The 57,671-nt window shown below is 58.2% G+C and carries 43 protein-coding genes and 12 pseudogenes (1 of these 55 only partly in view); 34 read left to right on the forward strand and 21 right to left on the reverse strand.

The window, feature by feature from the left end:
- Nucleotides 1-230: 230 nt before the first annotated feature.
- The 5 genes and pseudogenes from AC0V8S_RS35650 (at nucleotide 231) to AC0V8S_RS35670 (ending at nucleotide 5,183) form a co-directional block, all read left to right on the forward strand.
- Nucleotides 231-1,037 carry an SDR family NAD(P)-dependent oxidoreductase gene (locus tag AC0V8S_RS35650; RefSeq protein ID WP_475439004.1) on the forward strand — a complete coding sequence of 269 codons (807 nt, stop codon included), beginning with the start codon at nucleotides 231-233 and terminating at the stop codon, nucleotides 1,035-1,037.
- 46 nt (nucleotides 1,038-1,083) lie between these two features.
- Nucleotides 1,084-2,106: a beta/alpha barrel domain-containing protein gene (locus AC0V8S_RS35655; RefSeq protein WP_475439005.1), complete on the forward strand. Its 1,023-nt coding sequence runs from the start codon at nucleotides 1,084-1,086 to the stop codon at nucleotides 2,104-2,106.
- Between the two features lie 345 nt (nucleotides 2,107-2,451).
- Nucleotides 2,452-4,323, forward strand: a complete 1,872-nt coding sequence (locus AC0V8S_RS35660; RefSeq protein WP_475439006.1) for an HAD-IA family hydrolase — start codon at nucleotides 2,452-2,454, stop codon at nucleotides 4,321-4,323.
- A gap of 266 nt (nucleotides 4,324-4,589) precedes the next feature.
- Nucleotides 4,590-4,765, forward strand: a pseudogene (gene tnpB, locus AC0V8S_RS35665) (IS66 family insertion sequence element accessory protein TnpB); the annotation flags it as partial.
- 238 nt (nucleotides 4,766-5,003) lie between these two features.
- Nucleotides 5,004-5,183, forward strand: coding sequence for a GntR family transcriptional regulator (locus tag AC0V8S_RS35670; RefSeq protein WP_475439007.1), 180 nt, complete (start codon nucleotides 5,004-5,006; stop codon nucleotides 5,181-5,183).
- 33 nt (nucleotides 5,184-5,216) lie between these two features.
- Here AC0V8S_RS35670 and AC0V8S_RS35675 read toward each other — a convergent pair.
- Nucleotides 5,217-5,858: pseudogene (locus AC0V8S_RS35675) on the reverse strand (IS6 family transposase).
- 644 nt (nucleotides 5,859-6,502) lie between these two features.
- Between AC0V8S_RS35675 and AC0V8S_RS35680 the strand changes: the two are divergent.
- Nucleotides 6,503-6,823: a response regulator gene (locus tag AC0V8S_RS35680; RefSeq protein ID WP_475439008.1), complete on the forward strand. Its 321-nt coding sequence runs from the start codon at nucleotides 6,503-6,505 to the stop codon at nucleotides 6,821-6,823.
- Between the two features lie 451 nt (nucleotides 6,824-7,274).
- Nucleotides 7,275-7,541: pseudogene (locus AC0V8S_RS35685) on the forward strand (ISKra4 family transposase); the annotation flags it as partial.
- Nucleotides 7,542-7,765: 224 nt separating this feature from the next.
- On the opposite strand, the pseudogene AC0V8S_RS35690 reads toward AC0V8S_RS35685, so the two are convergent.
- The 7 genes and pseudogenes from AC0V8S_RS35690 to AC0V8S_RS35720 form a co-directional block, all read right to left on the reverse strand.
- Nucleotides 7,766-8,663, reverse strand: a pseudogene (locus tag AC0V8S_RS35690) (electron transfer flavoprotein subunit alpha/FixB family protein).
- A gap of 72 nt (nucleotides 8,664-8,735) precedes the next feature.
- Nucleotides 8,736-8,813: pseudogene (locus AC0V8S_RS35695) on the reverse strand (electron transfer flavoprotein subunit beta/FixA family protein); the annotation flags it as partial.
- 112 nt (nucleotides 8,814-8,925) lie between these two features.
- Nucleotides 8,926-11,894: pseudogene (locus tag AC0V8S_RS35700) on the reverse strand (NAD(P)-dependent oxidoreductase).
- 11 nt (nucleotides 11,895-11,905) lie between these two features.
- Nucleotides 11,906-12,226 (reverse strand): hypothetical protein, encoded by a 321-nt coding sequence (locus AC0V8S_RS35705; RefSeq protein WP_475439009.1) that lies wholly within the window; start codon nucleotides 12,224-12,226, stop codon nucleotides 11,906-11,908.
- Nucleotides 12,227-12,287: 61 nt separating this feature from the next.
- On the reverse strand, nucleotides 12,288-12,575 hold the full coding sequence (locus AC0V8S_RS35710) for an NAD-dependent epimerase/dehydratase family protein (RefSeq protein WP_475439010.1): 288 nt from the start codon (nucleotides 12,573-12,575) through the stop codon (nucleotides 12,288-12,290).
- Between the two features lie 431 nt (nucleotides 12,576-13,006).
- The gene (locus AC0V8S_RS35715) at nucleotides 13,007-13,498 is read right to left on the reverse strand and encodes a tautomerase family protein (protein ID WP_475439011.1); all 492 of its coding nucleotides are present in this window, start codon (nucleotides 13,496-13,498) and stop codon (nucleotides 13,007-13,009) included.
- 207 nt (nucleotides 13,499-13,705) lie between these two features.
- Entirely contained in the window at nucleotides 13,706-14,869 is a 1,164-nt protein-coding gene (locus tag AC0V8S_RS35720) for a M24 family metallopeptidase (RefSeq protein ID WP_475439012.1), read from the reverse strand.
- A gap of 905 nt (nucleotides 14,870-15,774) precedes the next feature.
- Between AC0V8S_RS35720 and AC0V8S_RS35725 the strand changes: the two genes are divergently transcribed.
- From AC0V8S_RS35725 to AC0V8S_RS35735, 3 genes are all read left to right on the forward strand, one after another.
- Complete coding sequence (locus AC0V8S_RS35725) at nucleotides 15,775-16,536, forward strand: SDR family NAD(P)-dependent oxidoreductase (protein WP_475439013.1); 762 nt, start codon at nucleotides 15,775-15,777, stop codon at nucleotides 16,534-16,536.
- 9 nt (nucleotides 16,537-16,545) lie between these two features.
- Nucleotides 16,546-17,358 carry an SDR family NAD(P)-dependent oxidoreductase gene (locus AC0V8S_RS35730; RefSeq protein WP_475439014.1) on the forward strand — a complete coding sequence of 271 codons (813 nt, stop codon included), beginning with the start codon at nucleotides 16,546-16,548 and terminating at the stop codon, nucleotides 17,356-17,358.
- Between the two features lie 160 nt (nucleotides 17,359-17,518).
- Nucleotides 17,519-19,561, forward strand: a complete 2,043-nt coding sequence (locus tag AC0V8S_RS35735) for a hydantoinase/oxoprolinase N-terminal domain-containing protein (RefSeq protein WP_475439015.1) — start codon at nucleotides 17,519-17,521, stop codon at nucleotides 19,559-19,561.
- A 162-nt stretch (nucleotides 19,562-19,723) separates the two neighbouring features.
- Here AC0V8S_RS35735 and AC0V8S_RS35740 read toward each other — a convergent pair whose 3' ends face one another.
- The 8 genes from AC0V8S_RS35740 to AC0V8S_RS35775 all read right to left on the reverse strand — a co-directional run bounded on the left by AC0V8S_RS35740 (nucleotide 19,724) and on the right by AC0V8S_RS35775 (nucleotide 28,654).
- Nucleotides 19,724-20,779 (reverse strand): GlxA family transcriptional regulator, encoded by a 1,056-nt coding sequence (locus tag AC0V8S_RS35740; RefSeq protein ID WP_475439016.1) that lies wholly within the window; start codon nucleotides 20,777-20,779, stop codon nucleotides 19,724-19,726.
- Between the two features lie 150 nt (nucleotides 20,780-20,929).
- Nucleotides 20,930-22,450 carry a trimethylamine methyltransferase family protein gene (locus AC0V8S_RS35745; protein WP_475439017.1) on the reverse strand — a complete coding sequence of 507 codons (1,521 nt, stop codon included), beginning with the start codon at nucleotides 22,448-22,450 and terminating at the stop codon, nucleotides 20,930-20,932.
- A 269-nt stretch (nucleotides 22,451-22,719) separates the two neighbouring features.
- Complete coding sequence (locus tag AC0V8S_RS35750) at nucleotides 22,720-23,487, reverse strand: SDR family NAD(P)-dependent oxidoreductase (RefSeq protein ID WP_475439018.1); 768 nt, start codon at nucleotides 23,485-23,487, stop codon at nucleotides 22,720-22,722.
- 145 nt (nucleotides 23,488-23,632) lie between these two features.
- A complete protein-coding gene (locus AC0V8S_RS35755; RefSeq protein ID WP_475439019.1) occupies nucleotides 23,633-24,682 on the reverse strand; it encodes a quaternary amine ABC transporter ATP-binding protein in 1,050 nt (349 codons plus the stop codon).
- 103 nt (nucleotides 24,683-24,785) lie between these two features.
- On the reverse strand, nucleotides 24,786-25,121 hold the full coding sequence (locus tag AC0V8S_RS35760; protein ID WP_475439192.1) for a hypothetical protein: 336 nt from the start codon (nucleotides 25,119-25,121) through the stop codon (nucleotides 24,786-24,788).
- The gene (locus AC0V8S_RS35765; RefSeq protein ID WP_475439020.1) at nucleotides 25,096-26,076 is read right to left on the reverse strand and encodes an ABC transporter permease; all 981 of its coding nucleotides are present in this window, start codon (nucleotides 26,074-26,076) and stop codon (nucleotides 25,096-25,098) included. Before AC0V8S_RS35765 ends, AC0V8S_RS35760 begins: the two co-directional genes overlap by 26 nt.
- A 236-nt stretch (nucleotides 26,077-26,312) precedes the next feature.
- Complete coding sequence (locus tag AC0V8S_RS35770; protein WP_475439021.1) at nucleotides 26,313-27,323, reverse strand: LysR substrate-binding domain-containing protein; 1,011 nt, start codon at nucleotides 27,321-27,323, stop codon at nucleotides 26,313-26,315.
- A 248-nt stretch (nucleotides 27,324-27,571) separates the two neighbouring features.
- Complete coding sequence (locus tag AC0V8S_RS35775) at nucleotides 27,572-28,654, reverse strand: GlxA family transcriptional regulator (RefSeq protein WP_475439022.1); 1,083 nt, start codon at nucleotides 28,652-28,654, stop codon at nucleotides 27,572-27,574.
- 85 nt (nucleotides 28,655-28,739) lie between these two features.
- On the opposite strand from AC0V8S_RS35775, the gene AC0V8S_RS35780 reads away from it, so the two are divergent.
- The 5 genes from AC0V8S_RS35780 (at nucleotide 28,740) to AC0V8S_RS35800 (ending at nucleotide 34,259) form a co-directional block, all read left to right on the forward strand.
- Nucleotides 28,740-29,444, forward strand: coding sequence for a GntR family transcriptional regulator (locus AC0V8S_RS35780; protein ID WP_475439023.1), 705 nt, complete (start codon nucleotides 28,740-28,742; stop codon nucleotides 29,442-29,444).
- 38 nt (nucleotides 29,445-29,482) lie between these two features.
- Entirely contained in the window at nucleotides 29,483-30,970 is a 1,488-nt protein-coding gene (locus tag AC0V8S_RS35785) for an aldehyde dehydrogenase (RefSeq protein WP_475439024.1), read from the forward strand.
- A gap of 1 nt (nucleotide 30,971) precedes the next feature.
- The gene (locus AC0V8S_RS35790) at nucleotides 30,972-31,859 is read left to right on the forward strand and encodes a dihydrodipicolinate synthase family protein (RefSeq protein WP_475439025.1); all 888 of its coding nucleotides are present in this window, start codon (nucleotides 30,972-30,974) and stop codon (nucleotides 31,857-31,859) included.
- Nucleotides 31,859-33,196, forward strand: coding sequence for an NAD(P)/FAD-dependent oxidoreductase (locus tag AC0V8S_RS35795; RefSeq protein ID WP_475439026.1), 1,338 nt, complete (start codon nucleotides 31,859-31,861; stop codon nucleotides 33,194-33,196). The genes AC0V8S_RS35790 and AC0V8S_RS35795 overlap by 1 nt, the downstream gene beginning before the upstream one ends.
- A gap of 262 nt (nucleotides 33,197-33,458) precedes the next feature.
- Nucleotides 33,459-34,259 (forward strand): DMT family transporter, encoded by an 801-nt coding sequence (locus AC0V8S_RS35800; protein WP_475439027.1) that lies wholly within the window; start codon nucleotides 33,459-33,461, stop codon nucleotides 34,257-34,259.
- A gap of 483 nt (nucleotides 34,260-34,742) precedes the next feature.
- Here AC0V8S_RS35800 and AC0V8S_RS35805 read toward each other — a convergent pair.
- From AC0V8S_RS35805 to AC0V8S_RS35815, 3 pseudogenes are all read right to left on the reverse strand, one after another.
- Nucleotides 34,743-35,036: pseudogene (locus AC0V8S_RS35805) on the reverse strand (3-oxoacyl-ACP synthase); the annotation flags it as partial.
- An 18-nt stretch (nucleotides 35,037-35,054) separates the two neighbouring features.
- Nucleotides 35,055-35,406: pseudogene (locus tag AC0V8S_RS35810) on the reverse strand (3-oxoacyl-ACP synthase); the annotation flags it as partial.
- A pseudogene (locus AC0V8S_RS35815) lies at nucleotides 35,403-35,864 on the reverse strand (aminotransferase class III-fold pyridoxal phosphate-dependent enzyme); the annotation flags it as partial. The pseudogenes AC0V8S_RS35810 and AC0V8S_RS35815, both read right to left, overlap by 4 nt.
- 430 nt (nucleotides 35,865-36,294) lie before the next feature.
- Between AC0V8S_RS35815 and proX the strand changes: the two are divergent.
- The 6 genes and pseudogenes from proX (at nucleotide 36,295) to AC0V8S_RS35845 (ending at nucleotide 42,184) form a co-directional block, all read left to right on the forward strand.
- Nucleotides 36,295-37,272: a glycine betaine/L-proline ABC transporter substrate-binding protein ProX gene (gene proX, locus AC0V8S_RS35820; RefSeq protein WP_475439028.1), complete on the forward strand. Its 978-nt coding sequence runs from the start codon at nucleotides 36,295-36,297 to the stop codon at nucleotides 37,270-37,272.
- Nucleotides 37,273-37,580: 308 nt separating this feature from the next.
- A complete protein-coding gene (locus tag AC0V8S_RS35825; RefSeq protein WP_475439029.1) occupies nucleotides 37,581-38,354 on the forward strand; it encodes an SDR family NAD(P)-dependent oxidoreductase in 774 nt (257 codons plus the stop codon).
- A gap of 185 nt (nucleotides 38,355-38,539) precedes the next feature.
- Entirely contained in the window at nucleotides 38,540-39,490 is a 951-nt protein-coding gene (locus AC0V8S_RS35830) for a thiamine pyrophosphate-dependent dehydrogenase E1 component subunit alpha (protein WP_475439158.1), read from the forward strand.
- Nucleotides 39,490-40,470, forward strand: a complete 981-nt coding sequence (locus AC0V8S_RS35835) for an alpha-ketoacid dehydrogenase subunit beta (RefSeq protein ID WP_475439030.1) — start codon at nucleotides 39,490-39,492, stop codon at nucleotides 40,468-40,470. Before AC0V8S_RS35830 ends, AC0V8S_RS35835 begins: the two co-directional genes overlap by 1 nt.
- Nucleotides 40,467-40,703, forward strand: coding sequence for a biotin/lipoyl-containing protein (locus AC0V8S_RS35840; protein WP_475439031.1), 237 nt, complete (start codon nucleotides 40,467-40,469; stop codon nucleotides 40,701-40,703). The genes AC0V8S_RS35835 and AC0V8S_RS35840 overlap by 4 nt, the downstream gene beginning before the upstream one ends.
- 384 nt (nucleotides 40,704-41,087) lie before the next feature.
- Nucleotides 41,088-42,184: pseudogene (locus AC0V8S_RS35845) on the forward strand (2-oxo acid dehydrogenase subunit E2).
- Between the two features lie 47 nt (nucleotides 42,185-42,231).
- Here AC0V8S_RS35845 and AC0V8S_RS35850 read toward each other — a convergent pair.
- Nucleotides 42,232-42,993: an SDR family NAD(P)-dependent oxidoreductase gene (locus AC0V8S_RS35850; protein WP_475439032.1), complete on the reverse strand. Its 762-nt coding sequence runs from the start codon at nucleotides 42,991-42,993 to the stop codon at nucleotides 42,232-42,234.
- Between the two features lie 274 nt (nucleotides 42,994-43,267).
- Between AC0V8S_RS35850 and AC0V8S_RS35855 the strand changes: the two are divergent.
- From AC0V8S_RS35855 to AC0V8S_RS35910, 12 genes and pseudogenes are all read left to right on the forward strand, one after another.
- Nucleotides 43,268-43,701: pseudogene (locus AC0V8S_RS35855) on the forward strand (transposase); the annotation flags it as partial.
- 293 nt (nucleotides 43,702-43,994) lie between these two features.
- On the forward strand, nucleotides 43,995-44,225 hold the full coding sequence (locus tag AC0V8S_RS35860) for a ribbon-helix-helix domain-containing protein (RefSeq protein ID WP_475439033.1): 231 nt from the start codon (nucleotides 43,995-43,997) through the stop codon (nucleotides 44,223-44,225).
- On the forward strand, nucleotides 44,212-45,381 hold the full coding sequence (locus AC0V8S_RS35865) for a DNA cytosine methyltransferase (RefSeq protein WP_475439034.1): 1,170 nt from the start codon (nucleotides 44,212-44,214) through the stop codon (nucleotides 45,379-45,381). Before AC0V8S_RS35860 ends, AC0V8S_RS35865 begins: the two co-directional genes overlap by 14 nt.
- 76 nt (nucleotides 45,382-45,457) lie before the next feature.
- The gene (locus tag AC0V8S_RS35870) at nucleotides 45,458-46,405 is read left to right on the forward strand and encodes an Eco29kI family restriction endonuclease (protein ID WP_475439035.1); all 948 of its coding nucleotides are present in this window, start codon (nucleotides 45,458-45,460) and stop codon (nucleotides 46,403-46,405) included.
- Nucleotides 46,377-46,865: a very short patch repair endonuclease gene (locus AC0V8S_RS35875; protein ID WP_475439036.1), complete on the forward strand. Its 489-nt coding sequence runs from the start codon at nucleotides 46,377-46,379 to the stop codon at nucleotides 46,863-46,865. The genes AC0V8S_RS35870 and AC0V8S_RS35875 overlap by 29 nt, the downstream gene beginning before the upstream one ends.
- Entirely contained in the window at nucleotides 46,862-49,210 is a 2,349-nt protein-coding gene (locus AC0V8S_RS35880; RefSeq protein ID WP_475439037.1) for an ATP-binding protein, read from the forward strand. The genes AC0V8S_RS35875 and AC0V8S_RS35880 overlap by 4 nt, the downstream gene beginning before the upstream one ends.
- Complete coding sequence (locus AC0V8S_RS35885; RefSeq protein WP_475439038.1) at nucleotides 49,207-50,883, forward strand: DEAD/DEAH box helicase family protein; 1,677 nt, start codon at nucleotides 49,207-49,209, stop codon at nucleotides 50,881-50,883. The genes AC0V8S_RS35880 and AC0V8S_RS35885 overlap by 4 nt, the downstream gene beginning before the upstream one ends.
- Nucleotides 50,880-51,410: a hypothetical protein gene (locus tag AC0V8S_RS35890; protein WP_475439039.1), complete on the forward strand. Its 531-nt coding sequence runs from the start codon at nucleotides 50,880-50,882 to the stop codon at nucleotides 51,408-51,410. Before AC0V8S_RS35885 ends, AC0V8S_RS35890 begins: the two co-directional genes overlap by 4 nt.
- Before the next feature lie 2 nt (nucleotides 51,411-51,412).
- Complete coding sequence (locus AC0V8S_RS35895; RefSeq protein WP_475439040.1) at nucleotides 51,413-52,552, forward strand: PIN-like domain-containing protein; 1,140 nt, start codon at nucleotides 51,413-51,415, stop codon at nucleotides 52,550-52,552.
- Between the two features lie 828 nt (nucleotides 52,553-53,380).
- Nucleotides 53,381-53,797: a hypothetical protein gene (locus AC0V8S_RS35900; protein WP_475439041.1), complete on the forward strand. Its 417-nt coding sequence runs from the start codon at nucleotides 53,381-53,383 to the stop codon at nucleotides 53,795-53,797.
- 45 nt (nucleotides 53,798-53,842) lie between these two features.
- Nucleotides 53,843-55,442 (forward strand): annotated as a pseudogene (locus AC0V8S_RS35905) (IS66 family transposase).
- 76 nt (nucleotides 55,443-55,518) lie between these two features.
- Entirely contained in the window at nucleotides 55,519-55,941 is a 423-nt protein-coding gene (locus AC0V8S_RS35910; RefSeq protein ID WP_475439042.1) for a hypothetical protein, read from the forward strand.
- Between the two features lie 527 nt (nucleotides 55,942-56,468).
- Here AC0V8S_RS35910 and AC0V8S_RS35915 read toward each other — a convergent pair.
- On the reverse strand, nucleotides 56,469-56,663 hold the full coding sequence (locus tag AC0V8S_RS35915; protein WP_475439043.1) for a hypothetical protein: 195 nt from the start codon (nucleotides 56,661-56,663) through the stop codon (nucleotides 56,469-56,471).
- Between the two features lie 929 nt (nucleotides 56,664-57,592).
- Between AC0V8S_RS35915 and AC0V8S_RS35920 the strand changes: the two genes are divergently transcribed.
- Nucleotides 57,593-57,671, forward strand: the start of a protein-coding gene (locus AC0V8S_RS35920) for a hypothetical protein (RefSeq protein ID WP_475439044.1). The gene runs 158 nt beyond the window's last position; 79 of the gene's 237 nt are visible here — the first part of the coding sequence; it begins with the start codon at nucleotides 57,593-57,595; its stop codon lies beyond the right edge, outside the window.

Genomic DNA, 57,671 nt, shown 5'->3' on the forward strand with positions numbered 1-57,671 from the left:
CATGAACGAAGCCAACGCAAACAGAGCGGTCATCGATCTCGGCCGTTCAATCCCACATGCGTGTATCCGCGATCGTCCTGAGCAGGAGCTCACTTACCCGTTTAGTCTTATGACGCTTGAGAATTACTCCGCCAACCGGCCAACGCCGCGCCCGCCTGACAGTGCGCGATGCTGAACGATGACCCTGATTTGACTAAGGCCAGAATCATAGCTGGATTGGGTAATATATTATGTCTGATACAACTCATAATTCTGCAATTGGCGCAGAAGGATACCGGGAGCTCTTCGGAGTTGATGGCAAGGTAGTCTGCATTTCGGGCTCGAGCCGCGGTCTAGGCAAGTCGCTCGCCACCTGCTTTGGACGATTGGGCGCGAAGATAGTCCTTTCCTCGCACAATATTGAAGAGCTGACCGAAGCAGAGGCCGAACTTGCGGGCCAAGGAATCAACGTGACGGCTATCCGCGCTGATGCGCGGTCGCACGACGATTGTAAGGCACTGATCTGTGGCACGGTCGACCGGTTTGGGCAGATCGATGTGATGATCTGCAACGCAGGTACCGACATCATTAAGCCAGCGCATTCATATGAAGAGCCGGAATGGGACGAAATCGTCAATACCAATCTGCGTGGCTACTACTATTGTGCCAAGTTTGCCGCCCAAGCAATGCTGGATCAAGGCGGCGGCAGCATCATCATGACTTCTTCGGTCGCCAGTTCGCTCGGCATACCGGGCCTAACCGTCTATGCTGCGAGCAAGGGTGGCGTCAATCAACTGACACGCACCATGGCGGTAGAATGGGCCAATAAGGGTATTCGTGTAAACGCCGTCGCACCTGGATTCATCAACAACTTCATGGATGGAGTGCATCCTAATCTCGATACGCCTTATCAGCGCCGCGCGATGGAACTCACTCCAATGCGACGCCGCGGTAATTTGTCCGAATATTTCGGGCCTTACATTTTCCTCGCGAGCGCAGCTGCATCGTTCGTAACAGGCGAGATTCTCTATGTCGACGGGGGCTACGCCGCGAGCTGATGCAGGATGCTTCGATGTTGTGGCGGTATTTGGAGGTGGCTGGGGAATGTTAAACAAAATACCAGATGAATTGAACTTTCTAGACTGCACCTTGCGCGACGGTGGCTACTACACAGGTTGGGATTTCGCGCCGGAACTGGTGTCTGACTATGTCGCTACTATCAACACTCTCCCGGTGCGGATGGTCGAGCTGGGGCTCGCCGGAAAGCCCGAGAGCCACGGATATTTCGCCAGTGTGACGAGCTCCAAGGCCGAAGAGGTGGCTGCTGGTCTCCTGGTCAAGGCATGCGTGATGATCGATGCCAAGGATGTGCTTGCGAGCGAACTGCCTATACCCCTTGCCGTGATCCGCCTGACAGAAGGACTAGTGCCAGGGCATATCACGACCATCCGCGTGGCGGCCCATTACAGCAACTTGGCTGCCTGCCGGAACATTTGCGCTGAGTTGTCTCACAGCGGCTTCCGCGTGTTTTTGAATCTCATGCAGATCGATGCGGCAAATGCTGCAGAAGTTGAAATGTGCCTGAAAGAGGTAAAGCAGATCGACACAATCGACGTGCTTTATATTGCCGATTCCTTTGGCTCTATGAAGCCGACTCGCGTCCAGGAATTAATCGGCCGGTTTGCGGGTCGGATTCAGCCTGACATTGGATTCCACGGCCATGACAACCGCGGATATGCGCTGGTCAATTCAGTGGCCGCCGCGACGGCGGGAGCGACCTGGATTGACTGCACCATGGGCGGCATGGGTCGCGGGGCAGGAAATACGGCTAGTGAGCAGCTCCTACCGATTCTCACTCGCCTCGAAACATCCAAGGAACGGGCGCTCCTCGAGCACGTCTTGCGTTACTTCAATCCGCTTCGCAAACGGTATGGGTGGGGCAGCAGCGCGGCATATCAATTCGCGGGCTCAAACTTCATCCATCCGTCCTATGTTCAAAAGCTACGTGAAGGCGGGGCTTTGTCTGACGCCGCGATTATCAGGCGCCTTTCGGACCTCCGCGCCGATGAACGGATGAGTTTTGCCGATGAAAAGCTGTCGGCGCTGATGGCGCAGGACATCGCCTGATCGCGGATATCTCTGTCGAGGTGCCCTTTTCCCAACCTGGAGGAAGCCATGACCCTGCCAAATGCGGTAGTGAAACCATCGGTCCTCCCGTCCGATCCACGGTTTTCATCAGGCCCTTGCCGTAAACATCCCGGTTGGAGCGTGCACCCAACTATGCTGCGCTATGTTGGACGAAGTCACCGGAGCTCCGAGGGAGCAGGAAGGCTGCGAGAGGTAATCAGGCGCATGGCCTCTTTGCTAGCGCTGCCTGATAGCTGGCTGTGCGGAATCGTGCCGGGCTCAGGCACTGGGGCCTGCAGCATGGCCTTACAAAATCTACTCGGCCCGTCTCCAGTCGAGACATTCTTGTCAGACAACTTCTCGCAGTATTGGGCAAATGAGATCGATGCGTTAGGGCTTGCCCCCCAAAATCGGCACATTTGTCCTTACGGAGATTTTCCGAACACGAGCAGGATCGACCCCAATCACGACATCGTTCTTGTGCTAAACGGCACCAACAGCGGCGTCTGTCCACCGGATCTTGACTGGATTCTTCCTGACCGTGCCGGGCTTGTGATCGCAGATGCCGTCTCGGCAGCTTTTACGAGGCCCATCGACTACGATCGGATCGATGTTCTGTGCTGGTCATGGCAGAAGGCGCTTGGGGGCGAAGGCGGCCATGGCATGATCGCACTCTCGCCTCGGGCCCAGGCACGGCTGAAGGTCGGCGGACGTAAGCCTGTAGCCAGGCTCATGAGACTGCACAACGCCGACGGATCTGTAAACAAGGCGTTCTTTGGCGGCCGCACGATCTCGACCCCCAGCATGTTCGCCGTCGAGGATATCCACTCTGCGCTCGACTGGGCCGAAGCGTGCGGTGGACTACCAGCGCTTCTGAAAAGGGTTGCCAATAATTATGCTGTGATGGACGACTGGGTGAACTCTACCCCCTGGATTGATTGGACTTGCACCAATCCGGCAGCACGCTCCACCTGTTCAATTACTCTTCGGCTCGTGCGAGAGCACGCTGCCGGCGAGAAACAGGACGACGGCAAAATCGTGGCGGAGATGATCCGTCTACTCGAAGCCGAAGGCGCGGCTTTTGACATTTGGAGCTACGGTGACGCGCCGCCGGGATTACGGATATGGGCGGGCCCGACGGTCGAGGCAGATGACTTGGCGATCTTATGCAAGTGGCTGGCCTGGGCGTATAGCGAGACGTGCGCGGCCAGCATACCGCCCGAAGCGAGGGTCGTGCGTCACGGCTACTTTCCGCCCTCTAAGGCGCGCGCGGTTCAGCCAAGGACGGAATCGGCTTGTCCTCAAACCGCGGCCCTCGAAAGCCCACCTCCCCAGACACTGGCAGATTGCTATGACGCGATACTTTTCGACGCGACGGGGGTCCTGATCAGCCAAAATGACGCCCTGCCTGGCGCTGCTGATATCTTGGCCCGACTTAATACGTCCGGTCAGCCATTCTACATCGTGACGAATATCAGCAGTGGATCGGACGAAACGATATTAGCACGTCTCCGCGGCGTGGGACTCCCGATTCCGGCGGTCGACCGTATCGTGTCAGCGGGAGGTGTTGCGCGGCATCGCGTACTCGAAGAGCTGGCGGCCGGGCGGTTAGTTTCGTATGTGGGCAGTGCACAGGCCGCGCATGACATCTTCGGCAAGCATCCAAATCTTCATTGCGCTGACACGGTCGAGACATTCGACACGCTCGTAGTGCTCGATGACGAAGGTTTCGATTTTAAACGAGGGGCCGATCACATCCTGTCCACTTTTCGACGCAGACTGATCGAGACGGGCGAAATGCCCCGTATTATAGCGGCAAACGCGGACATCATTTATCCTAGCAAAAACGGCACACTCGTCTTTGGACCAGGCATAATAGGGCCAATGCTTCAAGCTGGACTAGCGCCCTTCGGTGCTCCTCCAATCTCAGTAGAAATAATGGGCAAGCCAGGAAGAGCGATTTTCGAAGAGTGCATCGCTCGGGCCGGTACCGACCGTCTTTTGATGGTTGGCGATCAGGTTGATACCGATATCAAGGGCGCAAAGGCTGCTGGGATCGACGCACTTCTCGTAACCACTGGCCTCAACAGCTGCGGCGAGTTGCGCCAAGACGAGAACGGCGCTGCCGATTATGTCGCAAGGAACCTCGATCAAATTTTCGACGGCAGTTTGTTTCCACCCCTTCGGTCGGCGACGTATTCCAATACAACAGACTAGGTTTGGGCGGCTTGGAGCGAGAAGCGCGGAGGGCGAAAGGGTCGTGATGATGCGCCAACATCTCGGCCGTCGCACGGTGTTGGGGCATCAGCCGCGGCCTGCTTTCTGTCTGGCGGCGGCAGGCGGGGCTAGTGAACCCAGACCTCATGACCGAGACGACAGCTCTTCAGTCGCTGATTACGATTGCCGACGGGGAGCGGCGGGTTGAGCGAAGCGGCGGCGGTAAGACGGAAGCGTCGGGATCGCCCGGTCGGATCGAGCCTGAGATGGATGGAAGCCGCCTCGAGGTGAGGGGCGTTGTAGCGACACAGCCAGTCGATTTCCGCTGCGGCATAAACGGCCTGATTGCGCTGGTCGCGGCCGCCCTTGCGGCCGATCCTATTGCGGCTACGCCTTTGTCTTCCGCCCCAAGCGCAGTGATGGGGCTGCGGCTCCATATTTTGGGACAGCAACACGCGCGCTCTAATGAGGGTGCGTGTTGCCGTCCCGGCGAGGAGGAGGTTCAGGATCCGGAGGCAACCGAGGGTTCCATGTCGTATGAAAGGAAAGTGATGACTAAGAAAAAGGCCGTTCGCATAACGTGAGCATACCGGTCATCAGCAAGAAAACCGGAAGCGCAAGGGTTTATTCCGAGCTTCGCCACAACATCCTCAACATGTTCTTTGCCGCCGAGCTACCCGTTGGACGAGGTCAGCCTCAGCCAGCATTTCAATCTTTCCAGGTCGCCGATACGCGAAGCGCTGGTCAGGCTGGCGAGCGAAGGGCTCGCTCTGACGCTTCCGAACAGAAGCCCCATCGTCGTCCCCGCTCGATTTCCGCAGCGTACCCGAATATTTGGACGCCCTCGACCGGTCGGCTGAATAGGGGCGTAGAGAAGCCTGATGCGAGATCAATCAGGCGGCGAGGATTTCGAACTGCTCGGCCAGGGACGGATTCGGATTGAAGGCGTACCTCGCCTGTCGCTTGCGCATCATGTGGATCATTTCGATGCCGGACAGGATGGTGGAGGCGGTGGCCGTCGATTTGAAGCCGAGCATCGGCCGGACCCGGCGCTTGATGCGCCGATGGTCCTCCTCGATCCGATTGTTCAAATACTGGCTCCGGCGGATGCGGATCGGCTTCAGCCGGCGTCGGGAGCGATCCTGCAAGCGACTTGTGGTGGCAGGAAACGATCGCCTCGTGGTTGTTTGGCTCCCGTCGATGACTACGCGATCCGGTCGGCCATGATGCTCCAGCGCCTTTGAAGCAGCGCTTGGCCGCCGGCAGGTCGCGCTGCTCGCTGAACCAAAACTCGACTGTGTCACCGACAGTGTCGATGGCGCGATAGAGATACATCCACTGGCCGCGGACCTTGATGTAGGTCTCGTCGACATGCCATTTGCCGTCACGCTACGCTTGCGCCGGTTGAAACGCTCAAGCAACAAGGGCGAGAAACGAATGGTCCAGCGGTGGATGGTCGTGTGATCGACCGCAATGCCGCGCTTCGGCACGCACAGCAGGATCGCGGATTGGTCGAACTGACAGCCTTTGAACATTGCAACCCTCCGAATCGATCGAAGCTCGTTGCCACAGCGCTGGTAATCAAAAGTTCGCAACAGATCCCCACCGGTTGCACCCAGCGAGATATCAGCTGGCCATCCAGACCTGCCATCCGCCTGATAACATTTAGTCCTGCGGTACATGACTTTTTGTACGGTTGTTTTGCAGCCGCCCCGCCGTTAGCGTTTCAGGACCAATCCGACGCGGCAGCCTCTCAAGCCGTACTGAAGGCCCAGTCAGACAGGCATTCTATCAATGCTATAAGAACGATTTTTTAAGCAATAGGTATGATCTATAGTCGGCCGCCAAAACTAGCATTCTGTCTAGGATGAGCTATGCGAACGTATTGCCGATGGGTGGACGTGGGGTAGCGATATTCGTAGCGCTAAGACTGGCTGAAAGGAAGTTGGGTGAGGTCCGAAGACGTCTTGGATCCGTTCAAAAGTTGGCACATTCAGTTTATCGTCGCAGAGAACATTGATTACCCAACAGGCACGGCTGCCGAACAAGCGCAGCGTGCTGGAGAACAGTTCCTCCGCGTTCAAATGCATGGATTTCAAGTAGGCCGCGGCCCGTTGGAGGAAATCAAGTGGGTGGCCACAAGCTCCGGAACTGCAGCATTTTAGTCTCAGAGGATAACTTGACACTTGCGTTCGAATTGCGTGACGCTTTTGTCCAAGCAGGCGCAAACGTTATCCATCCGGCCGATACGATTGAGGACACTCTCGACGTAATCATGTCCTCGTCACCGATAGACGGTGCTGTCCTTAGTGTGAACTTACAAGGCGAGGAGACGTTCGCCGCGGCCGAGCACCTGGTGCGACGCCAAATACCGTTCGTATTCCTGGTAGGTCACAATACTTCTGATATACCCGACAGTTTCAGAGATGTTGATCGGTGTGAGAAGCCGATTGATATCGCCCATCTGATCGAGGTGATAGAGTCGCTCATATTGGCGTGAAATCCCATTTTTTGACCTGAGACCCACGCCACGGACTTGGAGGCAGGATTGACGCGATCAAGCGTCATGCACCGAACGGAGGCTCGCAGGGCAGACGGCTTCACCCTGCCGGCTCCATAGAGCGCCAGACAGCAGGTCATGCAGTGATTGAAAAGCAAGCTGAAGTATGGCTGCATAACAACTCATGGCTCACGCAAGAATAGTTGAATCGGCTGGAGTACGTTTTGGTGTCGGAGTTTCCTTCGGAGAATCGCTGCCTGTAGAGATGCAGGGTGTTTGACGACGATACCATCCGGTTTCGCTATGGTGGGGTTAGTTTTTTCGCGCATCACGGGTGTGGCGCGCAGCACGATTAGGCGTGGATTGAACACGATTGGGCGTGGATTGAAGGAGATGCCCGGCGAGGCGGTCGATCTCGCGCGCCGCGCGAACGTCTGCGTCGCGTGGGGTGGTGGTCGCAAACCTCAAGAAGCAAGGTGTGCAGGCCAATCAGGATATCACCTTCATCACCGACGGCGGCGAAGAAGTCCGCTGCCTTGCCGAAATGATCGGATCCGGCAGCGAGCACTCCAGCACCATGACCGCAAGGCCGGTATCGAAATGGCCGGCACGTTCGACCGCATCAAATGGTACCGCTGGCACGGCAACGCCTATAGAGCGCGCGGTGAACATCGGCGATCTGCATCTCTACGCCGAGGCCGCAGACACCGTTTATCCGAGGCATCAGTCGCACCGCTTGAGCCAAATCTCACTTTCTTCTCCCTTGGCGTTATTTAGGATGCGCCCGCACTAATTAGGTATACTTCGCATTGTCAATGTAAATACCTAGTATAATATCGCCATAATGATTCCTAATAGCGCTATGCAAATTACCAAAGAAAATATGATACCGCGAATGCCGTCCTTCAAATCGTCTGCTCTTTTGCTACCTGATGTCATTGATCAGATTGCCTCGAGTTCTGGGAGTATGAGGAAGAAGTCGCCGACGAGGACGTAGTCGGCGACCTGGAAGATCGGCGCCTCCGTTCCTGCTGAGGGCGACAATGACCTTCGAATCCTTCATGCCGGCAAGATGCTGGATGGCGCCGGATACGCCGCAGGCGATGTAGAGGTCGGGGGCGACCACCTTGCCGGTCTGGCCTGCCAGTCATTGGGCGCGTAGCCGGCGTCGAGCGCCGCGCGGCTGGCGCCGTCCGCAGCGCCGAGCTTGTCGGTGACGGGAAGGATGACCTCCCGGAATTTCACCGAGGAGCCCAGCGCGCGGCGCCGGAGATGATGATTTTCGCCAGGTAAGCTCTGGACGTTCGCCGCCCGACAGCTTGTTCTCGACAAAGGACAAGCGGGGGCTGGCCGCGGATGAGACCGTCTCGATAGGGGCAGAGCCGCCTTGGGGTGCTGCCTGGAACGAGGCCTGCGCATTGTAATCACTCTCTTGGCGTCGGTTCTCCCGCACCGTCTGTATTGCGTTGCCGGGATAGATCGGACGCTTGAACATGTCGGGCGTGACCTCGATGATCTCCGACAGCTGCATCACGTCGAGTAGGGCCGAGACGCGCGACATCACGTTCTTACCGGAGGTCGTCGCCGGCGCGATGATCGTGTCGTAGCCGCCGGCGAGCGAAACGACGGTTGCCGCCAGCGGTTCGGTCAGCCGGTTTTCCAGCTCGGCGGCTTCCGCGAGCAACACCTTGCGCACGGCGGCGTCCGCGGGGGCCATGGCGCCGTTACCGGCGACCAACATGTCAAAGTCCGCGCCGAACTTCGATGCCGGCGACAGCGCCTTGGCGGTCTGATCCGACAGGGTCTGGTTGTCGTGTTCGGCGATGAGGAGAATTGCCATTCTTCGCTTCCTTCAAATTCCTTGTACCCGTGATCTTGATCCCGAAAGTCTGCACCTTTCGGGGGCACGGGCTTACAATACTCCGGCCTCGTTCCTGAGCTTGTCGACCAGTTTGGCGACGCTCTTCACCTTGACTTCCGCCTTGGGGCCGCCGGTGCTCAGGAGGTCAGCCTTTCAAGCCATCGCCCTTTCCGAAAGCATCCCTTCCAATGTTGAAAAGTCTGGCTTGGTATAAATTCAAGCCAGCCATTGCGTAGGCTGATTAAAGCTTTGCCGGCGGGGCGATGAGCCCGGCACCATCCAACAGCTGCTTTTGCTTCAAGATGCTCGTGGCCAGTAAAGCGCGGTAACGATCGACAACACGTTCGCGATGAGCCGCATCATTGATTGCACTGAGCGCACCGATCACAGAGGTAATCGCTTCGCTCGCGGTCCGAAGTTCCGCAAGCAATTCGGTATTTTCGGCCAGTCGAGCGACGTCGCCGCGTGTAACCTGGGCGATTCCCACCGGCGACTTAGATCCATTGGAGATGTACCCGTCCGGAAGATCACCCTTGAGGTTGGTGACCATACGATCGCGTATAGCATCGACCAGCTGATCGACAGCCTGCTTGGCGCCGGCGACTCGGGTCGGGTGGTCGGTGTCCGCGGCCGCATGCGGAAGAAGCTCCAGCTTGTCGGCATGCTTCGGCAGAAGCGAAAGATAGGGCTTCATCGGGCCGGTCACGCCTTCGGCACGCTTGAAGATATCTGCGTCGATGGCTGCGTGCCGAACCTTGCCGACCGACAGCGCTTCGTCGAGCCCGGCAATGTCGACGAGTTCGCCGCGATCGTAGTTGAGAAGCACGGCTCGATCGTTCAGCGCGGTGAGGACGCTGCGATCGACCAGCCCGGCATTCGAGAAGGCGCCCGTGGCCAGGTCCTGCCGGCCGAGGCCGAGATGCACGGAGAGCACATCCGCGCCGCTGGCGGCGGCGAGAGGAGTTTCCGCATAGGCGTAACCTTCGGCAAGGATATTATCGCGATGCGCCGGACGGGCATAAATCACGACTTCCATGTGGAAGGCCTTGGCGATCCGGGCCAATTCCCGGCCGATGTTGCCATAGCCGAGGATAGCTATCCGTTTGCCTTCGAGCTTTTCGGTCGGATATTCTGCAAGGTTCTTGCCCGTGTCGAAGTCGCCTTTCACGACCCTTTCATGCAGCGTATCGACCGGAAGGTCGGGCATAACCTTGAGCAGGGCTTTGATTGCCATCTGCGCCGTCGCGCGGCTATTGATGCCGGGGGTGTTCATCAGTGGTGCTTCTCCGCCCTCTCCGTTCGCTCCCCCCACGAGGCGGACCCCATGTTGCCGGTTCCAGTGCCGATGCGCACGCCGCCGAGACGGAACTTCGCGCCGGCGGGAATGAAGGTGGCGGCGGCGATGACCGCATCGTATCGGCCGTCGCCGGCTTCGGCGAGAATTTCATCGGCGGTACTGAGGTGCGGCTGGTAGAAGAAATGAATCCGGCCGTCGTGGGCCGTATTCGCCGCCTTGATCGAGGTCTCGTGGAAAACCCCGCCCTTCTCGCCGATATAGGCGGCAAGCTCGCTATGATCGAGGCGCCCATCAGCACCGAAGCGCAGGCCGATGGCGTCGGCAATCAGCACCTTGACAGACCCTTCACGCACGCCTTCGCCGGCATCGGTGCCGGACGGGGCATAGTCGACCTTGCTCCCCTGCCGTTCCAGCTCTTCCTCCAGCACCACGATCTTGGCGCGGAGATAGGCGTATTTCAGGTTTTTGAGCAGCGCCGTGATGTCGGACGGCTCGCGAATGCCGCCGACCCAGGCGCGATAATCGCCGGGCATCCCGGGGAAGGCGTTGACATAGCGGGCGGCATCGAGACCCGTCTCGTGCTCGCCGTTCGGATGGGTGATGCCCTCGTAGCCGAGCAACTGCTTCGAGCGCGCGATAATGCGGGCGTGCAGGTCCGACGATGAGATGGCACCGTCATTGACCTTCAGGAGCGTGACGGCGGCACCGCGTCGCTCTTCCTCGCTGACGACGAGGCTGAACAACGGGTTGCGGCCGACCCATTCGTTGACGACCTCGCGATTGGCGGTCGACCGCTTGTTGAGCTCGATGACGGAACCGATACGCCGCTCGGTCTGCAAGAGGCCGAACGTCGTTTCGGCAAAGGCGAGTGCGCTGTAGGTGTTGATGACGCCGCCGAGCATCCGATCCTCCTGCGCGTCGTAGAACGGGCCGGCATCGACGGACCGCTTGCTGCTGAGCGGCTGTTTGGGATCGAGCGGCGGCGCGATTTTCAGCTGGCGCGGAATGGCCCAGCATGGATTGCTCTGGTTGCGCTCGATGAGGGCGAGGGCCGCTGGCGTGAAGGAGGCGACGAAATAGCCGGAGACGCCGCCGATCGCCTTCTGGAACGGCATGAAGAGGCAGCACTTGGCCATGACTGCCCGCACCGTCTCGGGCGACCATGGCATCGCACCGAGCATGGAGGTGGCGTCGAAGACGGCGTGCCGGTTTTCCGGATCACCGTCCAGCCAGGCCAAGAGTTCGTGGATTTCCTCGTTGGTGTAGGAGTTCGCGCCCGTCGTCTCGTGACCGACGCCTACGAAGACAGAAATGCCGAGGTCGGCAAGAGTCTTGGCAAATGGGATCGCGCCTTCCTTCTGAGCGAAATGGATGCGGCTCTCGTCGCCCTTCTCGGCAAAGCGGTGCATTTCGATGAGCTGGGTCGCCCACGACTGGCGGAAGAAGCCCGAGGCGTCGGCATCGCTGCCTTCGGGGCGCGGCGTGTCGACATAGACGCGCTGGTTCGCGTCATTCGCGTTCAGGAGATGCTGGACGCAGACCGTATAACCGCTATGGCCGCCACCAAGGCCCACGGCGATGCGGTTCGACTTCGGGAACTCGAAGTAGCGATGGATCGCCCGCATCATGTCCAGAAGGATCTTGTCTGCCGGATAACCGCGATGCATGCTTCGCGACAGTTCCGCCGTGGTGAACGCTCCGATGTCTTTTCCGGTGTCGTCGAACTTGCGATAGGTCCTTTCGATCCAGCGATCAAACTCGTAGCGGCGCAGCCGGCTGTCGACCTCGTCGGTCGTCGCGTCAGTTATAGGTCCCACGCCAAAGAATGGGTTCAATGGGATGGAAGGCGCGCCACCCCTCGTCGCTTCGAGTGCAGACTCGCGATGAGCAAGCAATTCGCTATTTGAAATCATGAAGATCCTCCTTATCGGCCTGGGCAACGAAGCAGTTGCGAGCCGTGGGACGTATAGTGTTGAATCTCAAAGCTGCTCGGCTCATAATTGGCTGCTATCTTCTGCGCGAGATCCGGGATCGAAAATGCGGTAGCTCCCGACAACTCGTAGTAGCGGCCAGCATGGCTAGCCGGATCGCCCAGCACAGCAAGCGCCGCTTCGGCCAGATCTGCTCTTGCGACGGCCGAAATCCGACCCTCACCAAAAGGCGTGGCAATCACCCCGCCGCGCGGCGCGGCGAGAGCTCCGGTCAGTTCTGCATAGAGACCGTTGCGAAGGATGGTCCAGGCCATGCCGCTTGCCCGAAGCTCGCGCTCAGTCCAGCGATAGGCCAGGGCAAAGCCGAGATGATCGCTAGCACGGGCCATGCTCGTATAAATGACGTGCCGCCACCCCCTGAGCCCGGGCAACAGCCAGAACGGCACCATGCCGACGCATCACGCAATCGTTTTCGGCAGAGCCCGCCGAGGTCAGCAACATGGTCTCGACCCCGGTGAAGTCAAGCGTTTCAGGTCTGTCGAAGTCTATGTGCCGGTCAGCAGTGGCTGCTCTGCTGCCGGTGAGAATCGTAATGCCCTTCTGCCGCGCCCGGGCCACGATCTGCGATGCCAACTGGCCCGAGGCTCCGGTGATGAGGATCATGGCTCTTCCTTTCATGGATGTGCGGTGCTGAAGGCGCTCCAAGGTTATTGATGAAGGCTCAGACATTTTTCATTGGCCCGGCGGAGACCCGCTCCGACGTCTTCAGCTTGTGCTAATAGACGATGTCGCAGTCCGGTTTCGCTGAGCCAGCCTGCTGGTCTTACGTCTAACCTTTCGGGTGGTTGTCGCGGCAGACGCGGCACAGGCGAGTCCGCGGCCATTAAGTAAAGCCACGGCCACCACGCGCAAGAACGTTACTTTATTCCGCCCAAGTCGGCCTGGCGTCGGCCCCTCCGCGGGCGCAAGGCATTCAGAACGAATTCCTAGCACTACCGGGCGTCCCGGACACTTTAAGACGAATTCGCGCTTTGCCCCATCATCTCCTCACCGGAAATAGATTAACCCGCAGGTCGCAGAGATAGCAGGCCATATCACATCCTGGACCAAAGCTTGCCGCCGGTTGCCCAGTTGTTAGGCTCATACTCATCGAACACCACATGGATTTGTTCTGGCCTTAAGTTCATCTTGTCACAGAACAGCTTTGTGATCTCAGCCACCAATTGTGCTTTTTTGTCGTCATCAGACTTGAACGTTTCGATATGGATTACGGGCATAGCTTGCTCCTTCGTTGCTCTCTGCCGAGCAGGTTGATATGGTTGCCAACGCTCTCTAAGCGTTGCTCCAAACTCTGGAATGCGGGCGTTAAACATTGCCTCGACGATCTCAGCCCAAGGCCGGGCCCGGTGGAAGCGAGATTTGACCGTCTGTGATGCGAATTGCGGTCTTTCATGATCACGTCGAGAGCGTCCTCGATCGTGTCGATCGGACATGACGTTCGCGCCTTCATTGACAAAAGCGTCGCTCAGTTTGCCGTCATCCCCCGCGATCAAGATTTTGCGGTTTATGAGCTCTTGTTCCCCCACTCGTTCCTCCGAGGTCCAGGAGTCGATTAGTCTAAATCTCCGTGTTTTCGAAAAGCGGCACGCTATCCCGAGCAAACCGCTCGCATCCTGTCCTTCATTTCCTCGGTCGGTCCGTAGTGCCGCGGTCGTAGATCATTGGCGTAGCCTTGCCTTCGTGAGTTTTGCTGCATGGCCGTAGATTCACGTGATTGGGAGTCGAACTGGGTCCTAATTCAGGACACGTTCGTCAAAAGGATAGTTTGAAAGCAACTCGTAGCCGTCGGACGTAACGAGCAATTGCTCCTCAAGCTTCACTCCATCCCGTTCGCCAACGGCGCCAATATAGCTTTCAACACATATTACCATGCCTGGTTCGAGTGTCGCGTCATACGCCACGGGACCACGGAATGAGGGTTTAACTTGCGGATATTCATCGCACATGCCAACTCCGTGTAAAACGCAGGAGTAAGCTTGCTCCCGAAATTCTTCGGGCACCGGCCAAGCTGAAGCTTGCAGATCCTTCATGCTGACGCCTGGTCGGATAAGCTTAACGTTGGTCTGCAATTCGTCATACGCCAGTTGGTAAAGTTGGCGCTGGCGCGCACTAGGCGGGTTCTTTCCGTAGTAGAATGTCCGTGACACATCACAGAAATACCCAAATGGGCCCACCATATCGGTGTCAAATCCCACCAGGTCTCCCTCCTCAATGACTCGTTGGGTGGCTTCCTGGAGCCACGGATTAATTCGCGGCCCGGAAGCTAACATTCGTCCCTCATGCCAGCCGCCCTGGTTGGCGAGGTTGGTATAGTTGAGAAGTCCCCAAAGCTGCACTTCCGTTACGCCTGGCCCCATGCTCTCCTGCATACGCGCAATGCCGTGCTCAGCTACGGCGCATGCCCAGCGAATACACGCTATCTCGTCATCCGATTTAATGACCCGCGCCCCTTCCACGATGTCCACCGCATCAATTACCTCTAGACCGCGCTGCAGCAAAGCCTGGGTTATGCTCGGGTTCACATACTCCACCGCCACTTTGCGATTAGTGGTACCGATTTCGCTTAGGAAACCAACGATGTCGTCGGCGAGGAGCCTCGCGCCGTCCGCCAGTTCGTTGCCTCCTTCAAAAAACGAAATCGGCCTTCCGTGCCTTACACGGTCTGCAGAACATGCGTTGCCAATACCCTGATGAAGGGTGATTGGCCCATCAATAGGCAAAAAGAGGTATGTGACGGGAATATGCGACTGAAACAGAGGGTATGCATTGTAGTCCACCGCATAGCGAATGGTAATGGGGCTCACCAGGACACACATTGCGACATCTGCTTGGCGCATTGCTGCTCTTAGCCGCTCTTTTCGGTATCCATCGAGCCTTTTAAAGTCGATATCCGGCATTGGTCGAAACTGCCGCAAGTCGCTCCAGTTGTCACGGAGTACGAACCCATCCGGACCTGGTGAACCCAATTTGGAATCCGTCATAGAGCCCTCGTACATGTTCCGACTGTGCTGCTGATCAGTCACGCAGAAATGCTACGGTCGTGAGCTATAGGCAGCGGCGCACCGCACTTCAAATGAGTATTAGTGGCCGGTCGCATAACCAGGAGTCATGACCATGTCCAAGGGTCGTAAAAGGCTGCGCGAAGCCGTTATCCATATCCAGCGCGCCATAACTTCAAGCTTGCCATCGAATAACTTCCTGGACGCTTTCAAACGGCGGTATGAAGGCCAGATCATTAGGCACGGCCGCCGGAAGAGCGGCCCAGACAGAGCGCCGACCCTTAACAACTAACTCACGGCCACCCGCGCGAGATCTGAAACGCTCAACGCCGCTGCGATATTCCGCCCAAGTCGGCGTGGCTTCGTTGCCCTCCGCGGGCGCAAGGCATCCAAAGCCATCCGGGCCTCATGAAACGGATGCGTTAACTTTTACTGAGCCCTATTCCGTAGTACTTGCAATGCTGTCAAGCAGCGATGCAGGAACTCTAGGACAGCGACTGATGAACTTCAGATGAGTAATTAATGGCGGGCCGGACAACCATGGGTCATGACCATGTTTAAGGATAAGCTTCAACTCGGTCGGAGCCGACCCGAACGCCATATCTATGTCTAATCTCTGTTAAGGGCCTGCAAGGGCTGCTACGGGGTCGCCGTCGATGTCAAAGCCGCGCCCATGACTTCAGCTTGTCCGCCGCATGACTTTTTGGACGCTTGCGAACAGGCCGTATGCCGGCATAGATCACTAAGTAGGCCGCCGGAGATACCCGCCAAGCCTCATCACTTTTACTGGGCAATGAAAAATTATGACGCACTCCAAGAAGGTGGTTATCGTTACTGGCGCGACGTCGGGGATAGGGGAGGCCGTCGTAGAGGCCTTCGCCGCGACAGGGGCGTCACTCGTATTGGTTGGCCGCGATCGGGGGCGGGGTCAACGGGCCTTGGAATCCGTTGAGAGACTCGGATGTACGGCCCAATTGATGCTAGGCGACGTGGCTGACTCGGCCTTCGCCGACCATGTGGTTAATCTCAGCATAGAGCGGTTCGGAAAGGTCGACGTCCTCGTGAATAGTGCTGGGATTATCCGGCGTGGAAACGCCGTCGAAACAACGGATGACGATTGGCGGCAGACATTCGAGGCGAATGTCAACGGCGTGTTCTACTTCAGCCGCGCCGCGGTGAAGGCTATGCGAACGACCGGCGGCGGTAGCATTGTCAACATAGCCTCGAATGTGGGGTTGGTTGGCTGTCCCGGGCTGGCGGCCTATTGTGCGTCAAAAGGCGCCGTCGTTCTGTTGACAAAGGCCATGGCGCTCGACCACGCCAAGGAGCAAATCAGCATCAATGCGGTCTGTCCCGGCGCCGTTGACACTCCCATGCTGGTGTCGGCTCACAGCCAGCCAGTTACTGCCAACGAGGTCCTCCAGAGAAACATCGATTCTACACCCCAGGGTCGTGTGGCTACTCCCAGAGAGGTCGCAGGCTTGACGCTTTACCTTGCAAGCGAGGAAGCGCGGCACATTACAGGGGTTGCTATTCCCATCGATGGCGGCTTCACAGCAGGATAGGAGGAAACTTTGGTTAATCGGGTATCAGGCAAGGTTGCCATCGTCACGGGGGGCAACCAAGGCATAGGGCGTGCGATTGCGGAGAAGCTTGCCGAAGAAGGCGCCATCGTTGTCGTCGGCGATTTGCGCGACGATCGTTCTTCCGGTTCCAACGGCGCCGAGGGAATTACCGCACTCGCTCTCAATGTCACGAAGGAGGTTTCGATCCGCACATTCGTCGATGAAGTCCTCCAGAAGTTCGGCAGGATCGATATTCTGGTCAATAATGCGGGTCTGGTCATGCACAAGTCCATTGATGACCAGACAGCCGAAGAGTGGGACCGGCTCATGGCGGTCAATCTTCGCGGCCCTTTCCTGATGGCAAAATATGTGGTCCCGGAAATGAGACGTCAGGGCGCTGGGACCATCGTCAACATCGGGTCGGTCGAAGGGTACATGGTCAACCCATGGCACACTGCATACGCGGCCTCGAAGGCAGGGGTGCACGGACTTACGCTCGGGCTAGCCGTTGACCTTGGGCCCGACGGCATACGCTGCAACACCGTTTGTCCGGGCTGGATCGACACTGATCTTAATCGTGCATACGTTGAGATGCACCCCGATCGAAGCTTGATTGAGCGAGAATTGGGACAGCTTCACCCGGTCGGAAGGATTGGCGCTCCGAAGGAGATAGCCAATGCGGTGCTCTGGCTTGCCAGTGACGATTCCAGTTTCGTGAGCGGCGAGATGATCTCCGTCGATGGCGCGCGTACCAAGAAGATTTCTTTGCCCGCGATCTTGGATGAAGAGTATCGGGCCAAGCTGACGAAAGCCCAGGCATAGCGGTGCGCCGGCGGACTAAAACAGGTTGCGACGGGTTGTTCGGCTCGCTGGTAAAAACAGTTACGGCCACAGACGACATGTGCGCTTTTCGAGATGGCAGGGTTGCCGCGCCCGAGCTGGGAGGCGAGCCTGACGAACTCCCGCCGAACGGCTATCGGCGGTGAGAACAAAGACCAAGCCGAAGCCGCTCTTCCTCGGTATCGACACCGGCGGCACTTATACCGATGCAGTGCTGTGGTCTGAAACGGAAGGCGGGCAGCAAGGCCCCAACAAGGGCAAGGTGCTGGCCAAGGCAAAGGCGCTGACCACAAGGCATGATCTGGCCGTCGGCATATCGGGTGCCGTCGATGCAGTTCTGCAGAAGGCCCGCACCGATCCAGCCGATGTAAAATTGGTGTCGATGTCGACTACGCTTGCCACCAACGCGCTGGTCGAAGGCCAAGGTGGCCGTGTCGCGCTGGTGATGATCGGTTTTTCCGAGGCCGACCTAGCCCGCGACGGCTTGAAGTCGGCACTCGGCGCCGATCCGGTGGTGTTCTGCCCTGGCGGCCACGATGTGCACGGCAACACCGCCGGACTAGACCTGTCAGGCCTCGAAGTTGCCTTGCCTGAGCTGGGAGCCTCAGTATCGGGTTTCGCGGTTTGCGCCTATTTCGCCACCCGCAATCCGGCGCATGAGATGGCGGCCCGCGAGTTGATCCGCGCCACGACCGGCCTGCCGGTAACCGCCAGCCACGAGCTATCGTCCAAGCTCGGGGGTCCGCGTAGGGCGCTAACAACCCTGCTGAACGCTAGGTTGATTTCAATGATCGATCGGCTGGTGGCGGCGACTGAAGGCTTTCTGAAGCGGCGTAAAATTACAGCACCTTTGATGGTGGTCCGTGGCGACGGCGCTCTGGTTTCCGCCGCCTTCGCGCGCCAGCGGCCAATCGAGACCATCCTGTCCGGCCCGGCCGCCAGCCTGATTGGCGCGCGCCACATGACTGGCCTCGACAACGCGATAGTATCCGACATCGGCGGCACCACCACCGACGTCGCGGTGCTCGACAAAGGCCGGCCGAGGCTTGATCTAGAAGGTGCCGTCGTCGGTGGCTTCCGCACCATGGTAGAGGCCGTTGCCATGCGCACCTTTGGCCTTGGCGGCGATTCCGAAGTGACGATCGAGGATAGCTCGCTCATCCCGAACATTTTGCTCGGGCCGCGCCGCTTGGTGCCGCTGGCGCTGGCCGGCATGGGCCATGGCCTGGCGGTGACGTCGGAGCTCCAACGCCAGCTGCGCGCGCCCAATCCCGGCCGTATGGATGGCCGCTTCGCGGTGCGCACCGGCGTGCCGGATCGGCTCGCCGCCGGCCTGACCGGCGCCGAAGTCAAGCTCTACGAGATGATCGGCACCACGCCGCTCGCCATCGACAAGCTTCTGACCTCGAATGCCCAGAACGCCACGCTCAACCGGCTGGTGTCGCGCGGACTGGTGCATGTCGCGGGCTTTACGCCGTCGGATGCCGCCCATGTGCTGGGCAAGCAGGCGAACTGGGATCCGATCGCTGCCCGGCTCGGCGCCGAACTGTTCGCCCGCAAGAGTGATGGCCGAGGCCAGCCAATCGCCGCTTCGCCGGAAGCACTATCTGAACGGGTGCTGGTGACCCTGACGCGGTGGTCGGCCGAATATATCCTTGAAACCGCCTTTGCCGAGGACGGGCTGGATGGCGCGGCGACGGTGGCGCACGCGCTGGTGCAGCGCGCCGTCGATTCGCATCTCGGCATCGCCCGCCTCAGCGTCGCGCTCGACCGGCCGGTCATCGGCCTCGGCGCCTCGGCGCCGCTGCACTATGCGGGCCTGGCCGCGCTGGTCGGTAATGACTGCGTGGTTCCCGAAGATACAGATGTCGCCAACGCGCTCGGCGCCGTTGTCGGTCAAGTGCGAGTGTCGGCCGAGGCGCAGGTCAGCCAGCCCAAGGAAGGGCTGTTTCGCGTATCGTCCGGGGAGACAGTGCGCGATTTCACCGAAGAGGCGGCGGCGATCGCTTCCGCCGAGGCCGATGTGCGCGCCATCGTCGCGGAGCGTGCCAGGGACGCCGGCACCGACAACGCCGAGATCGATGTCACCACAGAGTTCCGTGTTTCCAACGTCGAAAGCCAGCGCATGTTCATTGAGGCACATGTCGTGGCGGTCGCCTCAGGAAGACCTAGGATTGCGGTTTAGGCCTTTAGGGTGGCCTCTGCGAACCTCTCAGCGCGATACGCCCGAAACGGTTTGGCATGTCGTGCAGATCGTCTTGGGGTGGACGCCGGGGAGGCTGGCCCGTCTTGGAGACGGCCGGGCCCAACGAAACTGGGCCGCAAAGATCTTCGGGTCTCGTATTGACTAGCCGAGGCCGGGGCCGACCCATGCGGGGGTCGTCGAGCGACACTGTTGCGGCGAAAGGCCGTTAAATGTTCTGAAGCACTTTGCGAAGTGTGAAGGAGACAAAAACCCGCAGGCCATTGCGATATCGATAATGGGCATGCTTGTGCCTTCGATCAGGCGCTTGGCGTGAGCGACCCGGATCCGGAGGTAGTGCCGCACCGGCGGCACATGTACGTGTGTTGCAAACAAGCGTTCTAATTGGCGCCGCGAAATACCAGTCCGCTGCGCAACCTCTGTCATGGTCAGCGGGTACTCCACATGTTCTTCCATGAGCCTCATAGCTATCAGCAGCTTGTCGCTTACACCGGCGAAGGCGAGTCCAGATGGTCCGGTTTGGCGGTTGGAACCTGATCGCTGACCTTCTACGGTCGCGTAGCGGCAGACCTCCTGTGCGGTAAACCCGCCGACGTGGCTGGCGATCAGATCGACCGCCAGGTCGAAGGCGGATAGTTCCCCCCCACAGGTCGAAAACTGCCCATCCTTGACAAAGAGAGCGTCGCGGATCTGTGTCTGGCTGAATACTTCCGAGAAGGCGGCCAGCCGCGACCAGTGAATCGTGCACCGTGTGCCTGCCAGCAGACCGGTCTGCGCGAGCAGCCACGTCGCTGTTCCAACCGCGGATATCGGCACCCCACGGCGTGCGATGGTGCGCAAGAAATTATCGAATTGTGGTGTCAACCGCCGGCCCACCGGCTCGCCACCGATGATTGCGAGATGCTGTGGGCCTCGGAAGCTTATACAGGTATTCAGCTCCTCGACCGTTACATCAACTGCGATCGAGATACCGCTCGCCCCCTTGACGGATTGGGCGTCGGGTCCGGCGATGCGCCATCGGAACAGCGTCAGCTTGGATACCGTATTGGCGATGCGGAACGGTTCGATAAAAGCGTGGAGCGCCAGATGCGAAAACCCTGGCAATACTAAAACCACCAGCTCAATTGGTCGGCCGCCCATTGCCGGATCGTCAGGCGTGGACAATGACTTCATGGCATTGATATTGGGAGGTGCGTTCATCAGAATTTGGCCATACCTTTCGCAAGGCACTGACCCAGCTGTTGTCGAGCCCGGAAAAGCCTGGGCGATTTCGGCAATTGCTGGTTCTAGTACTCGATGCTCGCTGTATGGACGCGCTCACCCACACAGCCATTGGTGTTATCCTGGCGCCTAAAGTACGGCGTCACCGATCACGAGTTCCCGACGTTTCATAAAGTCAAGAAGCTCTTCGTCAATTGCTTCGTCTATGGGTGGTGCTTCATACTCCTTCAGGGCACGCACAGCTGCATCGCGTCCCCGAATGTTGGCGTCCTTGGCGCCGGCGAAGGACCATTGCTCGAAGCTGTCGTGGTTCATCAAGTCGGGCGTGAAGAAGGCCTTCTCGAAATTGTTCAGTGTATGTTCGGTTCCAAGATAGTGACTGCCTGGCTCACTTTGGCGGATCGCATCGAGCGTTTCATCCATCTCGCTCATCACTATGCCTTGCCCAAGCTTATAGAACATCACCATCTGCTCGGCATCGAGCATGAACTTGCTGTAGCTCTGGGTCAGAGCGGCTTCGAGATAACCGGTGGACGAAAGCACAAAGTTCGCACCGGCGATAAGTGCGCCGTACATATTGCGGGCGGCCTCATAGCCTGCCTGGGCATCGACGAGCTTTGAACTTGTATTGCTACCACTGCAGCGCCAAGGCAGTTTGTAATGTCTGGCTAGTTGACCCACCAACATATTCATGTGGCAGATCTCGGGTGTTCCTGCCATTGGCGCGCCGGTTTTCATTGAAACGGTCGCCAACCACTGCCCATAAATGCAGGGCGCGCCTGGCCGGACAAGCTGCGCAAAAGCAACGCCAGCAAGTGCTTCGGCATTAAGCTGCGCGACTGCGGCCACGGTACTGGCCGGAGTGCTGGCGCCACCAAGGACAAAAGGGGCGAAGATCATGGCCTGGTTGTTTGCGGCGTAGACCTTGACCGCATCCAGCATCGTCGCATCCCAGACAAGGGGCGAATTGCAGTTGGCAAGCGACACCATCACAGTGTTGTCGTTAACGAACTCGTCCCCGAAGACAATCTTGGCCATAGCGACCGTGTCTTCCGCCCTCTCGCGCGACGTTACCGCTCCCATAAACGGCTTATCGGAGTAACGTATCAAACTGTAGTTCATGTGCAGGTGTCGCTTCGGGACGGCAATATCCATCGGCTCGCAAAGAACCCCACCTGTCATATGCATTGCGGGGGCTTGGTAGGCGAGTTTCGCAAAGTTGACGAAATCCTCAATTGTCGCGTTCCGCCGCTTACCCTCAAGGTCAAGTACATTCGGTGAACCGTACGCTGGGGTAAAGATGGTCTTTCGACCGCCGAGAGTGACGGTCCTGGCGGGATTGCGAGCGTGAACCGTAATGTATTCAGGAGCCTTCGCCACCAGCTCCAGCAGCTGGTTTCTGTCGATCCTAACACGCTGATCGGTGACTTTGGCGCCGGCTGCCCGCCACATTTCGACGGCCTCGTCATCGCGAAATTCGATGCCTATCTCTTCAAGTATTTGCATCGAAATGTTGTGAAGTCTAAGCAAGTCAACCGGGGCAAGCAAATCCATATAAGGCAGCCCCCGTTCCAACTGCGGCAAGAAAGTTACCGTCCTGTCGGAACGCAACTTTTGCCGAGCGTCTCGGCCTCCAGATCTTGCAGACATTTTTATAATCCTTGATTTGAGGCGAGAATATAGGGCATATCAAATCCTGCAACTAACAATAAAAAGGAATGTAACTTATGAACTGAGGTTATGACCGTGAGTCGCTGCAGCCTAAAGTCGATCCCGACGTTAGCGGAGGGGGCATGCGCAACAATGGCAAGGTCGGCTCCCCGCGCCGTCGACACACACTAGCGACCTGTTTTCATGTCGATTTGACACTCAGCGTCTACATTGTCGGTGACCGTGCGCCGGGCGAGCCGCGCGAATCCTTAATAGACGGCCTTAGCTCCAGCGACTTCGAGTGTAGTTCCCGCGATGAATCGAGCCGCGTCCGAACTCAAGAAATAAACGGCATCAGCAATATTCTCCGGTTCGCCAAGTCGGCCGAGAGGATTTGATTTGCTGAGCTCGGCTACCGCCGTATCCGGATCGAACCCACGATGGATAAAGCCTGACCGAAGCATAGGTGTATCGATCTCCCCGGGGCACACTGCATTGACCCTTATCCCGTTCGCCGCATGGTCACGGCCAAGACACTTTGAAAATGTGGCGACCGCAGCCTTACTCGCGCAGTAAGCTGCGTGACTAGGTCCAGGATAGATGCCCCAGGTTGAGGAGATGTTCACGATCGATCCCCCTCCATTCTCCTTCATGAAGGCTATCGCCCGCCGGCAGGTGTAGAAAATTGCTTTCAGATTGATATCGAAGGTTCTTTCCCAATCCTCGTCACTGGTTTCGAGAATTGTACCGCGCGTGATGACGCCCGCATTGTTAACAAGGGCGTCCAGCCGGCCGGTAAGACTGATAGCGGTATCAACGATTTCCTCGCAATACGCCTTGCTTCTCAGGTCTCCAGCCTTGGCTAAAACGTTTTCCCCACTGCGGTTGAGCCCGGCAGCGGTGTCGATCAACCGCTCCGCGTTGGTGTCCCCGGCGATTACAAAGTATCCCTCAGCCACGAACCTCGCGCAGATCGCCTGGCCCATACCGCCAGCAGCTCCAGTCACGACAACAGTTTTCTTTTCCACGTTCAGCATCTTTCAAGAAACCGACTTAGGGGAATTCGGCCCAAATTCTTCTAATCGGTTCATCAAAAACATATCACGGCACAAAACGCACAAATAGCTATAAAGCTATTAGTTGAAATTACGAATGACATTCATACAGGATGATCTACTTTGGCTATATCCTTTCATGTATACCTCGTAAAAGTAAGGACGAGGTCAAAATACCAACATCAACCCCATTTGCATCGACTACCACTAGCGGCATATTCCCATGTCGATTTGATATCTCGAGCATTTCTTTGATTGGGGTGTTAAGGTTGAGCCGTGGAGCATCCTCGAAGGCCAAGCCCCCGGCACTCGCAAATTCGGTGAGCGGCAACATCACCGACTCGGCTTTCAGGAGCTTCAACCGACTGCTTCCCTGGACAAATTTTTCAACGTATGGGTCTTGGGGATTGCCGAGAATGTCATCCGCGGAACCGATCTGCAGCATCTTTCCGTCTTTCATGACACCGATCTGGTGCCCCAGTCGAACTGCTTCATCCAAGTCGTGGGTGATGAAAAGCGTGGTTTTGCCCAACTTCGTGGAGAGCTGTTTGAACTGGTCCTGCAGTTCGCGTCGGATGAGCGGATCAAGCGCCGAAAATGGCTCGTCCATCAGCAGAATGGCGGGATCGGCCGCCAAGGCGCGGGCAAGCCCCACTCTCTGCTTCATTCCGCCGGAAAGCTCATCAGGGTAACGGTCGCCCCAGCCCGCAAGTTGGACTAGCTCCAATTTCTCTTCCGCAACCTCATAACGTTGTCGGACACTTGACCTGCGTAGCTCCAGACTCAGAGCTACATTGTCGCGCACCGTTCGATGCGGGAGGAGTGCCACATTCTGGAAAACCATTCCCATCGATCGGGCACGAAGCTCGCGCATCTCATTTTCTGATTTTAGATTGATATCCTCGCCGCCAACAATGATCTGCCCTGAGCTGGGTTTGATCAAACGATTGACATGCCGGACCAGCGTGGACTTTCCGCTTCCGGACAGTCCCATGACACAGAAGATCTCTCCAGCCCTGACTTTGAAGGAGACGCCGGCGACGGCCGCTACGCAACCATGTTTCTCTAGGAGGGCTTCCTTTGAAAGATCATCGCGCTGGATGCTCGCGAGGTCGAGCTTTGGACTCGTGCCAAAGACCTTCCAGACATCCTTGAATTCTATGGCATGTGCTTCCAAGGGTAAGCTCCACGATTGAGAGGTGTCGCCCGGCAGCGTATATCGTGCTGGGCGAGCATGCTTTCCGCAGTCCAGCGTTACTCAGCTGTCTGTTTCGCTACAGCTATCCATTTGTTTCACTGGTCGAGGTGGGCTTTCTTCCAAGCCTCAGCGTGAACGTGCATCTCTTCATTGTAGCGGCAGGTTCGTTCACCGTATATCTGAGGTCCTCGAGACCCATCTTGACGAGGTCGGCTTCGAACAGTTCTTCCACCTGGCCAAGGTACAGCGGCCTGATTGTCATACCTTTGCCCGGGAGACCCTCCGCGCATGCGTAACCAGGAGGCATCGCCAAGGTGTCAATCACTGTGACAGGGGCGGCAAGTCCGTTAAAACGCCATTCTGCACAGCTCATGGTTGCTCCCCATTGTTTGTTAGTTGGAAGTCCGTTGACGGCCACTTTCCTGTCCTACCCTCCCAGGAGAGGTGTGGAAGGTCTTAGCTACGCGGGTAAAAAGTGCAGCTGGGCCGCGCTGGTGCCAAACGATGTCGGCGTAGCGTCTGCGTTGAGTAATGGCGGATTGAGCCAGGCGATCTAGTATGATTGCGAGAAGAACAATGCCAATTCCGCCGGTAGCAGCCAGGCCGATGTCGAGGCGGCCGATACCGCGCAGAACCATTTGGCCGAGTCCACCGACCGCAATCATGGAGGCGACAACAACCATCGACAGCGACATCATCAAAGTCTGGTTGATACCTGCCACTATGCTTGGAAGGGCCAGCGGCAGCTGGGCTTTGAAGAGGGTTTGGCTCTCGGTAGCTCCAAAGGCATGCATAGCCTCGACCACTTCTTCTGAGACCTGCTGAATACCCAGTGTTGTCAGCCGGATAACAGGCGGAAGTGCAAAAACGATCGTTACAATGACCCCGGGAACGTTGCCGATACCGAACAACATGACAACGGGAACAAGATAGACGAATGACGGGATCGTCTGCATTGTATCGAGTATTGGCCGGCATATGGCAGCCGCCCTGTTGCTTCGAGCGGCTATTATTCCCACCGGGATACCGACAACCGTGCAGAAAAGAACGGCGGTGAAGACGAGAGAGAGCGTCGTCATCGTTTCACCCCAAATCCCGAGAAAGCCTATAATCACCAGCAGACCGGCTACCTGAGCTGCCAGTCGCCACCCGGCAATTTGCCAAGCTACCAACCCGAAGAACAAAATTATGATGACAGGCGGGATGCCATTTAGCGCGCTGTCAAATGCCCTCAAGAGCTGGTCAATGGGCCATTTCAAGGTCTGAAAAAACGGGCGGTATTGCTCTACAATCCACCCCAACACATCATCAACCCACCCACCAAATGGTATGTGCCAGCTTTTGAACGGGTCCAGTACGTCTTCGAGCTTCACAAAAATTCCTTTCGGCCAGGACTTTTCGGGCGGCAGATACGGAGCGCCTTGGTCCGAGAATGTCGTAGACTATCCCCGATCAAAGACGACGGCCCATCTGCCGCGGCAGCTCCGCCTGCCTGCGCCTCCCGTAGGCGTGAGAGGCTGTCGCGTCGGATTTTGGTTCCGAAACGCTAGCGGCGGGGTGGCTGCAAAACAACCGTATAAAAAATCATGTCCCGCAGGACTAAATGTTATCAGGCCAATAGCAGACCTGGTCCGCCAGTTGGCTCCTCGCTGGATGCAACCGGCTCCGCGTCGACGTGTTCCGCCGCTGGCATTGGGGGGGCAGGATCGAGATCTGCCACCTGTGTCAGCAGCCAATTGCGGAAAATCTGGACGTCGTCTCGCTCAATCGCCGTATCCGGAATAACCAAATGGTGTTTTCGGCCAGTTAGATAGCTTTCACTTACGGGCCGTATCAGCGTACCTTCATTGAGGTAGTCGCTGACCAAATGGCGCCAGCCAAGCCCGATGCCGTAGCCTCTCAGTACCGACTGCATCATCGTTGGATAGTTATTGAACGTAATGACCCGTTTGAAGTCGGATGAAATGCCGAACTGTCCCAGCCAGTGCACCCAATCGAAGGGCGACCAAGGGTAAGCGGACCAATGTTGATCGTCCATCACCAGCAGGACCTCGTTGACCAGATCCTCTGGCCCCAGAATACGCGGCGAGTTGGGCTGATATGATTTGCTGCAGACCGGGAAAACCTCCTCCCCGAAGAGCTCGGTCGCTGTGAACCCTGGACGCGCCAGGTACCCCATGACAACGGACACATCAAAACCATCCGTTGCCGGCGCCGGGCTGCGTTCCAGAGATACTAGGTGCAAGTCTACCTCAGGGTTGTTGGCGACAAACTCTCCGATCCGATGGCTCATGAAAAGCGTTGCGAACGACATCGGCATGCCTACCGTCAACCGTCGCGCCTTTTCCCGCCTCTTCACACTATCGAAGGCGGCTGCAATATGGGCAAGGCTCAGGGTGGCAGCTTCAAACAACTCTTCGCCTGCGGGAGACAAGGACACCTTCTGGTTTCCGCGATTGAACAGCTGGATATCTAGGTGGTCCTCCAGCGTCAGGATGTGCCGGCTTACGGCCGCCTGAGTGACCGAAAGTTCATTGGCAGCCTTGGTGAAGCTCAAATGCCGTGCGGCAGCTTCAAATGCGCGCAACGCGCTGAGCGGAAGCCGGCGATAGTTTGACATAAATTACCGTTACTCCCGCCCTGAACCCCGTGTGCGCACCCGAACCATATAGCCGAGCAGTCGCCTCAGTTCGGCAAAACCAATTTCATGAGAAAATGCGGCCAAAGCGAAAGCTAGTGGGACAATTCGTCGAGCCCATCGGGCGCGGAGATGCCAGCAAAAAAGTTTGTTTACAATATGTCATTGCAGTTCGGCATTTTGAATCACTGATCTGGTGCCGATTTGGACCGGTGGCGGGGGTTCAAAGTTCAGGCTCGCAAGGAGGTGATGCCCTGGAACGCGCCGAATTCAACCGAACTCAGTTCAGACCGCCTCCAGACAGAGGGTGACTGACCGTAAGCCCTTCGGAACACCCTCGCGAAGTGAGAGGCATTTTCGAAACCAGCCCCGATAGCGACCTCGATCAAAGGAGTGTCGCGCTTTTTGAGAAGTTGTGTTGCGCGTTCCAGCCGCATCCGACGGTAGACAAGGGCAGGGGAGCTGTTTACCTCCTTGAAAAACAGCCGTTCGAGTTGTCGTCGGGAAATCCCCAAAGCTGTAGCCAACTTAGACACCGACATGGTGTGCTCGATGTTCTGCTCCATCAAAAACAACGCAGCCCGAAGCCTCGGGTCATCCGTCTCTATAGCGAGAGGCCAACGCGGTTGCAGACACTCCGCGTTGCGAACTTTGTCGATCTGTAGAACCTCGAGGGCGTTTCGCTCGGCGGCACTACCAATGTGACGCCGCACCAATTCTGCAGCTAGATCGGCGGTGCTGCTGCCGCCCGCGCATGAACCGCGGGCTGTATCCAGGTTGTAAATCCTGTCGGCTCGAACCTTCAAGCGGGGAAAGCGCTCGCGAAAATCGACGTAGTGGAGCCAGCTTACACAGGTCTCATGGGCGGCCATAAGACCCGCTTCTGCCAAAATGAAAGTCCCCGTGCAAATGCCGATTAATCGCCCCCCTTTCGATGCAGCATCGCGAAGGTACTGAAGGGTTTCTTTGTCGACTGCCTCCCCGTCGGTCAACCGTCCCCCAACGACAACAATGTAGTCAAATTCAATCGGATCGAGGAATGGCGACGTCGGCGAGACCTGCACGCCGCAGCTAGACGCGACAGGGTGCCTAGTGTTCGAAAGCACCTCCCAATCTGCGTTGATCCGTCCTGATTTGTCCGTTTCATCGCTAGCGAGTCTAAGCGTGTCGATAAACATGGCGAAGGCCGTCAACGTGAAAGAGTGGGCCAGGACGAACCCCACCTTCAGTTGGGCCGAACTCGCCCGTCTGCGTCGTGGTGATGATTGAAACACCGTCTCCACCTTTGGAACGACCGAGGCCTGGCTGAACATGGTTGCACCCCCTTAATATCTTTTACCTATCTTGACTCATAGTGTTTGTCTACAATATGTCTATCCACCAAATTGAGGAGCCGCAATGATTGCGAATGAACCTGTTGCCTCAACGGACCGAAAGGGAATTCTCGCTGAAACATTGGTGCATCGCATCCTGACAATGCAGCTCGAGCCGGGGGCGGTACTCGACGAAGTCGCTCTGAGCGAGGAATTCGGTCTGTCCCGTCCGCCGGTCCGCGAACTCATGCGACAGATGGCGGGCGAGGGCTATGTCGATCTTGAGACGAACCGGGCTGCGCGCGTGTCCATCATGTCCTACCAGACGCTTCGCGATTTCCTGATCGTCGCTCCGATGATCTACGTCGGAACGACAAAGCTCGCGGCTGTCAACCATAACGCTGGGGACCTCGAAATCCTCAAGCAGACCCAGCAAAATTTCCGACAGTCCATTGCCGACGGCCACGTCGAGAACAGGGTTATCTTCAATCACCAGTTCCATCTGAACATCGGGAAGATGGCCCGCAACCTGTATCTGCTTCCCAGTCTCAAGAAGCTTCTCATCGATCACGCCCGGATCGGGAAGATTTTCTATCGCCAAAACGGCGGCCCGCGGATCCAGAAGGACCAGGAAACCGCAGCGCGGCAGCACGATCAGATGATCGAGGCCATCGAAGCCCGGGATGCAGAGAAGGCGGGCGAACTGGTGCGCGCGCATCTCGAAGTTTTCCGAAGCGACGTGGCGCTCTACGCCGTGCCCAACGGCATGCAGGGCGAACTCGACGGGTAATCGTTGTCGGTGTCACTGGGACACCAGGGAGAACAGAAATGCTCAATAAGGTCGACTACAAGACGCAGGCGAGTGCACTCAAACTGCCGAGCAAGATGATCGTGGACGGGCTGCATGTTGCAGCCCTGTCGGGCAGAACCTTTGCAACCCTTAACCCGGCGACGGGCGAGGTCCTGGCGGAGCTTCCGGCAGGTTTGGCGGCCGATGTCGACAAGGCCGTCGCTGTCGCCCGGCATGCGTTTGAGGACGGCCGGTGGTCGAAGCTGGCCCCGGCAAACCGGAAGAAAGTCCTTCTCAGGCTGGCGTCTGTCATAGAGGAAAACGCGCTCGAGCTGGCACTGATGGAGAGCTTGGATAGCGGCAAGACCATCAGCGACTGCATCAACATCGATGTGCCCGAGACTATCAACAGCCTCAGGTGGCATGCCGAAGCCGTCGACAAGATATATGATCAGGTGTCAGCTGCGAACGACGCCTCTCTCGGCCTGATCGTGCGCGAGCCCATCGGCGTCGTCGGCATCGTGCTCCCCTGGAACTTCCCACTTCTGATGCTTGCGTGGAAGATCGGCCCTGCTCTGGCAGCGGGGTGCACGATCGTCGTCAAACCCGCTGAAGAGACGTCGCTCACCACATTGCGGGTAGCAGAGCTCGCTCTCGATGCCGGGCTTCCGCCCGGAGTTTTCAACGTCGTGACCGGTGATGGTCCGGACGTCGGCGAACCAATCGGTCGCCATCCCGACATCGACGCGCTTTCCTTCACGGGCTCCACCGACACTGGCCGTCGCTTCCTGAAGTACTCCTCCGAGAGCAATTTGAAGGAAGTGGTCCTTGAGATGGGCGGCAAGAATCCTTGCATCGTGATGGAGGACGTTCCCGATCTTGACGCCGTGGCCTCTCACATCGGCAACGGCGCGTTCTGGAACATGGGGCAGAACTGCTCCGCCATCTCACGGGTCTTGGTCCACAAGGACGTGAAGGACCGCCTTCTCGAGAAACTGACGCAAGTCGCCAAGACCTGGACCGTGGGCGACCCGCTCGATCCGGAAACCCGCATCGGTCCACTGATATCAGCCACGCATTTCGAGAAGGTCAGCAGCTATCTGAAAAGCGATGGCAAGGTGGTGGCTGGCGGAAAGGTCTTCAACGGGACCACGATCGAGCCCACGATCATGGAATTCGACCGCCACGACAGCAAGCACGTCCGGGAAGAGATTTTCGGGCCGATTGTGTCTGTGATTGGGGTGGACTCCCTCGCGGAAGCAGTCACGCTCGCCAACGAGACCGAATATGGCCTTGCGGCATCCGTCTTTACGGCCGACGGCACACGGGCGCTTCGGGCCGCACGGGCGATCCGGGCGGGGACGGTCACCGTGAACTGCTACGGGGAGGGGGACGCCGCCACTCCGTTTGGCGGGTACAAGCAATCGGGCTTCGGCGGCCGGGACAAGGCTTTCCACGCACATGATCAATATTGCCAGACCAAAACGCTTTGGATCGACCTGAGCAGCTCAAACGAGGGTTTCTGAAATGTCATCATTTGCTTTCTCCGGTCTCAATCTTGCGATCACGGCGCCGTTCGACACAAATGGACGTATTGATTTCGTGCGCTTCGAGGAACTCATCGAGCGGTATCTGGCCGCGGGAGTCGACGGTATTGTGTTCAGCTCCGGCACGGGCATGCATGTCTATCTGTCGCCGGATGAATCGAGGTCCCTCATCGAACGCGGCGCGCGCGTCGTCGCCCAACGGGCCAAGGTTATCGCCCAGACGTCGGCATTGCTCACGGCCGACGTCGTCGAAAGAACGCGGTTCGCGAAGGATTCCGGCGCGGATGGCGTGATGGTCCTTCCTCCCTTCTTCGAAGGACCGTCGGACGACAACAGCGTCTTCGACTTCTACGCCGAAGTTGCCAGGGTCGGATTGCCCATCATCGGATACAATGTGCCCCAGGCGGTCGGCGTACGCATAACGCCGGACCTGCTCCGCAGACTCTGCGAACTGCCCGAATTCCGCGCCGTCAAGGACAGCAGTGGAGACTTGGTCGGACAGGTCAGGCTGATCGGTACCGGGCTGGACATCATCAACGGGGCTGACCCGCTCGTTCCGTTTTCCCTGTTCGCGGGTTGCTCTGGCCTGATCTGGGGCGGCGCGAATATTGCGCCGCGCACCTGCGTTTCGATTGTCAGGGCCGCCCAAGAAAAGAGATGGGACGACGTGCAGTCGCTTTGGAAGTTACTTGAGCCAATCATGTCCCTTCTTTGGGACGGCGACTATGTGCCAAGCGTGTATGCGGCCTCCGAGCTCACTGGATATGGCTGTGGCAACGCGAGAAAGCCGTTCCGTCCCCTGTCGGCGGACCGCATCGCTGCCCTTCGGGCGGCCCTCGGCGTACTGGTTGAAAAAGAAGCGGTATAATGGCCAGCAAGACCTTTCGAGCGCGCCGCCTTCCAGCCCATGGCGTGGAGTCGGGCTGGGCGGCGTTGCTCCCTTCGAGGACGCCAACGCCCGAGCTGGATCGGGCCATCACCGTCGATGTCGTCGTCATCGGCGCGGGCTTCGCCGGGTTGGCCGCCGCCGTGAGATTGATGGATCTCGACCCCAAGCTTTCCGTCGCCGTCATCGATGCCGACGTGGTCGGAAATGGGGCCAGTGGCCGAAACTCCGGCTTCCTCATTGATTTACCTCACGACATTTCTTCGAGCAATTTCGGGGTGGGCGCGGCTAACAAGAGCCACAATGAGATCTTGGTCGCGCGGACGGCCATTCAACATTACGCCCGACTGGCGGAGCAGAATGGCTGGGACAAGGACGTGTTCGATCCGAGTGGCAAATACAGCGTGGCCATGACCGACGCCGGCACGGAGCACCTTGCATTATACTCCTTGAAACTCAAGTCGTTGGGCGAACCAAACCAGGTTCTCAGTGCTGCGCAGATAGAGGACGTCACCGGCACGCGATCTTTCAAGTCCGGGCTGTTCACGCCCGGTGCGGTCATGGTGCAACCTACAGCATTGGTCAGAGCCATCGCGGATCTATTCCAGGAGCCCATCAAGCTGTTTGAGCGGACGCCCGCCCTGTCAATAGAGACGTCGCCAAGCGGATGCACCGTAAAGACACCGAAGGGGGAGGTCCGCGCAGGGCGGGTGATCCTGGCGACAAACGGCCACGCGGAGAGCTTCGGGTTCGGTCGCGGTGAACTTCTCCACGTTTTCACTTACGCCTCGCTTACCGAGCCGTTCGCTCCCTCCGCGCTCGGCGGATCCCGGAAATGGGGGGCCACGCCAGCCGCGCCTATGGGCACGACCGTGCGGCGTATCGACGGCCCTGATGGCGACCGAATCCTTATCCGCTCACGCTACACCTACCATCCGAAGATCGAAGTCGGCGCCGCCTCGATCAAGAGCGCCGGCGACCTCCATGATCGCAAGTTCGCGGACCGGTTTCCTGAGCATCGTCACCTGAAGATGCAGTATCGCTGGGCAGGCGCAATGGCGCTCACGCGGAACTCAGTGCCGCTGTTCGGTCAGGTGGCAGACGGTATCTTCGCTGCCTGCGCGTGCAACGGCATAGGTGGCACCAAGTCCACCGCCGCCGGCATAGCGATGGCCGAACTCCTTGTTGGACACGGGTCCAAGCTCGGCGAGGTTTTCCGCTCATTCGAAAAACCGCAGACCTTGCCCCCGCAACCACTTACCGTACTGGGTGCGCAATTGAACCTGGCCTACAGGGAATGGCGCGCTGGACGCGAATAAGGGCTATCAGCTGTAAACAACGTGCGGTTTAGCCGCTTACATACACACTTGGGGCGCCGCTCCTGCCTCGCTGGAGGGTTAACTCCGTAGGGCGGGCGCGAATCCCATCCCATCTTCAGCCTATCCGGTTCCGACCGTGCAACCACGATCGATCTAACATGCAGAAAACCGCAATCTTAGCTTTCGCATTCATCGGCGTGGTCTGGGGCGCAGGCTTTATATTTGTGAAGTGGGCGGCCGAAACTATCCCCCCGCGCAAATTGTGCTTCTGCGCGTCGTTTTCGGCTTCATCCCTATCCTCATTTTTGCTTTTGTTCGCGGCGAACTAAAAATGAACCACTGGCGCCACGCCCATCACTTCGTCGCTATGTCCGTGCTGGCGATGTCGTTTTGCTTCTACGCCATCGTCCAAGGCACCGTGCGCTTGCCCTCAAGTGTCGCCGGCATGCTGACTGGAGCAGTCCCGCTGTTCACCTTCGTGTGCTCGTTCCTGTTTTCTCGCGACGAGCCGATCAACGTGATCAAAGCCGCGGGGATCGGCCTAGGCTTTCTCGGCGTTTTGTTGATCGGGCAACCGTGGTCGACGACAGGAGCTATTAGTCCCGCTGGCGTGACTTGGATGGTAGCCGGTTCCGTGAGTTTCGGCTGCTCATTCGTTTACGCCCGGAAGTTCGTGAACCCGCTTAAATTACCGTCAATGGCTGTAACGGCCTATCAGTCCGGCATAGCCATGCTTACATTGCTGCCGATAACGCCCCTGGATGGCATCGGCGCTTTGTTCACTGACACAAGGGCCGCGCTCGCGGTGATTGTCGGTCTAGGCTTTTTGGGCACCGGCCTGACTTACATCTCTTACTATTACATCGTCCAGCGCCTCGGCGCGGTCGTTGCAGCCAGCGTGACCTACATTCCACCTGTCGTCGCAATCATCATTGGCGTGCTGTTCGTCGGCGAACAAATCGCACCTACAGGATATGTGGCAATGATCCTCATCCTCGTAAGTGTTGCTATTTTGCAGATGCGACCCGTGCCAAGTGCGAACGCAATAGACGGGCGCCGCTAGTGCAAATCCACATGGTAGGAAAAATGAGGGGCGATTTCAGAATGCCACAATCTCTTTTCACATCAGCGGATTATCTGGCCCAGCCGATTCATTTAAGACAAGGAATTCGTGCGGCGGTTAAGGCGTTCCTTACGTGCGCTGCTTTATTGCTTCTTCTCATAACATTCAAGTTTGGCATCATTCTGTAAAACGCGACGACCGTGACGTTGCGAGGCTCGGCTCAGGTCGGCAATGCCGGTATGTACAGCACTGGATAAGACCATCGCTCTCGCACGATGAGCGGCCGGGCGACGCAAGCGTTTTGTGCTGCTCGAAAACGCCGCCGGCCTCTGTACGCCGACCGTGGAGCCAGCACGGCCGCGACAATCCTCTATCGTGAGAGCAATGCTGGAGCCTATCCCCGATGAGGCAACTGAGGCTCGCTTGGATTGGGCAGCGCGGCGGGCCATGTCTCCGCCAATACGACCATCGATGTCCGACAATCTGATGCGGTACGAACCGACCGATGTGCTGGTACTTTCTGGCTGCGGCGAGCGCGTCCTTTGAACACGCAGTCATCATGTCCACAGCCCGGGCGAATACCTCGGCCATAAGTGATCGTCATCCGCGTTTGCGCGAGGTTGAGGTCGCATTGGACCGGCGTGTTGTTTCCTCCGGCCGGACTCTGGATCAGCCCGAAGCGCCAGCGGTCCGAATCCACCGAGGCGCCGAGAATGCTCTGATCCGGCCCTCGCACGGACTGATCACCCCGGCGCCGGCGGCATCGGCAAACAGCTACGGTCGCTGCATTTGCACATAGATGAAGCCGGCCCACGCGCCGGTGAGGTCGATCGCACCTGCGCGGCTCAGTCCCAGTTGATGGACGACCAGAGGCGCGCTGGGCGGCAGGAGGTGATCGGGCGTCGAGGTGGGAAGCAACAACAGGCCGATGTCGCCCCGGTCGATGCCGGCATTCGCCAGCGCCATGTCGCCGGCGCGCGCGGCCAGACAGCGTGTCTTCTTGCGTGGCTCAGAAGCGCGACCGTATTCCGGTGCGCCGCTCGATCCAGCCGGGCTCGAGCCCGAGACGATCTCTGATCTCCGGATTCTCAACCTCGCGCGCCGGCGCATGATCGCCAAACCCGATAATGCGCGTGGACCGGCTCAAGGTTTCGCGCCGAAGCGCTCGCTGGCCTCCTCTATTGGCGTTGTAGAGCCCGTCCGGCTCGTTGCCGGGTGATGCAATAGGCGCAAGAGGTACAAGACATTGCCGAGCGGACGCACCAGCATCTTCCCGGTCACCCGGCTGTCGGTGAAGTGAGGGTCGTCGCGAAAGCGTTGAAGCCCGGCGGCCTGTTTTACACTTAAGACCGCGGGCCGCTCGGCCACCGGTTCGTCATGCCAGATCTCGACATTGGCGAGCGCTGCCGCGCAGGCAATCGGAAGGGCGGTGTAGGAACTCGAATGGAAAAACGTCTTCTTCCGGTCCTCGGAATAATGGGCCTGGAAGATGGCATCGGTGGCGAGCGTCGCCGCCAGCGGGAAGGCCCCGCCGGTCAGGACTTTCGAAGTGCATAGCATATCCGAGATGGACGCCTGCTGGCGGGCGCACATGGTTCCGGTGCGGCTCAGTATGCCTGGGTTCTGGCCGACGCCTCCGGCACGCTCCCGATCACCGACGACGTGATGACCGACTGGGGCGTGGCGCACCGAATGAAACTACTAGGCGCCCTGTCGGTGAGAGCCGATCGCTGCCCGCTAACATCCATGCAACTGATGGCAGTCTGAAAAACGCCCCGCGAACAGACGCAAAACCATAACCTTTAGCCATGACCTGTAGTCATCGCGTCGCCAACAAAAAGTAAATTGCATCCGCTAGCGTTATCGGTCAGCATCCATGGGATACAAACTCAAAATGCCAATCTGTCCAAACACTCGCCATTCCCACGCAAGCGGTGAACGGGGAATGTGGCGTAGGCTCTGTCGGAGTATCCGCTGGGACGGAAAGCAATTAAGAGACCCGAGCATGATGCTCGAGGACCATGGGGAGAACAAAATGAAGCTTAAATTGGCCTTAGTGACGCTCACGATAATGGGCTGTTGTACGCTATCCGCTCGCGCCGAACAGGTGAAATATGGTTGGATTGGCGGCGTAAATGAAGAACTATTCCAGGGGTATGTGGTGAGAGATGGCCTCCGAGAGCTAGGATACGATGTCGAAGAGCAGCCCGAACAAGTCCAAGTTCCACTTGCCCATACCGCTGTAGCGACCGGAGATCTACAGTTCTATCCGGCGCATTGGACGCCCCTGCACGATGCCTTCTGGAAGGGAGCCGGAGGCGACGAGAAGCTCATGAGAGTGGGAACACTCGTGCATGGTGACATACAAGGATATTTGATCGATAAAAAGACAGCGGATGCGAGCGGGATCAAATACCTTGAGGACCTAAAGGATCCGGAAAAAGCTAAACTCTTTGATGCTGATGGTAGTGGCAAGGCGACTCTTTTTGGTTGCGACCCGGGTTGGGGCTGCGAACGTGTGATCGAACATCATCTCGATGCCTATGGTTTGCGCGACACTGTCGCGCACAAACAAGGTAGTTATTTCGCAATCATGGCAGATGCAATCGAGCGCATCAAAGAGGGTAAACCAACGCTATACTATACTTGGATACCTGGTTGGATTGCGGGCGTGCTAATCCCTGGAAAGGATGTCACATGGCTAAACGTCAAGTCGACCTCTCTTCCCGACGGCCAAACTGGCAGCACGGAGATCGAAGGTCTCGGTAACTTGGGGTTTCCAATCAACGATACAAAAATCATAGCGAACAGCGCTTGGCTCAAAGCCAATCCTTCGGCAAAGAAGTTTTTCGAGGAGGTGACGATACCTGTTCTAGATGTCAGCGCCGAAAACAAGATGATCTACGACGGTGAGAAAAGCCCTGATCAGATCGCAAAGCATGCTACGGACTGGATAGCCGCCCACAAAACTGAGTGGGACAGATGGATTGCTGACGCCAAAGCTGCAAAGTAATCCTGTAAGTGGAGGGTCGACTATATCGGCCGGCCCTCTGCTATACAGTGTCATTTGGTGTATGAATTGGGCTAGGCTGCCGCCAACCAGACAGTCTGGCTTGAGTTGTTCGCCAGCACTTCCTATTGGGGTCGTGACTAACCGCCGTCTTGAGCACCGAGACATAAGTCTTTGTTATTAATCACCGACGACATAACGCATTTGATGAACATCTTAGGATCGACATACTCCCTGAAACCGGCGCGCCAGCGGCACCGACGAGGCCAAGAATACGATGCCGGCGCGATGCTGGTCGGAGGGCAATTGGAATGAACTACCTAGAGAAGTTTTCCTTGGTAGGGAGACGCGCCGTTATCACCGGCGGTGCCCGCGGTATTGGTCTGGAAATCTGTCGCGCTATTGGCCAGGCAGGGGCCGCCGTTGTGCTCGCCGATCTTGATGAGAATGCCGCGCAGTCTGCCGCCGCAACTCTTTCCAGTGAAGGTCTCGAAGCCAGTCATAGAGTTATTGATGTAACAAAGTCTGCCGACGTTACCGCCCTCGCCGACAGCCTAACCAAAGAAGGCCCAGTCGACATTTTGATTAACAATGCTGGCGTGGGACCGAGAGCGGAAGCGCTCGAGACCGTCGACGAGGTCTGGCTGAAAACAATGAGCGTCAACTCCGATGCGCCATTCTGGTGTTCTCGCGCCTTTGGGCGTCATATGACAGTGCGCGGCTCTGGAAATATCGTAAATATCGGATCCATGTGCGGTATGATAGTCACGCAACCGCAAAACAATACCTGCTATATCGCCAGCAAGGGTGCACTTCATATGATGACCAAGTCGTTGGCTTGTGCTTGGGCGAAGTTTAATATCCGCGTCAACGCCGTTGCGCCCGGCTATATAGCCACCGACACGCTTGGCAGTTTTAAGACCGACAACGCAGTATGGCATGATCGTTGGATTCAACAAACCCCAGTGGGGCGGATGGGGACGGCGGAGGAAATTGCCTCAGCTGTGCTTTTTCTCGCCAGCGACGCGTCTAGCTACTGCACGGGCACAATCCTGTCGGTAGATGGTGGATACACGTCGCTGTAGTTCGGGCTTTGATAGGTCTTCGACAAGCGATTGTCGAACAAGCCGTTATCGGCCTTTTCAGCGTTCCGCGCTCGGCGGATCGGCACATTGGCGGTTTAATGGCGTGAAATTCCATAGCAGAGGTATCTGATGTCGAACATTCTTCCACCCCAAGTGGCTCGCAAAATGTACGCCGACATGTTCGAATCCGCCAATTCGACACCAAGGTGGTAGAACTCGTCGATGACAATCTCATTCCGGGTAGCTGTCACGAATACTGCGGCCAGGAGGCAGTCGCAGTGGGTGTTTGTAGTGCTCTCACGGATAGCGACGTCTTAACTAGCACTCATAGAGGTCATGGACATATTCTGGCGAAGGGGGGAGAGACTGGCAAAATGTTCGCGGAACTTTTTGGCAAGTCTACGGGCTACAACAAGGGGCGCGGGGGCTCCATGCACATCGCCGATGTTGGTTTAGGAATCTTTGGGGCAAATGGAATTGTGGGCGCGGGGGCTCCAATCGCCTGCGGCGCTGCACATAAGTTCAAGGCGGCTGGCGAGCGGTATGTGGCAGTATCGTTCTTCGGCGATGGGGCCATAAATCAAGGAGTCGTCCACGAAGCGATGAACCTCGCAGCAATTTGGCGGTTACCCGTGATTTTTGTTTGCGAGAATAACCTTTACGCTATGACTACTCCGCTCCGCGACGTAACAGTTTTAGAACTGTATGTACGTGCTCAAGCTTATGGAATGGCTAGCATGAAAATCGACGGCATGGACGTGGGTGCTGTTTTCGAAGCAACTGTTTCGGCTGTGGAGCGTGCACGTTCTGGAGAAGGTCCGACTTTCCTTCAATGCGATACCTACAGATATTTTGGTCATTACTCGGGCGAGCGTCACATGAAGACAAATTATAGGACCAAAGAGGAGATTGAACAATGGAAGCAGAGAGATCCACTCGATTTCTGGGCCAATCGGCTAATCAGGGAGTCGGTCTGCTCTGCAGACGATATCGAAGTAATGAAACGCGAGATCAATGAAGAAATTTCAAATGGGGTGGAGTTCGCTCGTCAGTGTCCATCGCCGTCATCGGCAGACGCACTCGCGTACATGTACGCTGTCAATTACCCGTACACCCCTGCGCAAGGAGCGGAGTAGTGAGGCAGCTTCGTTTTCTGCAGGCCATGAACGAGGCCTATCACCAGGTCATGGCCGAAGACAAATCGGTGATGATTATTGGTGAGGACATTAGGGGGGGTATTAGAGGTGAAACCAAGGGCTTGCATGCCAAATTTGGCGATGACAGAGTTCTAGACACGCCGATTTCGGAGGCCGCATTCACGGGCTTTGCTACCGGCGCAGCATTGGCGGGTCTGCGGCCGATCGTTCAATTCCAAGTTCCATCACTTATCTATGTTGCGTTCGACCAATTGGTCAATCAAGCAGCCAAGATGAGGCTGATGCTGGGCGGCCAAGCAGATCTGCCGATTACTTATACCATCATGGTTTCCGGGACGAGGGGCGGCAACGCGGGCCAGCACTCCGACAATCCCTATCCATATCTGGTGCACGCCGGATTCAAGGTGGTATGCCCGTCAACCGCCTATGATGCGAAGGGACTGATGATCCAAGCCGTTCGAGAGCAGGATCCCGTCGTGTTTATCGCGTCTGCGATGTCTCTTCCTCAAAAGGGAGAGGTTCCAGAGGAAATCTTTGCACTCCCATTGGGAAAAGGGCAGGTCAGACGGGCCGGGACAGATGTAACCGTTGTCGCTGTCGGACATCTTGTCCCCGAAGCGCTCACTGTCGCCCAGGTCTTGTTTGAGCAGCGCGGTATAACCGTGGAGGTATGGGATCCGCGTAGTCTGCTACCTTTTGACCGAGACGGCCTGCTTGAGAGTGTGCGAAAGACCGGACGCGTGGTGATTTACGATGATACTAACCGGAGCTGCGGTTACGCAGCCGAAGTCAGCGCACTTTTGAGCGAACACGCCTTTTCGTCTCTAAATGCGCCTATCAAACGTGTCACGCGTGCTGACATCCCGTTGCCGTATAATCCCGTACTTGAGGCGGCAGTCTTGCCTTCTCCAAAGCAACTCGAACATGCAATCCTCTCTGTATGGAGTTATTCAAAATGATCGACATCAAAATCCCCAAAATGGGTGCAGCTACCGTAGAAGTCGATCTCACGAAATGGCACGTTTCTGAAGGGTCGATCGTCGCGCCTGGCCAAGTTCTCGCGGAAGTTGAATCTGAAAAAACTACAATTGAGATTGAGGCTGAACAGGCCGGTGTTGTCGAGGAGATCTGCGTTGCGGAAGGAACAGCGACAGAGGTGGGAGTGGTCATTTGCCGGCTCCGCCCAACCTGACGCATTCGGCATGGCATTAAAATCTCTTTTCGCTGCCGGAAGCCGCGCAACTCCATCCACTCCGATCGTTTGAAACGGAGATGCTACTCGCTGAGGATAAGTCGGTGAGAGCGCGGATACACGCTCATTCCGCTCAAGCGGGCCGGCACGGTTAATGAGATAGCAGACGTCGTTCTCTCAAACGAGAGCGCTTACTCGGCCGGAGCGGAGATCGCAATCGATGGAGGAGGGTTTGTTAAATCATTGATTACCTCGAGTGATCTCCCCTTTCCAACTCAACGCGCGCCCCGCTCGAGGATCTTCTTTATGCGATAGGCAGAGCAGCCTGAACGGGCAGCCCTGCCGATAATTCCCTCGAAACCTTAAACAGCACAAGTAGCACCGATGCCAATCAACGTCAGAATGCCCGCCCTCCCTTTGGACATGGAAGCAGCCACCCTTGTGAAATGGATGTTCAAGGAGGGCGATGACATAGAAGCTGGCGACGTTCTAGCCGAGCTTTCTAGCGGCGGTCATGCAGGTCAGATCAAGGCTGCTGCCGGGGGTATTCTGGAAAGGATCGTCGTCCCGGAAGGCGCTGACGGAATAAAAGTCAGGGACCTCGTCGCCGTTCTCGCCATCAAGAGCGAATCAGGTTCCGTTGCCGTCGCTCCCCGGCAAGCGTCCGACAAACGTGGAGAACCCGGGCCTCAAACCGCAGCGACGAACACCGCCGAAGCTCCATCATCCGCAAGCAAAGGCCCCTCGGACGACGCGGTTCTCAAGCTGTTTGAAGACGGATCATACGAGCGCGTACCTCACAACGGCATGCGTAGGACGATCGCTCGTCGTCTGGTGACGTCGAAGCAAACAGTCCCGCATTTCTATGTCGGCGTAGATTGCGAGATCGACGAGCTTCTGACGCTGCGCTCCCAACTCAACGATGCCGCGCCCAAGTCCGCGGACGGCCTGCCGGCCTGTAGGCTGTCGGTCAACGACATGCTCATAAAGGCGCTGGCGCTTGCGCTGCGTGACGTTCCGGACGCGAACGTCTCCTGGACCGAGAGCGCTTTGGTCAGGCACCGGCATGCCGACGTGGGAGTGGCTGTCTCGATCGGTGGCGGTCTGATCACGCCAATCTTACGCAAGGCCGATCTGAAGACGCTCCAAGTCATTTCCGAGGAGATGAAGGATCTCGTCAAGCGCGCGAAGGATCGCAAGCTAAAGCCTGAAGAATATCAAGGCGGCACCACGTCGATCTCGAACATGGGCATGATGGCCGTCAAGGAGTTCGCTGCCGTGGTCAACCCCCGCACGCGACGATTCTGGCGGTCGGTGCGGGTGAACAGCGTGTAGTCATTAAGAGCGGTGTCATGGCCATTGCGACGGTCATGAGCGCTACACTTTCCATCGACCATCGCTGTGTGGACGGCGCGCTCGGAGCCAAGCTGCTGCAGGTATTTAAGAGCTATATAGAGAATCCGATAGGCATGCTTGCCTGAGCTAGATGACAAGTAGGCTACAAGATGGGTTGTGAGCCCTAGCCAAATTAGCCTCCCATATAGAACCCGCCATTCACGTGAATAGCTTCACCCATGATATAGCTCGAGGCACTGCTGCAAAGGAACGCCACCACATTAGCTACTTCTTCGGCGGAACCGACGCGCCCGGCAGGCGTCACGGACAGAAACTTGTCCCGTTTCTGGCGCAGAAGCTCCTCAATCATCGGAGTATCTATGGTCCCGGGAGACACCGTATTTACCCGTATGTTCGGTGCAAGCTCCTTCGCCAGCGATCGACTGAAAGCCAACACTCCCCCTTTCGAAGCTCCGTAGTGGACGCCGGGCGAGCAGCCTTGGTGCGCCGCGCCCGACGCGATGGTTACAATTGTACCCCCTGACCTAATATGGGCAATCGACCGCCTACAGATGTAGAACACTCCATCGAGATTTATTGACATTGTTCGTCGCCACTGCGCGTCTGTCATAGTCGCCAACGGTATCTCTTCGTAGATTCCCGCTGCCGGAACGACATGGTCGATACAATGAAAACGATCTAAGCAAGTCGATACTACGGCATCAGCATCGGATGGTTTGCTCGCATCATAGGCGATCGACATTACCCTTTCACCAGTAGGATCCAGGGACGACGCCAATTTCGAAACGCTCTCCACATCATAGTCAGCTAGCAACATCCGAGCGCCTAGCCGATGAAATACCCGAGCGATAGCGCTCCCGATCCCACCGGCTGCGCCTGTCACAATGACGACTTGATCCACGAGGCTGTTTTCAATCAATGACATTCGATACATTGCTCACTTCGTCTTGTCGGTTGTCCATTTGCTGTGTCGCGAAGGAGTCTCGCGGCCTCAGCCAGTTCGTTGCCCCTTCGCGAGTGATCTATAGGGAGCGGCTCACTACTTCAAATGAGTATTAATCGTGGCAGAATAACCAGGGGTCATGGCTGTTTCCAAGGACGGGAGTCCAGGTGCCAGAAGAGCCGTTCGGAAAGGGCGGCGGGGCCGGGTGCCGACGGCTCTGGAAATGGGTCAGCGCCGCAAGGCCGCATGCGTAGCTCAACGGGAGCGCATCCGCGAGCTCACCGACGGCATGCCCGATCTGGCCGAGATCATCGAACCGCTGCTCGAGGCACGCGCCAAGCTGCGCCAGAATTTTGCCGCCCTGCACCGCAAGTTTTGACGATCGTCCGGGGTGACGAGAATTGCCGCCGGCTGATGTCGATTCCCGGTGTCGGCCCGGTCGTGGCGCTGGCCTACACCGCCACGATCGACATGCCGGGCCGCTTCCGCAACTCCAAGGTGGTCGGGGCGATTTTGGGCTTGACGCCGGTGCTCAACGAGTCGGGCGAAAGCCGCCGCATCGGTCGGATCTCGCTGCGCGGCGATCGCATGATGCGAACGCTGCTCTACGAGGCCGCGCAGACCCTGCTGACGCGGGTGACGAAATGGTCCTGGCTGAAGGCCTGGGCGATGAACGTCGCCAAACGGCGCGGCCAACAACTTGACCTGCGGGGGCGGGTTTACCAACATGCTCCCTATTTGTTTTATTTTCCAGATGGCGAGTCAAGGGCGATCGCAACGCGTTGCAGGAGCGACGTCCTGGCACGCTCTCTATGTTCTTTATTTGTTCACGCTATTTTGCTATAGCCGTCACGAATCGGGTCGAGATCTGAGCCACCGACGAGGCGATGGTATGCGGAATGGTCGAAGGAGCTGTGCTAACCGCATGTACGAGCGTTGCTTTGAGGTTGAATAATTAGAGATTTGGCCTCACAGTGTCGTACTGCCGCGGAATGCTGCGGATTGCTGCGGAGGCCGGTTCGGGTAGAGATGGTCGTGACGCGGAGCGGGTGACCACGACGCTGACGCGTAGGCAGAAGACGGAGCTCGATCGCCTTGCGAAGACACAAGGCGTGAAAGTTGCTTGGCTGGTCCGGCGAGCGGTCGAGAGATATTTGGAAGAATCCGCGGGCGGGCCCTTGCTGCCGCTGGATCTGGATGGGGGCGAAGATGCAAAGCGCTGAACTCTTCGCCGGCTGTGGGGGGCTGGCGCTCGGAATGTCCCGCGCTGGATTTCGACACCAGCACATGGCGGAGTTCGACCAGGACGCTGTCGCGACGGTGCTGCACAACAAGGCGAAGGGGGTGGAGTACGTCCGCGATTGGCCGATGGGACTTCAGGATGTGCGAGATATCGATTGGAAGAAGCTGACTTCACTCGATTTAGTTTCCGGAGGACCTCCCTGCCAGCCATTTGGCATCGGCGGGAAAAAGCGTGGCCAGGACGATCATCGTGACATGTGGCCCGAAGCCATTCGAGCGGTGCGAGAGGCAAAACCTCGGCTGATCCTGTTCGAAAACGTAAGGAACCTGGCGGGTCCGCGCTTCCGCCCTTACCTCGAATGGATCGTCTCGCATCTTGAGCGGCCAGGGATGATCCGCAGATCAGAGGAGACGCACGCGGAGCATCTCGCGCGACTCACGGCGTCGAGGAGTCGTAAGGAATACAACGTTGTCTGGCAGCTTGTGAACGCTGCCGATTTTGGCGCGGCCCAGATCAGGCACCGCGTTCTGATTTTCGGAATCAGAAGCGATCTCGATGTTCTTCCAACGCCCATGACGCCAATCCATAGCCGTGACCGACTTCTCTGGGAGCAATACGTCACTGGTGAATATTGGACACGACATGGCCTGAAGAGACGCCGCACTCCCCTTATTCAGCAGGATCGCGCGCGCGTTGAGCGGGTGACGCAGGCCGGTGTCGAGCCGGCTGGGGCTCCGTGGGTCACCCTTCGTGACGCATTGAATGGGCTCGGCGAACCCGACGGAAGGCGTAACCACGTCCTTCAGATCGGCGCGCGGGTGTATCCGGGGCATACCGGAAGTCCACTGGACCTTCCCGCGAAGGCTCTGAAGGCTGGCGATCACGGTGTTCCCGGCGGCGAGAATATGATGGTTCGTGACGACGGGTCGGTTCGCTACTTCACCACGCGTGAAGCCGCGCGACTGGTGGGGCTACCAGATGACTATGAGTTTCCGCGGTCGTGGACCGAGAGCATGCGGCAGCTAGGCAATGCGGTCCCGGCTGCTCTTGGAGCTGCGGCTGGTGGTTGGCTGGCCGCGCAGCTCGATGGTGGAAAGGCCAGCGGCGGCCTAGCCTCCACACGTTACGCAGCGTAGGTTTGATTTTTTATTTCAGCCGGAGGGCGAGTCGCGGCCGTTAAACCTCGTTTCGGCTAACGACGGGGTTTAGTGGATGGCGTTGGCACCAGATCGAGCCGCGATTAAGGCACTTGAGGACGCGCTCGCGGCGGTGCTCTCTGCGGCCGGCAGTAATCCCCCTCAGGCGGTTGTCCGACGGATTCGTGAGGGTCTGGCTACGCATGCCGACGCGGTAGAAGCGGCACGCTCGTCTACCGATCCAGTCCGGATGCCTCGCGCGACCTTCGACCCGGCCGACCCAAAGGCGATCGGCCGAATGGTCTCGATCGCGCTCATTGCGCAGCCTCTAATCGCCTTGACGGATGTCCGGCCAGCTTACGGTTCAGGCGTCTACGCGATCTACTATCGTGGCAATCACCCACTCTATGGCGGCATCTCTGGGTCCGAAACCCCGATCTATGTCGGCAAGGCTGATCCGGCGAAAGATGACGCGAGTACCACTCGGGAACAGGGTGCGAAACTTACGGCCCGTCTGTTGGAGCATGCGGGAACGATCGGAACAGCGGAGGGCTATGCTGACAAGCTTCCACCCCGACTGTCGCCCGTAAAATTGGCGGACTTTGTATGCCGCCGCCTTGTGTGCGCGACGAATGCCCAACTAGTCGCTGAGAAGCATCTCATTCGGACGTTTTGGCCGATCTGGAACTCAGAAACCAAGGCGTGCTGGGGAATGAGCAAGCATGGCGACGCGGCGACCACGCGAGCCAATAAGCGCTCCCCATGGGACGTAGTTCATCCTGGGCGACTCTGGGCATTGGATGAGCGGCTGGCGGATTCGCTGACGCCGGATGATATCGCCAATCGGATCGCCGCGACGCTCGAGCGTGTGCCGCCACGACAGGATCACGCCGCGCTGCTGGAGGAGATGTTGGCCGGCTTCCGCCAGGACGATGCCGTCTCCGTGACCCCCGAGATTCCGCCGGTGGGCGAGGACGCTGCGGGGCCCGAACCGGATGAGGCTGGTGGTGTCGACGACTCATGAGACGGAGGCCGCTCGAAGTGCTCAGATGTCACGCATACGAGGGCGCGACACCAAGCCGGAGATGCGCGTGCGCCAAGCTCTACACGCGGCGGGATTGCGATATCGTTTGCATGCGAGGGACCTGCCCGGAAAACCTGATCTTGTCTTTCGGGGCCGCAGGATAGCCCTCTTCGTCCACGGATGCTTCTGGCACCAGCATCCGGACCCGAATTGCAAGCTCTCAAGAATGCCGAAGTCGAAGCTTGATTTCTGGCGCCCGAAACTTGAGGGTAACAGGTTGCGCGACGAAAAAACACGATCCGCGCTGGAAGAGCGCGGTTGGACCGTCGTGGAGGTTTGGGAGTGCCAGACCAAACCTGATCATTTGCGGCAGCTGGTCGCTAGACTTCAGACGACAAACCCGCTGATCGCAGCGGTGAAAAAATCCCGATCGAGAGTCGGGGCGAAGGTGGGAACATGACTCAGGAACTGGATCTTACACCTGCGCCGCGCGTGCTGCAGATGCTCGGCGAAATCAACCTCGAGCAATGGCGCTGCTTGGCCGAGCTCATCGATAATTCCATCGACGGCTTCATTGACGCGGCGAGAAGCGGAGCGGCAATCGCTCAGCCCGAGGTCGCGGTCAGCATACCAATGGCCGACACGGAGAGCGCGCGTGTGTCCGTAAAGGACAATGGACCTGGCATGTCCCTGGAGACCTTGGAAAATGCCCTCCGGGCGGGCTGGTCAGGCAACGACCCGCTCTCAAAGCTTGGGCTTTTTGGAATGGGCTTCAACATCGCCACCGCACGACTCGGTATCGTGACGGAGGTCTGGACAAGCCGGCGGGGCGATCCGGAGCAAGTCGGTGTTCGCATTGATCTGGAGGAGCTTCGGGCCTCCGGAAATTACAAGGTGCCGCGCCAGACCCGTGCCAAAGCCAATCATGAGGATCACGGCACGGAGATTGTCGTGACCCGGCTTAAGCCGGAGCAGCGCGCCTATCTGGCGCGAGCGAACAACCGGACGACCATCAAGAAACATTTAGCCAAGACGTATTCGGCGCTGTTGTCCAATTCAGAGGCTGGCGCGATCCGACTGATGTTGGGCGGCGCGAGGGTGACGCCGCTCCGACCCTGCGTCTGGGATGGGAGCCGGTCGATCGAGCTGCCTGATGGCACCGCTGTTAGCGCGGTGGAGCAGTTCGATGTCGCTCTCGCCCCTCGGCGATATTGCGAGCACTGCATGCGCACGTTGACGAGCGACCAAGAGCAGTGCCCTACCGGAAGCGCGCGCTGCGCCATCGTGGAGACCCCGCGAAGAGTCAAAGGCTGGGTCGGCATTCAACGATATTTGGACAAGACCGATTTTGGCGTCGACTTCATCAGAAACGGCCGAAAAATTGAGATTGGAAACAAGGACCTCTTTATCTGGAACGACGGGGAGACCCAGGAGGTCGAGTATCCGATCGACGATCCACGAAGCAGAGGCCGTTTCATCGGAGAAATCCACCTCGACCATTGCCAGGTGAGTTACACCAAGAACCGCTTCGAGCGTGATGATCCGGCGTGGAATGAGATGGTTCGGGTCGTCCGCGGCGAGGGCCCGTTGCGGCCAAACACCGCGCGCCAGAAGGGTTTCGATGGCAATCAGAGCCCGCTCTACAAGCTGTTCCAGGCTTTCCGTCGCACCAGCCCCCAAGGCAAGAATGGTCTGTGGTCCCGGATCATGGTCGTCCAGGACAACGATCGCGCCCTACACATGGCTGGCTTGTTTGCCAACGCTGACGCCGACTATCTGACGGACGAGCGTTGGTGGCAGCTCGTCGAGGAGCAGGATGCGAAGATTCTCGGCGACACGCCCGGCGCTGGCGACGGAGCTGCGATTCCTGCGGGCTTCCTTGGGGGCGACCCCACTCCGGAAGGTCCAGGCAGTGGCGACGGCGGCGTTCCACCCAGTGGCGAACAGCCTCCTGTAGCATCTCCGGCAGCGCCCGAGCCGGCCCCCGTGCGGCGGCCGATATTCGAACTCACTCGCAAGTACATTCATCCCACCTACCGCGCGGAGTTCGACGTGGAGGCTTTCGCCGTCGATCCAACTGACCCGCAACTACCAGCGGGTCAGCCGTGGGCGGTCCGCTTGGATAACGTCGCGACACGCACCTATTCGTATCTCGTCGATACGGCACACGACGTATTTCGATCCTCGACTATGACTCCCCTAGACGCTCTGCTCGTCGATCTAACCTATCGCACGATTGAGTTCCTTCGCGGGCATAGCCAGGATGCGACGCCGGCGAGTGTACTCGCGGATTTTCGTGCTGAGTATTGTGGCGATACTCGGTTGGACGAGCAGGAAATCATCGCGCTCGCCGGCAATATCCTAAGCGATATCTGCCGTTCGGTTGCCGGTCTTATCAACGGGCAATCTGCCGAGCTTATGTATAGCGAGCTCTCTGACCGCGAAAAGGAAGGAATCGCTCGCCGGATGGCTGGTCGCGGCGTCGCCGATCCACGAGCTCTCATCTTGGAAGGCCGATATTGGGACTACGCGGACGGCGGGACAGTCCGCCGATTATTCATCAGGCATCCCGAGCTATTTCTTGATGGAAAGTACTGGGAGGACGCATACGCTGTCCTTGACTTCGGAGCCGCCGAGGTGACGAACGATGCGAAGGCGGCAACCGTGGCGCGCTTTGACGCGTACCTGGGTGACGCCATTTGGCTCGCCGATCAAACACCAGCGGACCTGGCGCGCGCCTCACGCGACACCGTGATCCGAGCGACTTGTTCGCTCCGGCTCCTCAGACCGGATGTCGTAGTGTGACAGCAGAGCCCTTCCTCCACACTCAGCGACTGCTAAGGGGGCCATGGCAAGCCTTCGAGCGGGATGTTGCTCGGCTGCTGGTGTGCAACGGGTTTGAGGATGTCAGGCTCATTGGTGGTTCGGGCGACGCTGGCGCCGACGTGCTCGGGGTCAAGAACTCGGAGTTGTGGGTAATCCAGTGCAAATTCACAACCGGCGGCTATCCGTCGCCGGCGGCTGTGGATCAGGTCGGCGAGGCGGCACGCTACTATCAGGCTGATCGTCTCTACGTCGCCACAAGCCGCCGCGCCGGACCCGCGATGCAGGCGTCGGTTCGCCGTTGGGCCGCGCTAGGCATTGAGATTGGTATTCTTGAACCGGCGACCTTGCTGGAGATGGCTCGGCGCAGCCCTGAATATCCGCCCAGCAGACGTGATCTTCGTGACTATCAGACTGATGCCGTCGATCGGTTTGTCGGGACTCTTCGCGAAACCGGCCGCGGGCAGGTCGTTCTCGCGACCGGTCTCGGAAAGACGGTTGTGCTGGCGGAGAGCATCGCCCAGCTCTTTCGCGACGAGGCGATCCCCGGCCGGCGGGCATTGGTGCTCGCCGGCACGAGGGAATTGGTCGATCAGTTGCAGAGGGCATTTTGGGACCAGCTTCCAAAATGGGTTCCGACACACCGTTTGATCGGCGGCGAGTTTCCAAGCGAGTGGAATGGCATCACGTTCGCGACCGTTCAAAGCGCCGTATCTCGTCTCGATGATCTACCCGATTTCGGCGTCGTGATGATCGACGAGGCGCACCATGTCGGGTCCGATACCTTCCGCCGGGTGACGGACAAAATGGCGCAGGCGATGATCGGCGGTGTCACAGCGACCCCGTGGCGCGGCGACGGCTATGATATCGACCACTTGCTGGGCCCACCCGTCGTTCGGATCGGTATCGCTGAGGGGCTGAGACGAGGGTTCCTTTGTGAGGCGGATTACCGGCTGCTAGCGGACAATATCGACTGGTCGTTTGTGCGATCGCACTCGCGCAACAGCTATTCAATTACGCAGCTCAACAAGCTCTTGCTGCTGCCAACGCGCGATGAGGAGGCGGCCCGGGCGATCCGGGACACCTTCGACAAGGAGGTCCGACGCTCGGCGATAATATTCTGTTCCTCCGTGACCCACGCCAAAAGCTTCGCGGCCATGCTGAGGCTGTTCGGCTTTCGCGCTGAGCCGATTACCGGCGACATGACGCCTCGGGAGCGCGATCGGACAATGGCGGCCTTTCGAAAGGGCGCGCTCGACGTCGTCACAACTCGCGACCTGTTCAACGAAGGCGTCGACGTACCGGACGTTGACATGATCGTCTTCATGCGTGTCACGCACAGCCGTAGGATCTTTGTGCAGCAATTGGGTCGGGGTCTGCGCATCAGCCCGAGGAAGAAGAAAGTCGTCGTTCTCGATTTCGTCAGCGACCTGCGCCGGCTCGCGGAGGTTGTCGAGCTTGAGAAGGCTGTCCGAGGGGACGTCGAGCGGTTGCGTCTGCCTGGCGTCATACAGTTCCGTGACGAGGGCGCCGGTACATTCATGCTCGATTGGATGAAGGACCAGGCCGATCTGTTCACCCGTGAGGGGGATCCAACGCTAGAACTGCCCGCCTTCGATTTCCCGGCGCCTCATACCAGGGGCGGAATTCAATGACTTCCATCTCAACGGCCCTACGCGACAACCTGAGGGACAAGCTCTGGCGGAAGTGCGATGACCTTGGCTGGATGTCGCTCCAGGACGTCGAGCGGGCTCGCTACTATGAGCTCTGGACGCGGGATGCCTCAATCGGCGGTCAACTTGCCCATGTGATGGATGCCCGAAAGGTGCGCGTCTATATCAAGGATTCCCTTGTGAAACCTTACGTCCGCGCGCGGCTCTCGCTAAGCGAAGCCGAGGTCTGGCGACTACTCGGACTGACCAGCAGCGATCGCATCGTCCACATCTATGTTAAGCCTCACGGCCGCAGGGTTGCGGACGGCAGGGTTATTGGGTGGGGCCGCAGTCGAGATTGGAAGTCAGTCTTAATGGCAGTCTTCGAGCGCGGTCGGGCGCAGCGGTCCTTTTCATCATTTGGCGTCGTTCTGTTGGAGAGCGGGAAAACCGAGGCCGAAAGGTCTCGCGGACTCGTTCGGGAGGCGGCGCAACGGCTTGGCATTGAAAAGCTGGCCTGGCTGGAGTGATCATGAAGGATAAATATCCGGGCTGGTATCCAAAGTCGGCCGCCGAGGCTTCAGCATTGTGGGACAGTGCGATATTTGTTCCTGATGCCAATGTTTTGTTGCACTGCCTCCGTCACCCCGCCGCGGTGCGCGAAGAGCTTTTGCGACTGTTCGACGCGCTAAAAGAGTCACTGTGGATTCCGTATCAGGTTGGGCTTGAGTTTCATCGCAATCGCTTGGATGTCGAGCTTGGCGCGCAGGATGCCTACGACGTCTTGGTTAGAGATCAAGAAGCGACGATCGAGAAGGCGCGTGAGCGGCTACGGCAACTCCGCGCTCATCCCACGATAAGCGTGGCCAAGGAATTGGCAGCCCTGGATATGTTCTCGGCGGATTTTCGCGCGCGAATGGCGACCTCTCAGGCTTCGCACCCGACCGAGGACATCGCGGCGGCCGTCGCGCGCCTTACGCAGCTGTTGGATGGTCGAATTGGTGACAAATGGAAGCCCGAGCAACTCGCCGCTCTCAAAAAGGAGGGTGAGGATCGCTACACGAAGAAGATCCCGCCCGGGTACAAAGACGCAAAAAAGGACGCCGGCGAGTTCGACAAGTACGGTGATCTGATTATCTGGAAGGACATGATGGCGAAGGCGAAGGCGGAGAAGCGGCCGGTCATCTTCATCTCAGATGATGCAAAGGAAGACTGGTGGTGGATTCACAAAGGTCGGAAGTTGGGCCCACGTCCGGAGCTGATAGAGGAATTCCAAGCCGGTTCGGATCAGGATTTCCATATCTACGAGTTCGGCCAGTTCCTAAGGTTCGCGGCGGAGCGCTTCCCGGAGATCAAGGCGGGCGTCGATCAAGTTGAGAAGAGTCTGCAGGAGGACGTACGCGCTCGCCGGAAGCAGAGCGAAGCTGCCGAGGCAAATGAGACACGAGCCATGCTTCGAGAGCTTGAGGACGAAAGGGACCAGATTGTCGGTTTGTTGTCCGGTACACCAGGAGCGGCTGTGCCGGTTTCGACGGTTGACCGCGCGGCCCTCAGGGCTAGGCTCGGGAAGCTGAATAAGGAATTAGAATCACTAACGCCGTCGTCGGACAATGCGACGCCTCCACCGGAGGAACAGTCACACAGCGGAGTATCAGATGGTCACGATGCATGACGGTATCCGTCGACTTCTGCGAATCGCCGCAATTATCTCGATAAGGCGCGCAGATGTATCCGACGCAGATTGAAGGCGGCGCATGACGGCGATCGGCAGATGGTGTCGATCCTGACCGCGGTGTTGACCGACGGCATCGATGCCGTGGAGGCTGCCTGCCAGGAAGCGGTCGATCAGAATGTCTGCTCCGCCGGCGACGACATCCGAGCCACCCGACCTGGCCGCGTTCGTAGCAGGCCTGTCGAGTGCCTGGCTGAAGGTCGAGGCGGTCTACCCGATGGCCTTCGAAACCTTCGACGACGTCGTTGATCACCTTCCCCGCTTATTGAGGAGGTCTACAACACACGCTGACCCCATTCGGCGCTCGGATATCTGAGCCCACACCAATTCGAGGATCAACACACCTGGCAGACTGGCAAATCAGCAGCCTGATATCTGTCCACCCTGAGGGGCGCACTCCAATCGGGGGGTCAGTTTTGGGCGCCGTTTGACAGCCATCTTCGCCCAGTACCCACGTTCTGGGCGTGGCACGTTCAATGCTACGCAGACTCGGGCCATGTAGCTTGCTAGGGACCTCAAACTGCTCTGCGACCCTGAGCATAGGCTTGGACCAGACTAGTTCATAAAGTTCTTCTCGTGTGACCAAAGGTGCCTCCGACACGTCGCGGTATGTTCGCATTCACCCGGAGTGCCTCATTGTCCGTTTCATGAGAAATGGCGGCTACCCGCAACTCGGCTGCACTAGTCGTCAGCCAGGCATGGTGTCTACTTTCCCGCGCTGCGTGATTCTCTCGCTTCGATCCTAAGGGCGACCAAATTTTGCCTAGAATGACCAAATCGAAAACAGCTTCGGCCCAGATTATAAGCCCCGGGCCACAAGGCTATGTGGAGTACGAGATCGACATCGAAACGGTCTTGCGCAACGATCTGCCTCGGCTTGTAAGCGAAGTGCCACTCGCGTCCCTTACAAAGGAGGCGATCGATCAAATACCCGAAGGGGCGAAGGGAGCCTACGTGCTCTTTTTAGATGAGCAGCCGGTATATGCTGGGAAGACTGACGTCCGGCATGGTTTTCGTGATCGCTTGAACCGACATGTCTTCACCATACAAAATCGAAAGCATTTGGATCCTTCCCGGATCGGATTCAAGGCGATCCGTATCATGGTGTTCTCGAATTTCGACGTCGAAGCGGTAACCGGGGCAGATTACCGGGCGGTGGGGGTTTGCAGGCGCGTGCTTTCGTGATTCACCCTTTGCGTGACGCTACCACCGACTGATTCGCTTGAAGGCCTGTCGCTCGCGGAACTCCGCGGGCTGGTTTCTGCGCTGATCGGCGAAGTGCGCGGTCTTCAAGGCCGGGTCGAGAGCCTTGAGATCGAGAACCAGGCGCTACGCGCCGAGAACCAGACCCTGAAGGATGAGATCGCCCGGCTGAAGGACCTGCCGCCGCGTCCCCCGGTCAAGCCGACCAAGCCATCGGGCATGGAGAAGGCGACGCAGCCGACATCTGGCAAGGGCAAGCGCCGCCGGCGCGGCGCCAAGCGCGACGGCGGTCGCGTGAGCCGCGAGGTGACGGTTGCGGTGAGCGCTCCTGCGGGCTCTCGCTTCAAGGGGTATGAGACGATCCTGGTGCGCGATCTGGCGTTGTCGGCCGAGGTGGTGCGCTATCGCCGCGAGCGCTGAGTGGCACCGACCGGCGAAACGATGGTGGCGCCCTTGCCGGCGGGGATCATCGGCGGCTGGGGCGCGAACCTGCGCCGCTTCATTCTGGCCTGTCACATTCAAGGCCCAGGTGACGACGGAGCGGTTGACGGCGTTGTTGACCGGGATCGGGGTCGACATTTCGAAGCGCCAGGTGGTGCGGCTGATTTCGGAGGGCCTGGAGGCCTTCGCGGCGGAGGACCGTGACGTGCTGCGCGCCGGGCTGGCTACGGCGCCCTGGATCACCGTCGATGATACGTCGGCGCGCCACGCCCACCAGGACGGCTACACCACCCAGATCGGCGATCGCCGCTTCACCGCGTTCCGCACCGGGCGATCGAAGTCACGGGAGGCGTTCCTGGCGACGCTGCGTGCCGGGCACAGCGATTACTTCATCAATGAAGAGGCCCTGGCCTATATGCGCGGCCGCAACCTCGCCGGTCCGGTGATCGCGCGGCTGGCGGCTGCGCCGCACAAGGCATTTGCCGACAGCGCCGCATGGCAGGCGCATCTGGCCGCACTCGGCCTCGACCAGCTCGCGGTTGAGCCCAACCCAGTCAGGATCGCCACCGAAGGGGCGATGTGGGGAGCGATCCGCCACCACGGCTTTCTCGCCGATACCGTGGTCGTGTCCGATGATGCCGGCCAGTTCCGCATCGGCGACCATGCTCTGTGCTGGGTCCACGCCGAGCGGCTCGTCCACAAATTGATACCCGTGACCCCGGATCAACGTCAGGCCGTCGACATCATGCGCCAGTTGATCTGGTGGTTCTATCGCGACCTCAAGAGCTACCAGCGTGCTCCTTGTCCGCGCCACGCGGCGGCCCTGCGCGCCCGCTTCGAGCGCCTGTTCAAACGACGAACCGGCTACGTCATGCTCGACCGGCTTCTTGCCAGGCTGCATCGCCGCAAGCATGAACTCCTGCGCGTTCTCGATCGTCCCGAGATCCCACTCCACACCAATGGTTCGGAAAACGACATCCGCGCCTTCGTCACCAAGCGCAAGATCTCCGGCGGAACCGTCAGTGAGGCAGGCAAGAACGCCCGCGACGTCCTGCTCGGCCTGATGAAGACCTGCATCAAGCTCGACGTCTCATTCTTCCGCTATCTCGGCGACCGCCTCGGCATACCAACACAAGAGTCGATTCCGCCGCTCCCGGATCTCGTTAGGCAAGCCGCTCAAGCCTGACTGCCCGGTAATCTGCCCCGGTTACGTCGAAGCGATCCTTATCGATTCGATGAGGAAGGCAGATGAGACGGCGCTGTTGTGGAACTACAGTGGCTTTGGATCCAATGATCCAGGGCACAACCGAGAGGGGCAAGAGCCTTCGAATTTTGACGTTCAATACCCCATAAACATCGATCGTGAGCTGAATATTTTTAAGCTAGGCCCACATCAGTTGCTTCCAATGCTAATCCAGCTCAAGACGCACCTTCCTTTCTATTTTCGATATGAAACCGACTTGCTTCCCGGAAAGAAGAAACCTGCGAATCATAAAAAGGGACATGTTGATCAACGCTCGGCTGCCCCAGTGGTGGTGGACGCCGGAGACACAGTACGTGATTTGCTCAATAAGACGTTGCGGGTCCTTCCAGATGCCTGGCGTGTCACGCTTTTTCCCGGACGAGTGATTCTTTATAAGGAAGGTGTAGACTACAAATATGCGTCGGAGGCCTTCACTGCTTAATCTGTCGGGTCGCAAAAGTTTTCGGGCTTTTTTCAGCGAAGAGTGGCGCTCCGTAACTACGCGGATAGCGTCCCCTTCATTTGGAGCGACGTCTATCTCAAAGCGGAACTGCTCAGGGTTGCTCACTCGCTCCCAGCAGTGGTTGGTGATGGCCGCGACGGTGATCCCTGAATCGACGGCGACATTTACCAAAAACGCGCGATTTGTATGACGACGCTTGCTGCGGCCGCGAGGGCGAGAACCACAAGGAAGCCCAGATCACTGCTAAAGACGTTCAAGTACTTTACGTAGAGCCTCTAGTCAATGTTTGCTGAAGCTTCATGTTTAGGTTGCCATCTTTAGCTTCTTCTTGGCCAGCATCGCTCGTACGAGCTTGTCCCGTTTGGCCATGCCGCCCGCTTCTCGGAAATGTGCTTCCACCTGACGTCCTGCCTGTTCGTGCCGCCTAATACCAGGGGTCATGAGGCTCGAACGACGTGAGCCACTCTCGCATTCCGAAAGCCCCGACCACGAAGTAAGCGCTCGTTTCACGCGGCGTCGATGATGGCGTCGTAGTCCTTGCGGGCGCGTACCGGTTCAGGGGCCGGGTCGATGCCGAGAATGAGATCGACCATTTCCTCTTCGCTGGCATTGTCGGCGCAGGCACCCAAGAGCCGAAGGTAGACCGTGATGCTCCTTGTCGTAGCTCGTGAGGCTCTCAGCCAGGGGACGTCGCCGACCACACGCGGCGTTCCGTCAGTTACGTGACATGGGTTCTTACCTTCACAATTCTAAGCTTCCACCCGTGACGGTTTGTCGAGAATACTCCGTGGTGAGATGCTCGAGCTGGCCTCTCATGTGTGGAGATACGAGAAGTCTTTCGCCCGCAATCTGCGACAGCATCGACAGACAAAGAGGCTATCACAGGACGCCTTGGGGCCGGCGTTGACCGGACATCAGTGCGCTGGAACGTGGCGTGCAAGACGCCACTATCGATATGATCGACAAGCCTGCGAGGTACTCGAAGTTGAGCCGGCAGTCTTGTTGGATCGGCGGTCGCAGATAGACGCGCAATGATGCGCGGGACAGTTTGACAGCGCTACGCGCCGTCCCCGCATCGACCGACACTCGGTCGACTAGACGTCGCACTCGATTGCGTGAGACCGTCGCAATCGATCAGGGTGTGCCTGGCGTGCAGTGGGTCCCGGTTCCCCGGCGCTGTCTAAGGAATAGCGGACAAAATCCCCCCGGGGAAACTGATTCATGCGCCATTCAGCCACGTTCAGCGTTGTCCGATACCCGACAATGTCGGGCACGCAATATAGCATAATCTGATCCATCAGTTGTTTTTAATTGCGTTTTTGCTTTGGCACGGTACATGCGCGGCGTACGGCAAAAGGCGTTCGGACTGAGGAGAAGTCGTCTCATGGCCCCGAAAAAGCGCTGACTTACGCCACCTCCCAAGGCGTACCCGGCCCGGCAGCGAGCTCAGTCTCCTGCCGGGCATTCGGTTTCAGGGTGTATGGGCCCCTGGTGTTCAGAAGTTGAAGTTGGGCGGCGGCAATGTCCGGCCGATGAGGATTGCGGCGAATGGAATATGAGAAGGCAATTTCCAACCGTCTCGAGAGGGATTTCCGACGTCATTAAGAAGCGCCGGATAGACTCAGCGCCCATGGGCGAGGAATTCGTCGTCGAGGAGCTTTTGTCCGACGATGCGATGGTGGCATCGGAAAACATCGCCGGCATGAGCG

The organism is Mesorhizobium oxytropidicola (assembly GCF_056174625.1).

Bases quoted from the DNA above. Each gene is read 5' to 3' on its own strand.
- AC0V8S_RS35650 (WP_475439004.1), top strand. From the start codon at position 231: ATGTCTGATACAACTCATAATTCTGCAATTGGCGCAGAAGGATACCGG.
- AC0V8S_RS35655 (WP_475439005.1), top strand. From the start codon at position 1,084: ATGTTAAACAAAATACCAGATGAATTGAACTTTCTAGACTGCACCTTG.
- AC0V8S_RS35705 (WP_475439009.1), bottom strand. From the start codon at position 12,226: ATGGCCTGGACCATCCTTCGCAACGGTCTCTATGCAGAACTGACCGGA.
- AC0V8S_RS35710 (WP_475439010.1), bottom strand. From the start codon at position 12,575: ATGATCCTCATCACCGGAGCCTCGGGCCAGTTGGCATCGCAGATCGTG.
- AC0V8S_RS35720 (WP_475439012.1), bottom strand. From the start codon at position 14,869: ATGCCGGATATCGACTTTAAAAGGCTCGATGGATACCGAAAAGAGCGG.
- AC0V8S_RS35725 (WP_475439013.1), top strand. From the start codon at position 15,775: ATGACGCACTCCAAGAAGGTGGTTATCGTTACTGGCGCGACGTCGGGG.
- AC0V8S_RS35740 (WP_475439016.1), bottom strand. From the start codon at position 20,779: ATGAACGCACCTCCCAATATCAATGCCATGAAGTCATTGTCCACGCCT.
- AC0V8S_RS35745 (WP_475439017.1), bottom strand. From the start codon at position 22,450: ATGTCTGCAAGATCTGGAGGCCGAGACGCTCGGCAAAAGTTGCGTTCC.
- AC0V8S_RS35750 (WP_475439018.1), bottom strand. From the start codon at position 23,487: ATGCTGAACGTGGAAAAGAAAACTGTTGTCGTGACTGGAGCTGCTGGC.
- AC0V8S_RS35770 (WP_475439021.1), bottom strand. From the start codon at position 27,323: ATGTCAAACTATCGCCGGCTTCCGCTCAGCGCGTTGCGCGCATTTGAA.
- AC0V8S_RS35775 (WP_475439022.1), bottom strand. From the start codon at position 28,654: ATGTTCAGCCAGGCCTCGGTCGTTCCAAAGGTGGAGACGGTGTTTCAA.
- AC0V8S_RS35780 (WP_475439023.1), top strand. From the start codon at position 28,740: ATGATTGCGAATGAACCTGTTGCCTCAACGGACCGAAAGGGAATTCTC.
- AC0V8S_RS35785 (WP_475439024.1), top strand. From the start codon at position 29,483: ATGCTCAATAAGGTCGACTACAAGACGCAGGCGAGTGCACTCAAACTG.
- AC0V8S_RS35790 (WP_475439025.1), top strand. From the start codon at position 30,972: ATGTCATCATTTGCTTTCTCCGGTCTCAATCTTGCGATCACGGCGCCG.
- AC0V8S_RS35795 (WP_475439026.1), top strand. From the start codon at position 31,859: ATGGCCAGCAAGACCTTTCGAGCGCGCCGCCTTCCAGCCCATGGCGTG.
- proX (WP_475439028.1), top strand. From the start codon at position 36,295: ATGAAGCTTAAATTGGCCTTAGTGACGCTCACGATAATGGGCTGTTGT.
- AC0V8S_RS35825 (WP_475439029.1), top strand. From the start codon at position 37,581: ATGAACTACCTAGAGAAGTTTTCCTTGGTAGGGAGACGCGCCGTTATC.
- AC0V8S_RS35840 (WP_475439031.1), top strand. From the start codon at position 40,467: ATGATCGACATCAAAATCCCCAAAATGGGTGCAGCTACCGTAGAAGTC.
- AC0V8S_RS35850 (WP_475439032.1), bottom strand. From the start codon at position 42,993: ATGTATCGAATGTCATTGATTGAAAACAGCCTCGTGGATCAAGTCGTC.
- AC0V8S_RS35860 (WP_475439033.1), top strand. From the start codon at position 43,995: ATGCTGCGGATTGCTGCGGAGGCCGGTTCGGGTAGAGATGGTCGTGAC.
- AC0V8S_RS35865 (WP_475439034.1), top strand. From the start codon at position 44,212: ATGCAAAGCGCTGAACTCTTCGCCGGCTGTGGGGGGCTGGCGCTCGGA.
- AC0V8S_RS35870 (WP_475439035.1), top strand. From the start codon at position 45,458: ATGGCGTTGGCACCAGATCGAGCCGCGATTAAGGCACTTGAGGACGCG.
- AC0V8S_RS35875 (WP_475439036.1), top strand. From the start codon at position 46,377: ATGAGGCTGGTGGTGTCGACGACTCATGAGACGGAGGCCGCTCGAAGT.
- AC0V8S_RS35880 (WP_475439037.1), top strand. From the start codon at position 46,862: ATGACTCAGGAACTGGATCTTACACCTGCGCCGCGCGTGCTGCAGATG.
- AC0V8S_RS35890 (WP_475439039.1), top strand. From the start codon at position 50,880: ATGACTTCCATCTCAACGGCCCTACGCGACAACCTGAGGGACAAGCTC.
- AC0V8S_RS35895 (WP_475439040.1), top strand. From the start codon at position 51,413: ATGAAGGATAAATATCCGGGCTGGTATCCAAAGTCGGCCGCCGAGGCT.
- AC0V8S_RS35900 (WP_475439041.1), top strand. From the start codon at position 53,381: ATGACCAAATCGAAAACAGCTTCGGCCCAGATTATAAGCCCCGGGCCA.